The 57,671-nt window shown below is 45.6% G+C and carries 54 protein-coding genes (2 of these 54 cut by a window edge); 32 read left to right on the forward strand and 22 right to left on the reverse strand.

The genetic code is table 11. The features are described from left to right. Positions 1-877, reverse strand: the 5' portion of a protein-coding gene (locus EP13_RS03505) for an AMP-binding protein (protein WP_081869430.1). It extends 692 nt beyond the left edge of the window; 877 of the gene's 1,569 nt are visible here — the first part of the coding sequence; it begins with the start codon at positions 875-877; the stop codon falls past the left edge of the window. Between the two features lie 82 nt (positions 878-959). Continuing rightward, positions 960-1,424 carry a hypothetical protein gene (locus tag EP13_RS03510; protein ID WP_044056052.1) on the reverse strand — a complete coding sequence of 155 codons (465 nt, stop codon included), beginning with the start codon at positions 1,422-1,424 and terminating at the stop codon, positions 960-962. Positions 1,425-1,592: 168 nt separating this feature from the next. Between EP13_RS03510 and EP13_RS03515 the strand changes: the two genes are divergently transcribed. Next, entirely contained in the window at positions 1,593-2,696 is a 1,104-nt protein-coding gene (locus tag EP13_RS03515; RefSeq protein WP_052364264.1) for a PQQ-dependent sugar dehydrogenase, read from the forward strand. 473 nt (positions 2,697-3,169) lie between these two features. Continuing rightward, entirely contained in the window at positions 3,170-5,980 is a 2,811-nt protein-coding gene (locus tag EP13_RS03520) for a bifunctional aconitate hydratase 2/2-methylisocitrate dehydratase (RefSeq protein WP_044056053.1), read from the forward strand. 108 nt (positions 5,981-6,088) lie between these two features. Here the strand turns inward: EP13_RS03520 and EP13_RS03525 are convergent, their stop codons facing one another. Beyond that, positions 6,089-8,236, reverse strand: a complete 2,148-nt coding sequence (locus EP13_RS03525) for an Lcl domain-containing protein (protein WP_044056054.1) — start codon at positions 8,234-8,236, stop codon at positions 6,089-6,091. 241 nt (positions 8,237-8,477) lie between these two features. Between EP13_RS03525 and EP13_RS03530 the strand changes: the two genes are divergently transcribed. From EP13_RS03530 to lysC, 4 genes are all read left to right on the forward strand, one after another. Beyond that, positions 8,478-9,383 (forward strand): DNA ligase, encoded by a 906-nt coding sequence (locus EP13_RS03530; RefSeq protein ID WP_052364265.1) that lies wholly within the window; start codon positions 8,478-8,480, stop codon positions 9,381-9,383. 217 nt (positions 9,384-9,600) lie between these two features. Then, a complete protein-coding gene (gene acnB, locus EP13_RS03535; RefSeq protein ID WP_044056055.1) occupies positions 9,601-12,213 on the forward strand; it encodes a bifunctional aconitate hydratase 2/2-methylisocitrate dehydratase in 2,613 nt (870 codons plus the stop codon). 68 nt (positions 12,214-12,281) lie between these two features. Further along, positions 12,282-12,734 carry a DUF192 domain-containing protein gene (locus tag EP13_RS03540; RefSeq protein ID WP_044056056.1) on the forward strand — a complete coding sequence of 151 codons (453 nt, stop codon included), beginning with the start codon at positions 12,282-12,284 and terminating at the stop codon, positions 12,732-12,734. Positions 12,735-12,797: 63 nt separating this feature from the next. Next, the gene (gene lysC / locus EP13_RS03545) at positions 12,798-14,147 is read left to right on the forward strand and encodes a lysine-sensitive aspartokinase 3 (RefSeq protein WP_044056057.1); all 1,350 of its coding nucleotides are present in this window, start codon (positions 12,798-12,800) and stop codon (positions 14,145-14,147) included. An 84-nt stretch (positions 14,148-14,231) separates the two neighbouring features. On the opposite strand, the gene EP13_RS03550 is transcribed toward lysC, so the two are convergent. From EP13_RS03550 to EP13_RS03580, 7 genes are all read right to left on the reverse strand, one after another. After that, positions 14,232-16,256, reverse strand: a complete 2,025-nt coding sequence (locus EP13_RS03550; protein ID WP_044056058.1) for a HAMP domain-containing methyl-accepting chemotaxis protein — start codon at positions 16,254-16,256, stop codon at positions 14,232-14,234. Positions 16,257-16,462: 206 nt separating this feature from the next. Continuing rightward, complete coding sequence (locus tag EP13_RS03555; RefSeq protein ID WP_044056059.1) at positions 16,463-17,278, reverse strand: symmetrical bis(5'-nucleosyl)-tetraphosphatase; 816 nt, start codon at positions 17,276-17,278, stop codon at positions 16,463-16,465. 11 nt (positions 17,279-17,289) lie between these two features. Next, positions 17,290-17,664 carry a Co2+/Mg2+ efflux protein ApaG gene (gene apaG / locus EP13_RS03560; protein WP_044056060.1) on the reverse strand — a complete coding sequence of 125 codons (375 nt, stop codon included), beginning with the start codon at positions 17,662-17,664 and terminating at the stop codon, positions 17,290-17,292. Between the two features lie 2 nt (positions 17,665-17,666). Beyond that, complete coding sequence (gene rsmA / locus EP13_RS03565) at positions 17,667-18,500, reverse strand: 16S rRNA (adenine(1518)-N(6)/adenine(1519)-N(6))-dimethyltransferase RsmA (RefSeq protein ID WP_044056061.1); 834 nt, start codon at positions 18,498-18,500, stop codon at positions 17,667-17,669. Beyond that, the gene (gene pdxA, locus EP13_RS03570) at positions 18,497-19,483 is read right to left on the reverse strand and encodes a 4-hydroxythreonine-4-phosphate dehydrogenase PdxA (protein WP_044056062.1); all 987 of its coding nucleotides are present in this window, start codon (positions 19,481-19,483) and stop codon (positions 18,497-18,499) included. Before pdxA ends, rsmA begins: the two co-directional genes overlap by 4 nt. Before the next feature lie 7 nt (positions 19,484-19,490). Beyond that, positions 19,491-20,783 carry a peptidylprolyl isomerase SurA gene (surA, locus tag EP13_RS03575; protein ID WP_269746482.1) on the reverse strand — a complete coding sequence of 431 codons (1,293 nt, stop codon included), beginning with the start codon at positions 20,781-20,783 and terminating at the stop codon, positions 19,491-19,493. A 54-nt stretch (positions 20,784-20,837) separates the two neighbouring features. Further along, positions 20,838-23,072 (reverse strand): LPS-assembly protein LptD, encoded by a 2,235-nt coding sequence (locus EP13_RS03580; RefSeq protein ID WP_044056064.1) that lies wholly within the window; start codon positions 23,070-23,072, stop codon positions 20,838-20,840. 190 nt (positions 23,073-23,262) lie between these two features. Here EP13_RS03580 and EP13_RS19210 point away from each other — a divergent pair, with 190 nt between their 5' ends. The 12 genes from EP13_RS19210 (at position 23,263) to mazG (ending at position 34,735) form a co-directional block, all read left to right on the forward strand. Next, a complete protein-coding gene (locus tag EP13_RS19210; protein ID WP_156026724.1) occupies positions 23,263-23,427 on the forward strand; it encodes a hypothetical protein in 165 nt (54 codons plus the stop codon). A gap of 94 nt (positions 23,428-23,521) precedes the next feature. Continuing rightward, a complete protein-coding gene (gene djlA / locus EP13_RS03585; RefSeq protein ID WP_044056065.1) occupies positions 23,522-24,349 on the forward strand; it encodes a co-chaperone DjlA in 828 nt (275 codons plus the stop codon). Beyond that, positions 24,349-25,266 carry a site-specific tyrosine recombinase XerD gene (xerD, locus tag EP13_RS03590; protein ID WP_044446204.1) on the forward strand — a complete coding sequence of 306 codons (918 nt, stop codon included), beginning with the start codon at positions 24,349-24,351 and terminating at the stop codon, positions 25,264-25,266. Before djlA ends, xerD begins: the two co-directional genes overlap by 1 nt. Positions 25,267-25,440: 174 nt before the next feature. Then, positions 25,441-26,151 (forward strand): bifunctional protein-disulfide isomerase/oxidoreductase DsbC, encoded by a 711-nt coding sequence (gene dsbC / locus EP13_RS03595; protein WP_044056066.1) that lies wholly within the window; start codon positions 25,441-25,443, stop codon positions 26,149-26,151. 135 nt (positions 26,152-26,286) lie between these two features. Continuing rightward, on the forward strand, positions 26,287-28,041 hold the full coding sequence (gene recJ / locus EP13_RS03600; protein ID WP_052364266.1) for a single-stranded-DNA-specific exonuclease RecJ: 1,755 nt from the start codon (positions 26,287-26,289) through the stop codon (positions 28,039-28,041). 6 nt (positions 28,042-28,047) lie between these two features. Next, positions 28,048-28,323: a hypothetical protein gene (locus EP13_RS03605; RefSeq protein WP_044056067.1), complete on the forward strand. Its 276-nt coding sequence runs from the start codon at positions 28,048-28,050 to the stop codon at positions 28,321-28,323. A gap of 40 nt (positions 28,324-28,363) precedes the next feature. After that, complete coding sequence (gene recO, locus EP13_RS03610) at positions 28,364-29,077, forward strand: DNA repair protein RecO (RefSeq protein ID WP_044056068.1); 714 nt, start codon at positions 28,364-28,366, stop codon at positions 29,075-29,077. Positions 29,078-29,232: 155 nt separating this feature from the next. Continuing rightward, positions 29,233-29,970, forward strand: coding sequence for a pyridoxine 5'-phosphate synthase (pdxJ, locus tag EP13_RS03615; RefSeq protein ID WP_044058715.1), 738 nt, complete (start codon positions 29,233-29,235; stop codon positions 29,968-29,970). Between the two features lie 26 nt (positions 29,971-29,996). Then, positions 29,997-30,374 carry a holo-ACP synthase gene (gene acpS / locus EP13_RS03620; RefSeq protein ID WP_044056069.1) on the forward strand — a complete coding sequence of 126 codons (378 nt, stop codon included), beginning with the start codon at positions 29,997-29,999 and terminating at the stop codon, positions 30,372-30,374. Positions 30,375-30,391: 17 nt separating this feature from the next. Then, positions 30,392-31,732 (forward strand): 23S rRNA (uracil(1939)-C(5))-methyltransferase RlmD, encoded by a 1,341-nt coding sequence (rlmD, locus tag EP13_RS03625; protein ID WP_052364267.1) that lies wholly within the window; start codon positions 30,392-30,394, stop codon positions 31,730-31,732. A gap of 5 nt (positions 31,733-31,737) precedes the next feature. Further along, positions 31,738-33,921: a GTP diphosphokinase gene (gene relA, locus EP13_RS03630; protein ID WP_044056070.1), complete on the forward strand. Its 2,184-nt coding sequence runs from the start codon at positions 31,738-31,740 to the stop codon at positions 33,919-33,921. Beyond that, positions 33,899-34,735 carry a nucleoside triphosphate pyrophosphohydrolase gene (gene mazG, locus EP13_RS03635; RefSeq protein WP_044056071.1) on the forward strand — a complete coding sequence of 279 codons (837 nt, stop codon included), beginning with the start codon at positions 33,899-33,901 and terminating at the stop codon, positions 34,733-34,735. The genes relA and mazG overlap by 23 nt, the downstream gene beginning before the upstream one ends. Positions 34,736-34,747: 12 nt before the next feature. Here mazG and EP13_RS03640 read toward each other — a convergent pair whose 3' ends face one another. Then, positions 34,748-35,380, reverse strand: a complete 633-nt coding sequence (locus tag EP13_RS03640; RefSeq protein WP_044058717.1) for a tetratricopeptide repeat protein — start codon at positions 35,378-35,380, stop codon at positions 34,748-34,750. 346 nt (positions 35,381-35,726) lie between these two features. On the opposite strand from EP13_RS03640, the gene rplM reads away from it, so the two are divergent. From rplM to EP13_RS03710, 14 genes are all read left to right on the forward strand, one after another. Beyond that, entirely contained in the window at positions 35,727-36,155 is a 429-nt protein-coding gene (gene rplM, locus EP13_RS03645; RefSeq protein ID WP_044056072.1) for a 50S ribosomal protein L13, read from the forward strand. Between the two features lie 12 nt (positions 36,156-36,167). Then, a complete protein-coding gene (gene rpsI, locus EP13_RS03650; RefSeq protein WP_044056073.1) occupies positions 36,168-36,560 on the forward strand; it encodes a 30S ribosomal protein S9 in 393 nt (130 codons plus the stop codon). A 133-nt stretch (positions 36,561-36,693) separates the two neighbouring features. Continuing rightward, positions 36,694-37,257, forward strand: coding sequence for an RNA polymerase sigma factor (locus EP13_RS03655; protein ID WP_044056074.1), 564 nt, complete (start codon positions 36,694-36,696; stop codon positions 37,255-37,257). Beyond that, positions 37,257-38,246, forward strand: coding sequence for a FecR family protein (locus EP13_RS03660; RefSeq protein ID WP_044056075.1), 990 nt, complete (start codon positions 37,257-37,259; stop codon positions 38,244-38,246). Before EP13_RS03655 ends, EP13_RS03660 begins: the two co-directional genes overlap by 1 nt. A gap of 66 nt (positions 38,247-38,312) precedes the next feature. Beyond that, the gene (locus EP13_RS03665; protein WP_044056076.1) at positions 38,313-41,450 is read left to right on the forward strand and encodes a TonB-dependent receptor; all 3,138 of its coding nucleotides are present in this window, start codon (positions 38,313-38,315) and stop codon (positions 41,448-41,450) included. Between the two features lie 75 nt (positions 41,451-41,525). After that, positions 41,526-42,704 carry a M14 family metallopeptidase gene (locus EP13_RS03670; protein ID WP_044056077.1) on the forward strand — a complete coding sequence of 393 codons (1,179 nt, stop codon included), beginning with the start codon at positions 41,526-41,528 and terminating at the stop codon, positions 42,702-42,704. A 403-nt stretch (positions 42,705-43,107) separates the two neighbouring features. Further along, on the forward strand, positions 43,108-43,740 hold the full coding sequence (petA, locus tag EP13_RS03675) for a ubiquinol-cytochrome c reductase iron-sulfur subunit (RefSeq protein ID WP_044056078.1): 633 nt from the start codon (positions 43,108-43,110) through the stop codon (positions 43,738-43,740). A gap of 1 nt (position 43,741) precedes the next feature. Next, positions 43,742-45,007, forward strand: a complete 1,266-nt coding sequence (locus tag EP13_RS03680) for a cytochrome b (protein ID WP_044056079.1) — start codon at positions 43,742-43,744, stop codon at positions 45,005-45,007. Then, positions 45,004-45,738 carry a cytochrome c1 gene (locus EP13_RS03685; protein WP_044056080.1) on the forward strand — a complete coding sequence of 245 codons (735 nt, stop codon included), beginning with the start codon at positions 45,004-45,006 and terminating at the stop codon, positions 45,736-45,738. Before EP13_RS03680 ends, EP13_RS03685 begins: the two co-directional genes overlap by 4 nt. 111 nt (positions 45,739-45,849) lie before the next feature. Further along, positions 45,850-46,482: a stringent starvation protein SspA gene (sspA, locus tag EP13_RS03690; protein WP_044056081.1), complete on the forward strand. Its 633-nt coding sequence runs from the start codon at positions 45,850-45,852 to the stop codon at positions 46,480-46,482. Beyond that, positions 46,479-46,934: a ClpXP protease specificity-enhancing factor gene (locus EP13_RS03695; protein ID WP_081869431.1), complete on the forward strand. Its 456-nt coding sequence runs from the start codon at positions 46,479-46,481 to the stop codon at positions 46,932-46,934. The genes sspA and EP13_RS03695 overlap by 4 nt, the downstream gene beginning before the upstream one ends. 123 nt (positions 46,935-47,057) lie before the next feature. After that, positions 47,058-47,786, forward strand: coding sequence for a spondin domain-containing protein (locus EP13_RS03700; RefSeq protein ID WP_052364268.1), 729 nt, complete (start codon positions 47,058-47,060; stop codon positions 47,784-47,786). A 13-nt stretch (positions 47,787-47,799) separates the two neighbouring features. Next, complete coding sequence (locus tag EP13_RS03705; protein WP_044058719.1) at positions 47,800-48,516, forward strand: spondin domain-containing protein; 717 nt, start codon at positions 47,800-47,802, stop codon at positions 48,514-48,516. Positions 48,517-48,566: 50 nt separating this feature from the next. Next, entirely contained in the window at positions 48,567-49,283 is a 717-nt protein-coding gene (locus EP13_RS03710) for a response regulator transcription factor (RefSeq protein WP_044056083.1), read from the forward strand. Between the two features lie 54 nt (positions 49,284-49,337). Here EP13_RS03710 and mgtE read toward each other — a convergent pair whose 3' ends face one another. From mgtE to EP13_RS03765, 11 genes are all read right to left on the reverse strand, one after another. Next, on the reverse strand, positions 49,338-50,696 hold the full coding sequence (gene mgtE, locus EP13_RS03715; RefSeq protein WP_044056084.1) for a magnesium transporter: 1,359 nt from the start codon (positions 50,694-50,696) through the stop codon (positions 49,338-49,340). Positions 50,697-50,865: 169 nt separating this feature from the next. Then, entirely contained in the window at positions 50,866-51,138 is a 273-nt protein-coding gene (locus EP13_RS03720) for an HPr family phosphocarrier protein (protein WP_044056085.1), read from the reverse strand. Next, positions 51,138-51,983 (reverse strand): RNase adapter RapZ, encoded by an 846-nt coding sequence (rapZ, locus tag EP13_RS03725; RefSeq protein ID WP_044056086.1) that lies wholly within the window; start codon positions 51,981-51,983, stop codon positions 51,138-51,140. Before rapZ ends, EP13_RS03720 begins: the two co-directional genes overlap by 1 nt. A gap of 29 nt (positions 51,984-52,012) precedes the next feature. After that, the gene (ptsN, locus tag EP13_RS03730; RefSeq protein ID WP_044056087.1) at positions 52,013-52,456 is read right to left on the reverse strand and encodes a PTS IIA-like nitrogen regulatory protein PtsN; all 444 of its coding nucleotides are present in this window, start codon (positions 52,454-52,456) and stop codon (positions 52,013-52,015) included. A gap of 9 nt (positions 52,457-52,465) precedes the next feature. After that, on the reverse strand, positions 52,466-52,753 hold the full coding sequence (gene hpf / locus EP13_RS03735) for a ribosome hibernation promoting factor (RefSeq protein ID WP_044056088.1): 288 nt from the start codon (positions 52,751-52,753) through the stop codon (positions 52,466-52,468). A gap of 29 nt (positions 52,754-52,782) precedes the next feature. Next, positions 52,783-54,267, reverse strand: coding sequence for an RNA polymerase factor sigma-54 (locus EP13_RS03740; protein ID WP_044056089.1), 1,485 nt, complete (start codon positions 54,265-54,267; stop codon positions 52,783-52,785). Between the two features lie 77 nt (positions 54,268-54,344). Beyond that, complete coding sequence (lptB, locus tag EP13_RS03745) at positions 54,345-55,070, reverse strand: LPS export ABC transporter ATP-binding protein (protein WP_044056090.1); 726 nt, start codon at positions 55,068-55,070, stop codon at positions 54,345-54,347. Positions 55,071-55,072: 2 nt separating this feature from the next. Continuing rightward, a complete protein-coding gene (lptA, locus tag EP13_RS03750) occupies positions 55,073-55,630 on the reverse strand; it encodes a lipopolysaccharide transport periplasmic protein LptA (protein ID WP_044056091.1) in 558 nt (185 codons plus the stop codon). Beyond that, positions 55,599-56,177, reverse strand: coding sequence for an LPS export ABC transporter periplasmic protein LptC (lptC, locus tag EP13_RS03755; protein WP_044056092.1), 579 nt, complete (start codon positions 56,175-56,177; stop codon positions 55,599-55,601). Before lptC ends, lptA begins: the two co-directional genes overlap by 32 nt. Continuing rightward, the gene (gene kdsC / locus EP13_RS03760) at positions 56,174-56,725 is read right to left on the reverse strand and encodes a 3-deoxy-manno-octulosonate-8-phosphatase KdsC (RefSeq protein WP_044058720.1); all 552 of its coding nucleotides are present in this window, start codon (positions 56,723-56,725) and stop codon (positions 56,174-56,176) included. The genes lptC and kdsC overlap by 4 nt, the downstream gene beginning before the upstream one ends. A gap of 8 nt (positions 56,726-56,733) precedes the next feature. Then, positions 56,734-57,671, reverse strand: the 3' portion of a protein-coding gene (locus EP13_RS03765) for a KpsF/GutQ family sugar-phosphate isomerase (protein WP_044056093.1). 40 nt of this gene lie beyond the right edge of the window; the window shows 938 of its 978 coding nt (coding positions 41-978); its start codon lies beyond the right edge, outside the window; its stop codon occupies positions 56,734-56,736.

Here is a 57,671-nt window from a genome sequence, read left to right on the forward strand (position 1 = left end):
ATTTCGCAAATTCGGGGTGCCGACCTAAGCCAACAAATAATGTGTTGATGCCGGCAAAGGCAGTGATGGCGTGAGGTTTCATTGTGTGAATAAAACCATCAATATCTCTTGGGTTTGGAATAAGAAGTATTTGGCTGCCTTTGGAAAAAAGCGCCATCATGCATACGGTAAACGCATAAATATGATAAAGCGGCAGAGGGCACACAACAATTTCGTCACCCTCTTTGAACGAGCCGCCTAACCTATCGATCATTTGAATACAGTTACTTAAGACATTTTTATGGCTGAGTGCTGCGCCTTTTGATACGCCCGTGGTGCCGCCGGTGTATTGCAGCATGGCTAAATCATCGAGTTGTGTGGCCGCCCGCGTAAAGGGGGCTAGCGCTTCGCCTTTTTTGATAGCCTCACTTAACGATACTGTATCTTTAATGGTAGGGGCGCTCTTTGGGTCGATGAGTTCGGTGGCTGAGGTCGTTATCACGGTCCCAATACGCGTATCTTGTTTTATTGCATCAAACTTTGGATATAGGTCGCTTAAAATTACCAGCGCGACAGCACCGCTGTCAGTAAACTGATGCTTCATTTCCCTTTCTGTATATAGCGGGTTGGTATTCACAACTACCAAGCCAGCTTTTAAAGCAGCATATACCGCAATGGGGTTTTGGATTAAGTTGGGCAACTGTATCGCAATTCTATCTCCAGCAGACAATTTTGCTTCATGCACAAAAAACCTGGCCAAGGCTGATGCTTTCTCGTCAATCTCTTTGAAAGTTAATGTTTGACCAAGCGCAGTATATGCCGGCTTGTCCGCATACTTTGTTAATACTGTTTCGATGTAATCCGCTAAACTTGTTACGCCCTCTGGGAAGGTAATCATATGCGTCATCCAATTGATTTCTAATGAATGTTACAGTAGCAAAACTTCAATTTTATTTACATACTAGTTACATTATAGCTAACTATTTATATGAATGATGGGTGAGAGCGAATGCCATCCCTCCCATAGCGCCAGCTAAGCATTGAAGGGCGAACCCTGTATATCCGCGCGCGCCCGCAATCAGGGTAACGTTAAGAATGGGGTACATGGCGATAAGCGCGGTAGCTAAGGCGGCGGCACCCGATAAGGCAAAGAGGCCAAGCAATAAAATAGGGCGTTCGTTTTGTTTATATGCCGAGCGAAGAGCAATTTTTTTCGCAAGTGGGCTGGTAACCACGAACCCAATAAGGAGTGCTATCGCAATGATGGCACCGTAGGTAGGTAACAGTCCCAGCACGTCTTTTACAACGGTGGAAAGCCAGATGGATGGTGTAATACGAATATCGAGCTGGGTTAAGCGATACAATACACTACTTGTATGAAATAGGCTGGCGAATAAATAGGTCGTTAGCCAAGCACACAGAAAACGAACGAGCAGATATTTCATAACAGTGCAGTGAATTAGGTTAACGTGCGTTTACCTTAGCAAACATTATTAGCTTATAGCTAGAAGTACCTATTCAGCTTTAAAGGTGTTAACCGGCATAGAAGGAAACCGTCGATGTCTTTATGCTACTATTTAGCACACCTTTATCAATAATGGCGTGGTTACGTGATGCGAATTGTCGTGCTTTTTGCCGCTTTTCTATTTCTTTACTCTGTTGGTGCTGCACCGCAAGCTGAGGTAACAGAGCAACCGTTACCTTTTACGCAGTCTCTCGTGGTCGATAAGCTCGCATACCCGAAAGCAATATTGTCGTTACAAGATGGGCGTTGGGTTATTGCCCTAAGAGACGGTGAGCTTGTCTGTGTTGATACAGATTCAACAATAAAAACACACAAACTTACGCTTCCAGATCTTTATGCACAAGGGCAAGGTGGGCTGCTAGATATAGAGTTAAGCAGTGACTTTTTATCACGTGGACAAGTGCTAATGACCTACAGTAAAGGCACCAAAAGCAACAATGGAATAGCCGTGGTGAAGGGGAATTTGCATAAAGACTGTTCTATCTCTGCGCTTGAAACGGTATTTGCGGTGTCGGATGATAAGGATACACCGGTGCATTACGGGGGGAAATTACTGCCTCTTGCTGACAATGAGTGGTTGGTTACCATTGGCGATGGCTTCGATTATCGCGAAAAAGCCCAGGTCTTAACATCACAATTAGGAAAAGTGCTTAGATTCAACGAGGCGGGGCAGCCATCAGCAACGCCCCCGTTTCCGCAGGCACCTTATGTTTATTCCTACGGCCATAGGAACCCTCAAGGGATTATTTCATTACCTAGCGGGAAAATATTGTTGCATGAGCATGGCCCCGATGGCGGTGATGAGGTCAACGTGCTTAGGGCAGGCGCAAACTATGGTTGGCCTGTCGTTACCTTGGGTACCGACTATTCTGGGGCAAGTATCTCGCCCTTTAAACATTATAAGGGAATGGTGAATCCTATCGTCGACTGGACGCCTTCAATCGCGCCCTCTTCGATGGCTTACTATTACAGTGATAGCTTTGGCGCGTTAACCGGCAAAGTACTGGTCACCGCGCTTAAGGCAAAGGCGTTATATAGCTTGGATCTCTCAACGTCCCCGATAGTGCAACGGCGCGTTTTTCCCCATTTGAACGAGCGCCTCCGAGATGTAGCTGTAGGGCAGAATGGCAGTATTTATATCTTAACAGACGGTAATGATGCGTCTCTCATTCGTTTTTCATCTCCCATGTAGTTTTTTGTTGTCACAATGAGAATTAAGGCGGAGTTTTCATCGAGAATAGCCCTGGTTTTGCAGTAATTGCTTGTAAAATTACTACAAAAAAGAGGTGGGAGCCTTGGCTTCCCCATAAATATGAGAAATAGCTAGGATAACTCTCAGTGACTTTGATGGGTAAATAGTTCTCATTTAGAATTCTGACTTTCCACGTGTTTTCTTAAGTGGTTGCTTTAAGTTTATGATATAAAAAGATAAATATTGCGTTGTTTTAAACGATTTAAATCATTGGCTTCATTCACCTTAGTGTTGAAGATACAACGCAGGCATTTTAATGGCTAATAATCGTGCTCTGTTGATATTGCCTTATTACCAGCAGGGATAAAATCAGTTAAGATAGTGCGATTTTTTAAATACGTACCGCTTAAGCAGGCGTGTTAAAACCCATACGTAAAAGCCATTTTTACGAGAACCAAGACCGAGAGAACCCTATGAGTTTGTATTCAGAATATCTGGCTGAGATCGAGACCCGTAAAACGGAACTAGGTCTTAACCCTAAGCCTATCGACAGTGCAGATCTGCTGTCTGAAATTATTGCTCAAATTAAAGATACAACAAACGAGCACCGCGAAGACTCTCTAAAATTCTTTATCTATAACACCCTGCCAGGTACTACGCCTGCTGCTGGTGTGAAAGCACAATTTTTAAAAGAAATTGTACTTGGCGAAGAAAAAGTAGAAGAAATCACCCCTGAGTTTGCATTAGAGCTGCTTTCACACATGAAAGGCGGCCCGTCAGTAGAAGTGTTACTAGATCTAGCGCTTTCTGACGATGAGTCTGTGGCTAAGCCTGCCGCAGAAGTATTGAAAACCCAGGTATATCTGTACGAAGCTGACACTGAACGTCTTGAAACTGCGTACAAAGCGGGTAACGCCATTGCTAAAGATGTGTTAGAAAGCTATGCAAAAGCAGAGTTCTTCACCAAACTTCCTGAAGTACCAGAGAAAATTGAAGTGGTCACTTACATTGCCGCTGAAGGTGATATTTCAACAGACCTTCTTTCTCCAGGTAACCAAGCACACTCTCGTGCAGACCGCGAACTTCATGGTCAGTGCATGATCACGCCAGAAGCGCAGCAAGAAATTGTTGAGCTAGGTAAAAAGCACCCTAACGCTAAAGTCATGCTTATTGCTGAAAAAGGCACCATGGGTGTAGGTTCTTCTCGTATGTCTGGTGTGAACAACGTAGCACTATGGGCAGGTGAGCCAACAAGCCCTTACATTCCGTTTGTAAATAAAGCGCCAATTGTTGCAGGCACTAACGGTATCGCACCAATCTTCCTGACTACTGTTGATGTCACCGGTGGTATTGGTCTTGACCTTAAAAACTGGGTTAAGAAAACGGATGAAAATGGCGAAATCGTTCGCGATGCAAACGGCGACCCAGTGCTAGAAGAAGCGTACTCTGTAGCGACAGGTACGGTACTGACTATCGATACTAAAGCGAAAAAACTTTACAACGGTTCAGAAGAACTGGTTGACGTATCTGCGTCGTTTACTCCTCAGAAAATGGAGTTCATGAAGGCAGGTGGGTCTTACGCGGTCGTTTTCGGTAAGCAGCTACAAACGTTTGCGGCCACGACCTTAGGTATTGAAGCGCCAGCCGTTTACGCACCTTCTAAAGAAGTATCACACGAAGGCCAAGGCCTAACAGCGGTTGAGAAAATCTTTAACCGTAACGCCGTTGGCGTAAACTCTGACGCACCGCTTCACGCCGGTTCTGACGTGCGCGTTAAAGTCAACATTGTAGGTTCTCAGGACACCACAGGCCCAATGACTTGCCAAGAGCTAGAGTCTATGGCGGCATCGACTATTTCACCTCTTGTTGACGGTGCATATCAGTCAGGTTGTCACACGGCGTCGGTATGGGACAAGAAAGCACAGGCTAACATTCCTAAGCTTATGTCATTCATGAACAACTTTGGTGTCATCACAGCCCGTGATCCTAAAGGTGTTTACCACTCTATGACTGACGTTATTCACAAAGTGCTTAACGACATCACAGTAGATGACCGCGCTATCATCATTGGTGGTGACTCTCACACCCGTATGTCTAAAGGTGTCGCATTCGGTGCCGACTCAGGTACAGTTGCATTAGCACTAGCGACAGGTGAAGCGGCAATGCCAATTCCAGAGTCTGTGAAAGTTACCTTTAAAGGTAGCATGAAAGAGCACATGGACTTCCGTGATGTGGTTCACGCGACGCAAGCGCAAATGCTTAAGCAATTCGCTGGCGAAAACGTATTCCAAGGCCGTGTCATTGAAGTACAAATTGGTACACTACTGGCTGACCAAGCGTTTACATTCACTGACTGGTCTGCAGAAATGAAAGCGAAAGCGTCAATCTGTATCTCTGACAATGAGACGATGGTTGCATCACTTGAGCTTGCTAAGCGCCGTATCCAAATCATGATCGACAAGGGCATGGACAATGAAGCAAACATGCTTCAAGGTCTGATTGATCTTGCTGATAAGCGTATCGCTGAAATTAAGTCGGGTGAAGAGCCAGCGCTTGCACCAGATGACAACGCGAAGTACTACGCAGAAGTGGTTATCGATTTAGACCAAATCGACGAGCCAATGATTGCTGACCCAGACGTAAACAACGAAGACGTATCTAAGCGTTATACCCACGATGTAATCCGTCCGGTTTCTTACTACGATGGTAAGCCAGTAGACCTAGGTTTCGTAGGTTCTTGTATGGTGCACAAAGGCGACATGCAAATCATTGCACAAATGCTGCGTAACCTAGAGAAGCTTAACGGCTCTGTAGAGTTTAAAGCGCCGCTAGTGGTTGCGCCACCTACATATAACATTGTTGACGAGCTTAAAGCAGAAGGTGACTGGGAAGTCCTTGCGAAATACGCAGGTTTTGAGTTTGACGATGCTAAGCCAAAAGAAGCAGCGCGTACTAAGTACGACAACATTCTTTACCTAGAGCGTCCTGGATGTAACCTATGTATGGGTAACCAAGAAAAAGCGGAGCCAGGCGATACGGTAATTGCAACCTCGACTCGCTTGTTCCAAGGCCGTGTAGTGGCTGACTCTTCTGAGAAGAAAGGTGAATCATTACTAGGCTCTACGCCGCTAGTAGTACTTTCAACTGTGCTTGGTCGCTTCCCAACTACGGAAGAATACAAGCAAGCAGTTGAAGGCATTGACCTAACTAAGTTTGCGCCTCCTTCAGAAGATTTGGCGGTCAAACCTAAGTTTGAAGCTGATTTAGCCGTTAAGCGCGTATAACCATTTAAGCTTTTATATTGAGCTAAAAAGCCCCGACTTCGGTCGGGGCTTTTTTATGGCCGCGCTTTCATAGGCGTAGAAGATAAAGTTTAAGATGGTGTAAAAACACTACTGACTTCTAACGCATAGCGCATTGTATTTCTGCAATTTATCGCCATTGTACCAAGCTTCACTACCGTCAATATAATAGGCATTGTAAAGATTTCCTGCAGGCTCGCTAATAGACCAGAGTTGAGTGGTTATGTTATAGAGGGGCGTAGAGCTTTGTTGAAAAGCCGCTCTGAGTTCTTCAATCAAAGGTAAGCGCCAATCGTCGTGACTGTTAAACGATAAGTCGTGGCAATAGGCTACCGCGTCTTCCCAGTTTATGTCTTTTGCGTACTGTGAAGTATAGTCTTGCCACTCTAATGGTGCATTGGGGTCGAACTCGGTTTCTATTAACAAAGATTCACCCATGAGCTCTGCTGCGTGCAGAATATCACCGTCATTTATGCTGATAGCAAGGAACCCCAAAGATGCCGTGTCTCGTACTCTTGACACATTTATCTCACACTTACCCTGGGGCATGATGGGTTGGTCAATACAGTTTTCATTACTGACTGCAAAGGCATTCGGATGTCGTCCTTTCATGGTCAATGAAGATACCACCCAACTATCATCTGAGGTGTTTTTCAAGGTAACGGTTTGCTCTTGGTCGTCGTTAGCGCTAAATCGATAAACGTAAGATGGCAATATGGTTAGCGCAGGCAAAGATACACGAATGTCAGCGACTGACATTTCTTGATCCTCATAAAGCCTTTCAACACGAAAAGATAGGTTGCGGTAAGTATCAACAAAGTCTTGCCCCACATCTAAGGGCGTGATGGCTTCTCTTATGCCTTCGGCTGTTTCATAACCGTAAGTAATTTTGTCTTTGTTTTCTATGCCACCGTTAAAGTCAGTATGACGCACTAATACTTCGTATTCTTGGCTTTTTGCGATGAATTCCTCTTCATCAAATCCACCCAGCTTTTTACGGTATTCGACGTAGTAGTATAATTGCTTTCCTTCTAAACCTTGGCCGATAGGGATTTTTAGTAGCTTTGTACCGGAAGATGACAGCGAAGCTTGGGTTAGCGTATACAGCCCAGATTCGGACACAACGGTAACTTGATCGTCTTCTAGCCAACCAGCTTCACTTCGCCAAATGGTAGAGTAGAGAGGGTAATTAACGTCAAAGCTCATGGTGTCATAGGTTTCCCAATACCCCTTATTCTGACAACTATTATCAAAATGACGGTCTATTAGACTTTGCGGCAAATCGCCTATGGCACAATCGGTTTCAAAGATATGACCAAAACCGAACGTGTGGCCATATTCATGGGCGATGCGACCTGGTGTTAAGCATCCAACCACGTCGTCATCCAAGCCGCCCCCACCCATTACGGCAAAATAACCAAAGTAGTGGTTGTCAGGCCCGACATATCGCTTCGTTTGGTAAGCATAGCAGCCTGGGTTTCCTCTTTCTGAGCGCGAGCCCATTAGAATGAGACGGTCGTATGACGCCAGGTCAGCAAGGTTGCTAATGGCTGCAATGGCATCATCGTGATATTTTTCGTTGTCATAGTTATCTGCAGAAAAGTATTCATCTGCTTCTTTATCAAGTTCTACCCAATCTAATACATCACTTTCCAACCAGGCTTTATTATTTGAGTTTTCTTTTATAAAGGTATTGAGGGAATTAGGATTATTTTGAATCAGGTCATGGGCTTGCTGCCGCGTGATTTTATTTTCTTGGTTTTTAAACCCGATAAGGGCAACTAGCGTTTTCTGTTCACCTAGGTTGTCTTCGAGGTTAGTCTCACCGCTGTCTTCTCCTTCTTCTTCGGTCTCTTCGTCAGGAGGTGTTAATAGGAAAGTCACTGATATTTCGCAATCGGTTGATGCTTCCCCTATGGTGTAAGTGAGGTTCGTTAAACTACCGTTACAACCGCTTATACTTTCAATTTCATAGCCTTCTTCCATTGCAAGCGTAAATGTTGCGGTTTCGCCTTCTGTTACGCTGGCTGAGGTAGGTGAGATCGAGCCGCCCGCGCCAACCGTCGTGCTGATTAAAAATGTGGAAACAGGGGGGGAGCTTTCTTCAGGGGTTGTGGGTATTGATGTATCAGAATCAGAGCCACCGCCACAGGCAAATAGTGTTAACGCTGACGTTGTCACTATCATCTTGGGCAGCAAACGTTGTATCCAATTACAATAGGGGGCGCTATTTTTCATGCTACTCTCTCATTCTTATTGTTCACTTGTAAATTGAGCTAACCAGTGCGAGTTAACGATAGATGAGACACTAACATCCAAGCCTTTTATGGTCTTTCCTTGGAACGCGCAAATTTCACGTATCCGCCGCGGTGATAGTGACAAAGCATGTAAGTGAAAAGCGAGAAAAACCAACATTTAGCACAGTATTTTATTCCGCCCATCTACGTACACTGCACACTTTAACCTTGGAAGAATAATCATGCTGGGTATATCCCCTTTTTTACTGTTGCTTGTGCTTATATATCCTCTAAGTGGATTGGCGTATCCAGGGAGCGGGTCAAGCGAAGCGCTGCAACTCGCTGAGACGTACAACCATCAACTTACCGATAACACGATAAAAGCGTATTTCGTTAGCGAAAAATTAGACGGTATACGCGCTCGCTGGACAGGTAATCAGTTGCTCACTCGTGGCGGCCACCTCATCTATAGTCCAGCATGGTTTACCCGCCAATGGCCCGCTATCCCCCTTGATGGAGAGTTATGGGTAGGCAGAGCTAGGTTTGAGGACGTGTCGTCTATCGTATTGTCACAAACTCCAGATGAACGCTGGCATGAGGTAGTGTTTAAGTTGTTTGATATACCTGACAAAACCCGTCCGTTCGAACAACGAGTAACGCATATGAAAGCACTGGTAAAGGAGGTTAACCAAGCGTGGTTTGGTATGATTCCTCAATACACCTTAACAACCATAGCAGCGCTAGAGCTTGCGTTAGACGAGGTAACTCAAAAAGGTGGCGAGGGATTAATGCTACACCATCGAAAAGCAAAATATGTCCAAGGTCGAGCATCCCATTTACTCAAGGTAAAGCGGTATCAAGACAGCGAAGCCCGAGTGCTTAGTTATATAGAAGGTAAAGGGGAAATAAGCGGGCTGATGGGGGCGCTTAGCGTGATGACCCCAGACGGTATTACATTTAAATTAGGCTCGGGGTTTTCTATGGCGCAACGTCGGTCACCGCCGGCAATAGGTAGCATAGTTACCTATAAATATTATGGTGTGACTAAAAATGGTAAGCCTAGGTTTGCTAGCTTTTTGCATGTGCGTTCATCCAAAGATATAACGATACGCGCAGACCCGACGTTAACTGAATTACCTGCACACTAATATTGATAGTTTTTCTATTTATTATGGGTTTATTTTAATTGTAAAAAGCTATCATAATTTCCCATCTGAATGGCGAATATAAGTGGATAATTCCAATGCGAAATTTAATTTCTACGCCTTTAGCATTATACTGTAGGCGATTTATTAATCACACCTTGCGCCAGTGCGTATAAGACCGTTTACTCCCATTGCGCAAGCTAACTTAGAGGAAGAGACTGTGTTAAAAGACTATCGCAAACACGTTGAAGAGCGTGCGGAACAAGGCATTCCCCCAAAACCTCTCAACGCAGAACAGGTTGCTAGCCTAGTAGAACTTTTGAAAAATCCTCCACAGGGTGAAGGCGAATTCTTACTCGAATTATTATCTGAACGAGTACCACCCGGTGTAGATGAAGCCGCCTATGTAAAAGCGGGCTTTTTAAGCGCCATCGCTAAAGGCGAAGACAGCTGTGATCTTATTTCAAGAGAAAAGGCCGTGGAGTTACTCGGTAATATGCACGGCGGTTACAACATAGCCACACTGGTTGAACTACTCGATGAAGATACCCTTGCACCGCTAGCGGCGAAAGAGCTTAAACATACGTTGCTCATGTTCGACGCCTACCATGATGTGGAAGAAAAGCATAAAGCAGGGAATGAGTATGCTACCGACATTATTAAATCATGGGCTGAAGGGGAGTGGTTTACGTCGCGCAAACTGATGGACGACAAAATCACTTACACCGTGTTTAAAGTGACAGGGGAAACCAACACTGATGACCTATCCCCCGCGCCTGATGCATGGTCACGTCCTGACATTCCTCTTCACGCCCTTGCGGCTTACAAAATGCCTCGTGAAGGATTAGAGCCAGAAGAACCCGGCGTTAAAGGCCCAATGTCACAAATTGAAGAAGTGAAAAGCAAAGGCTACCCTGTCGCCTTCGTGGGAGATGTGGTTGGTACGGGTTCATCACGTAAATCGGCAACAAACTCAGTGTTATGGTTCTTTGGCGAAGACTTGCCAGGCGTGCCGAATAAGCGCGGTGGCGGTGTGTGCATAGGCTCCAAAGTAGCGCCTATCTTCTTTAACACCATGGAAGATGCTGGTGCACTGGTTTTCGAAGCCGATGTGGAAAAAATGAATATGGGGGATGTGATAGATATCTACCCCTTTGAAGGTAAAATTACCAACCATGAAACCGGTGAACTGCTAGCAGAATACAGCTACAAGTCGAAGGTCATTTTAGATGAGGTTCGCGCGGGTGGGCGTATTAACCTGATTATAGGTCGTGGCCTTACTGAAAAGGCCCGCGAAACCTTAGGCTTAGGGCCCACAGATTTATTCCGCAAGCCAGAGCAGCCTAAAGACAGCGGAGCAGGTTTCTCTTTAGCACAGAAAATGGTGGGCAAAGCGTGCGGTGTTGAAGGTATTCGCCCAGGCACATATTGTGAGCCTAAAATGACCACCGTGGGTTCTCAAGATACCACAGGTCCTATGACCCGCGATGAGCTTAAAGACTTAGCTTGTCTTGGTTTTACTGCCGATTTAACGATGCAGTCATTCTGTCACACGGCGGCTTACCCCAAGCCTGTGGATATTGAAACCCAGCACACGTTACCGGATTTTATTATGAATCGCGGCGGCGTGTCACTTCGCCCCGGCGACGGCATTATTCACAGCTGGTTAAACCGCATGTTACTGCCTGACACGGTAGGCACCGGTGGTGACTCCCATACCCGTTTCCCACTCGGGATTTCGTTCCCAGCGGGATCAGGGCTAGTGGCATTTGCTGCGGCAACGGGCGTTATGCCCCTTGATATGCCCGAGTCTATTCTTGTGCGCTTTAAAGGGGAAATGCAACCCGGCATTACTTTGCGCGACTTGGTTCACGCTATTCCGCTGTATGGTATTAAACAAGGCTTATTAACCGTTGAGAAAAAAGGCAAAATTAACGCCTTCTCTGGTCGTATTTTAGAAATAGAGGGCCTTGAAAACTTAACGGTTGAGCAAGCATTTGAACTATCTGACGCCTCGGCAGAGCGCTCTGCGGCAGGTTGTACCATTAACCTTTCACAAGAATCGATTGCCGAGTACTTACGCTCAAACATCACTATGCTTCGTTGGATGATTAATGAAGGCTATGGCGACCCGCGTACACTAGAGCGCCGTGCACAGAAAATGGAAGAGTGGTTGGCTAACCCTGAGTTAATGCGCGCCGATGCCGACGCAGAATATGCAGAGGTTATCGAAATTGACCTTAATGACATTAATGAGCCTATTGTATGCTGCCCGAATGATCCCGACGACGCGAAAACCTTGTCTGAGGTAGCGGGCGACAAAGTGGATGAAGTGTTCATTGGTTCATGCATGACAAATATTGGTCACTTCCGCGCTGCCGGTAAATTGCTTGAACAGTTCAACAAAACTTTGCCCACTCGTTTGTGGATGTCACCACCGACGAAAATGGATAAAGCCCAGTTGATGGAAGAAGGGTATTACAATATTTACGGCCGGGTCGGTGTGCGTACGGAAATGCCTGGATGTTCTTTGTGCATGGGTAACCAAGCCCGCGTAGACGCAGGTGCTACCGTACTTTCAACGTCTACCCGTAACTTCCCGAACCGTTTAGGTGACGGCGCAAATGTGTACCTGACCTCTGCTGAGCTTGCGGCTGTGGGAGCCATTGTAGGGCGAATCCCTACCGCCGAGGAATACATGGAATATGCCAGTAAAATCAATGCAATGTCCGGTGAGGTGTTCCGTTACTTAAACTTCGATAAAATGCCAAGTTTTAAGAAGGCTGAAGAGGAAGCGAAAGCGCGAATTATTCCAACATTGAATGTTGCATAAAATAGTGTATAAACTACCAAGCCGGTTACGTAGGTAGCCGGCTTTTTTTATGGTTGAAGGACTATCTAATGGGAAAATTTTTCTTTGTAGCCACCATGCTTATGGTATCACTAGGCTGCGTTCACGCGCAGGACGATTCGGTACAACAATTGGAACAAGTTCAGTTTGATAACATTGTTATTGAATTGGGTGGTAAAAAATACAACGTAGAATACGCAAAAACCTTCGAACAGCGTGCTCGAGGGCTTATGTTTCGCAAAGAATTATGTGAAGATTGCGGCATGTTTTTCAAGTTCAATACCGCCAAACTTGCCGGTATGTGGATGAAGAATACTTATATCCCCTTAGATGTAGCGTTTATCGACAGAAACGGTGTGATCTCAGATATAAAACCTTTAACACCACACAGCTTAGCGTCTGTGGGGTCATCTAAAAAGGTACTGTTTGCACTGGAAATGAACCAAGGGTGGTTTGCCAAACATAATATCCGTGTTGGAGACCAAATAAATATTCATCGTTAAACTGCGCATTTAATCAGCGCAGTTCAGCCAAAAAAGGCTGGAGTACATTCGGAGTTAAACAAAGTGACAAATGCCTTATCGATAGCCAAGTTCGGCGGGACCAGTGTTGCCAATTATGAAGTTATGCAAAACTGCGCGCGAATTGTTGCCGGTAATGAAAAAACACGCATCGTGGTGGTGAGTGCATCAGCTGGGGTGACCAATCACCTCGTCAGTCTCGCGCACACTCCCATGACACAGCAGAAAATTGAAGAGACATGCCAAGCAATAACCTATATCGAGCTGGCTATCTTAGATAAGCTTGAAGACAAAGAGGCAGTAGCCCCTAAATTAACGGATTTACTTGAGGAAGTGCGCGCATTAGCGTTTCACGAAGAAATACTGCACAGGAATGATCTTAAAGATCAGCTGTTGTCTATGGGTGAACGTATGTCGTCACTGATGTTCTCAAGTGTATTGGCAGAGCAAGGTGTGAACACCATGAACTTTGATGTACGCAAAGTTCTCCGTACCGACAGTGAGTTTGGTGAAGCCGCCCCTCAACTTGAAGAAATTGCGAAGTTGGCCCAACAGCTTTTAGCACCTGAAATCGCTTCGGCTATTGTCGTGACGCAAGGTTTCGTAGGGGCTGATGTGGAAGGCCGCACCACGACTTTAGGTCGTGGTGGTTCTGATTTTACAGCGGCATTACTTGCCGAAGCATTGGACGCAGAGTCTTGTGAAATTTGGACCGATGTCACTGGGGTATACACAACCGACCCGCGTATCACAGAGGCGGCTCATCCTTTACCGGAGCTTAGCTTTGAAGAAGCTGCCGAAATGGCCACCTTTGGGGCTAAGGTACTGCATCCTGCCACCATGGAACCGGCATTACGCAAAGATATCAAAGTCTTCGTAGGATCAAGTAAAGAGCCAGAAAAAGGCGGAACGTGGATTGTACGTGATTGTGAGCATGAGCCACCCTATCGTGCGATTACACGCCGTAAAGAGCAGGTAATGGTGACGGTGAAAACCCCTAAGATGATGTACGCTCAGGGCTTCCTTCAGCAAGTTTTTTCTATTATTGCTAAGCACAAGCTAAGCGTAGACTTGGTCACAACGTCTGAAATCTCGGTGTCTTTTACCTTAGATAACCCAGCAAACTCAGTGGCGCAGCGTTTAAATAAAGAAACCATCGCTGAGCTTGAAACCATCTGTGACGTGAAAGTTGAGAAAGGCTACGATCTTGTTACCGTAGTAGGCAACAATATGCAGACCGCTATTGGCGTATCCAGTAAAATTCTGGCTGCGGTGTCAGACTTTAATTTGCGCATGATTTGTTTCGGCGCAAACCCGCACAATTTATCGTTCTTGGTGAACGAAACTGACAGTGACGATATTGTCAGAAAGCTGCACAAAGCCTTGTTTGAATAAGGCTGAAATGCCCTACACCAGGCATAAAAAAACGGCCGAATGAAAATTCGGCCGTTTTTTATTTCTGACTGACAGAAGGACAGACTACACTTTAAATTGTCGAATAGACTGTTGTAGTTCCTCTGCTAGGCGGGCCACTTCATGGCTCGACTCAGAGGTTTGCTGTGCACCTGCGGTGGTTTCTTCTGCAATGCCCACAATGGTTTCCAGTTTTTCACTGATTTCTTGCGATACCGTATTTTGCTCTCTCGCTGATTGCTCAATTTGAGAGCTAACATCGTGAGCCTTATGCACGGCTTCAGAAATGATGTCGAGGGCTTGCGTGGCTTTTTCAGTTTGCGCTACACAGGCCACGGTCTGATCTTTACCTTGGTTCATCACAGATACCGCGCGCTCAGCGCCGGCTTGCAGCACTTCAATCATGGCGTTGATTTCTTGTGTCGACTCCTGCGTACGGCTGGCAAGTGTTCTCACTTCATCGGCAACTACCGCGAAGCCTCGGCCTTGTTCGCCTGCGCGTGCAGCCTCAATGGCAGCATTAAGGGCTAACAGGTTGGTTTGGTCGGCAACGCCGCGAATAACATCAAGAATGCCACCAATGCTTGCACTGTCTTGATGTAACTTATTAATAACGTCAGCGGCGTCTTGTACGTCTTTAGCCAAAATCTCGATGGTGTTTTTATTTTCCAACGATATTTGACGCACATTTTCTGCTTCGGCATCAGCGTGACGAATTTGACTTAGGGTATCCTCAGCGTTTTGTACCACCAGCTGAGATGTTGAGTGCATTTCAGTGGTTGCTGTGGCCACTTGTCCAATTTGAGATTTCTGATCTTGGATGGAGTGGGTGGTTTGTGCGGTCACCGCAGACGTTTGTTCTGAAGCGGCTGCAAGCTGTTCTGCACGTACGTTAATCGCAGATATGAGTGATTTCAGGCTGTCGATTAGGTTATTACAGTTGCGCGCTAGCAAACCAAATTCGTCTTGAGCCGAGTCGTCAAGGCGATGGGTTAAGTCGCCTGATGCCGCTACCGTTAGTAATTCGTTTACGCGATAAAGTGGACGGGTAATCGCGCGAACGGTGACATAGCCAATACCTGCGGCCACCGCAATAGAAAGCAGTACCACAACAATAACAAAGGTATTGCCGGTTGTGATGGCTGAATTAACCTGATCTTCAATGTCCGACGCTTTACTGTCCGCAAGGGTTAACAATTTACCTAATGCAACGACACCATCAGAGATATTCTTATCTGACGCATTCAGCGCTTGTTCGGCTTGGTTGCGGCGCTCTAAACGGTTCACGTGAAGCTGCACAACACCATCACTTGCGGTAATGGCGTTTAAAGCATCGTTAACCAATTCATTGATTTCGTCTAGGGTACCTGAGTCGTCGCGGCCGCCGGCGGTTTGTACCATGTCGCTTAGCAGGGTTGCCACTTTGTCTACCACTAAGCTTACTTCGTTACCCAACGTTTGCGAGCGTACTAGGGTCTCTGTTTTTACGTATTCATACGATACCGTTAAAAGGGAAAGCAAAGACGTTTCTAACTGGCCACCAATTGAGGCTGCCCGTCGTAAATTTGCGTTTGATTGCACCGCATCAAGGTCTGAAAAATCGAGCAAGTAGGTAGAGGCATCATCGGCGTTATCTTCTGCATCACCTAGACGGTCGTCAATCTCGTTACTCAAATCCATATACTTGCGATGATTCACGTACATGTTTTCGACATTTTTTACATAGGCATCGTAAGCATCCCTAACACTATTTAGGGTTTTTCTTAATTCGGGCTCGTCCGCTACTGCTGAGGCAAGTTTTTTGTACTCTTGCTCAAAGTCGTTTTGGCTTCTATCAAACGCGCTGCGCTTTTCTTCCAGGCCACTTAAATTTTCTTCAATATACGACTCAAAGGTGAGTCTTCCCATATTGAGAAAGCTGGCTTTCAGGGCATTACTGCCGGCAACGGTGGGTAAGGCAACGTCATTAACTTCTTCGGTTGCTGACCCAATCGAATTGAGGTTGTATAGTGACACTACACTAATAACAATCAGTAACAAGCTGATTGCAACAAATCCCCCGATTACGCGAGTGGCTACTGTAATCTTCATCGGAACTCCTGGACTGATGCTTTTTATTTTTATACGGGACGATATTACCCCGCAATAGACACGAAATACACTCTTAAACCTGTTTTGTTTTATACTTAAGGATAAAAAAGGTATTTTTGCCGAATGTATAAGGTATCGGCAGCCGCGCTTAATTGCTGAAGTAGATAATACGAGCCTAGACGTTTTTAGTGGTAATACCAGTAAGTTTACGCGTCAACGGATATTAATTGGTTTGTCTCAATGTGTAGCATCGTGAGTGAATTGCCCCAGACATACCCCGTATCTAAACCAACAAACTGTGGATGGTTAGTGTCTCCGGCTAGGGCTGCCCAATGGCCAAATACCAAGGTTTCATCTGCGCGAATAAAGGGGTTGGGAAAAGTAAACCAAGGCGCAAGGGATGCTGGAGATTGAGAGGGGTGGGTTTTTGTTTCAAACTCCAAATGCATCGTTTTATTTAAGTACCTCATACGCGTACAGGCATTTATGATAAAGCGTAATCGCTTTGTACCTGACAGCGTGTCTTCCCACACTCTCGGCGTATTTCCATACATAATTTCAAGTAAGTCTGCATAGCAAGCAGATTGTAAGTGCTGACTCACCTCTTCGCTTAACATCAATAGCTTTTCTGTCGACCAAGCAGGATAAAGCCCCGCATGCACAAGGGTATGCTGCTTACCCACTTGTGTAGCAAGAGGGAACTGGCGTAGCCAATCGAGTAATTCTGGTAAGTCTGGGGCGGCCAGAAGAGGGGCGAGCTTATCGTCTTTTTTGGGCTTTTTAATGCCGTTGGCTACTGCCAGCAGATGAAGATCATGATTACCCAATACACTGTGAAAACGTGGGCCAAGTGAACGTAAAAACCGCAAGGTAGATAAAGAGTCTTCACCTCGAGCCACTAAATCACCTACGCCGTGAAGGGTGTCTTGTTCAGGGTTAAAGCTGACTTTATCGAGAAGGCGTTGCAACCCCTCATAGCAGCCTTGAATATCGCCAATGATAAAGTTTCTTTCTACTGACATAGCCTGCTCAATTAATGAAGAATGTTTTGTACAGCCAGCCTGAAGACGTCGATGGGAACACGAAAGCGGCCGCCATTGCTTTGTTCCATTTCATAGTAGCCCTGCATATTTCCAACTGGCGTATCTATTACCGCGCCGCTGGTATAATCAAAGCTTTCACCTGGTTCTATAATAGGCTGCTTCCCTATAACGCCTGCACCTTGTACTTCGCTAGATTTTCCGTTTGCATCTGTTATACGCCAATAACGGCTAATAAGTTGTACCGTCTCATTACTATTGTTAATAATGGTAATGTGATAGGCAAACGCGAATTGCGTAGAGTCTGATGGTAGATGTTCAGGGAGGTGACGGGTTTTCACCCGTACCTCAATGTTATCAGCAATCATTTTCAACCTTGTTGATTGTCGCTCTGTTCCAATGCGGTTACCGCATTGGCGAGGGTGGCGAAATCTTTCAATGAAAGTACTTCGGCGCGACAGGTAGGATCGATACCCAGTTCAGATATTTGCGCTTCAGTTAAACAATCTTTCAATGAATTACGAATCGTTTTGCGGCGTTGATTAAACGCTTGGGCACAAACTCGTTCCAAGGTATTCAGCGAGTTAACTTCCACCGGAGGAGTGGCATGCGGCACAAGTTTAACCACCGCAGAGTCTACTTTTGGGGGCGGCTTAAACGCGCCAGGTGGTACGTTTAAAACGGGGATCACATGACAGTAGTACTGCGTCATCACCGACAATCTACCGTAGTTTTTCGTACCCGGCCCTGCCGCTAGCCTGTTAACCACTTCTTTTTGAAGCATGAAGTGCATATCTGCAATGCTATCAGCGTGGTCGAAAAGATGAAACATAAGCGGGGTAGATATATTGTAAGGTAAGTTACCAAATACCCGAAGCTTCTTGCCTTCATAGGGCATGGACTTTAATAGCGACGTAAAGTCGAAGGTCATGGCATCTTGTTCAATAACCGTCAGTTTATCGCCATTAAAAGGATGATGACGCAATCGCTTAGCTAAATCTCTGTCTAGCTCAACCACAGTCAGTGCATCTACTTCCTCACAAACAGGGTCGGTTAACGCCCCCAAGCCAGGGCCAATTTCTACAAGGTTCTGCTCATTTTGAGGGTTAATTGCTGCAACGATTTTGCCGATAACATAATCGTCGTGCAAAAAGTTTTGCCCAAAGCGTTTTCTGGCCGTATGGCCTAAATGTGTTTTACTCATTGTTGATGATGTGCAAGCTCAATGGCTTTTTCCAATGCTTTTCTAAAACTCCCAGGATCTACGTTACCTGAGCCCGCGAGGTCGAGGGCAGTACCGTGGTCTACTGAGGTTCGAATAAAAGGTAAGCCCAGCGTAATATTCACTGAGGCGCCGAAACCCTTGTATTTTAGCACGGGTAAGCCTTGATCGTGATACATAGCTAACACAACGTCGGCATCGTCGAGGTATTTAGGCTGAAAAATAGTATCTGCCGGGAGTGGACCGGTAATTTTTAAGCCTTCTTCGCGAAGCTCATCAAGGGCCGGGATGATGGTATGAATTTCTTCTGTACCTATATGGCCGTCTTCACCAGCATGAGGATTTAAGCCACAAACATAAATGTGTGGCGTTTGAATACCAAACTTAAGCTTTAAATCGGTATTGATAATATGAATAACTTTGTGCAAGCGTTCTTTAGTGATAGCCCTAGACACATATTCAAGAGGAATATGTGTGGTAGCAAGGGCAACATTTAAACCTTCGGTTGCCAGCAGCATTACCACATCAATGGTATTAGACTGATAGGCAAAAAACTCGGTATGGCCGCTAAATGACACGCCCGCCTTATTAATAATACCCTTATGAACCGGGCCGGTTACCACCGCGGCAAAATCGCCGTCTATATTCGCTTGGCAGGCCTGACGTAAGGTTTCTACAACATACAGCCCATTGTCACTATTAAGCTCGCCTGCCACCACATCAACGGCTTTATCGATTTGCTTAAGGTAAAGCGAACCTGCCGGTTGAATATCCGTGTTATTAGCGTCATAAGGAAGCAGGGTTAAAGGTAAACCTAACGCCTCTGCTCGGGCGTGAAGTACTTCACCATCGGCGAATACAACTAACTGTGCTTGCCAAGGCTCTTGAGCCAGCTTGATGATAAGATCTGGGCCTATGCCCGCTGGCTCTCCTGGCGTAACGGCTATTTTTAACGGTGCTGTCATTAATGCTCTATTTCGTTTCTAATACTTCGATATAAGCCGCATCGCGCATTTCTCGTAGCCAGTTTTCCGTTTCTTCTGAAAACTTTCTATTGAAGATAAGCTGATACGCTTTGTCTTCTTTTCTACGTTCGGTTGCGTCGTCTGTGCGTCTATCGATGAGTTGAATTAAGTGCCAACCATGAACTGAGCGAACGGGATCGCTATATTCACCTGGCGATAATTGTGCGAGAGCTTCTTTAAAAGCAGGGACATAGTTGTTTGGATCAGTCCATCCCAACTCGCCTCCTCGTAACGCCGACCCTGGATCTTCAGAGTATTCTTTCGCTAGTTCGGCAAAATCTGCCTCCCCGCTTTCAAGTTGAGTTCTGAATGTAGCCAACATTTCTTTCGCTTTGTCTTCGCTTAAGATTATAGAGGGCTTTATGAGTATATGGCGAGAATTAACTTCTTCGACGGTAACTTTTTCGATGCCTCGGGTATCAATAACCTTGAGGATATGGAAGCCTGCACCACTACGAATAGGGCCTACGAGTGCGTCTTTTTCTTTGCCTTGAATGGCTTCGGCAAAAAGCGTTGGCATGGCGTTGATATTAAGCCAACCCATTTCACCGCCTTCTAACGCTTCATTACCTGATGACGATGCGATGGCAATTTTTTTGAAATCAGAGCCAGACTCTAACAAGGAAATCACTTTATCGGCTCTGTCTCTTGCCGCCGCAATATCTTCATCGGTAGGATCAGAAGGTAATCCAATCAAAATATGACCTAGGTTATATTCTGCTTGTTCTGCACCTTGCTGTTCCATTAACTCGAGTAGGGTATTGATTTCTTGCTCGGTTATGTAAACACGACGGCGAACGTTAGCGCGACGAACTTCACCCATAATGACTTCTTCGCGAATATCTTCGCGATAATCTTCGTAAGCGATGCCTTCTATTTCAAGCTGTCGTCTCAGCGTTTCTAGCGTGACATTCTGATTTGCCGCAATATTTGAAATCGTTTGCTCAAGTTGCGGGTCACTAATCTGAATACCCATACGTTCTGCCATTTGAAGCTGAAGGCTTTTAATGATTAACCGTTCGATGGCTTGGGTACGAAGTGCACGGTCAGACGGTAATGACTGATTGTTGGCTTGTGCATTGCGTTTAACATCACTGATGAGTGCCTGAACTTCGCTTTCAAGCACAACGCCCTGATCGACAATAACCGCTACACGGTCAAGCATAACTTCTTGCGCTATACTATTAAAAGATAGTACTGCGCCTAATAACAAGGCCCGGATTATGAACTTCATACTCACTCTTTTCTTATTGGTTAATACTGCACGCTTGCATTAAACAAGCGTAATATCGGGTTAATTTAAACTATATGGCTGACGATAGCCAAACAAGCCGTCTTCTAACATGCTTCTTTGCGTACCAGAGGTGCCTATACCTTTGAAGATAAATTGCATTGAGACACCAGAATCGAAATCATCAATAGACTGTTCTCCTGTTGAATCGTAGCGGTTATTTAGGTTTCTGTACGCCACAACGCGTACCGCCCAACAGCAAGACTCATATTGCAGCCCAGTGTAGGTTTCGATACTTCTATCGCCGTCTAAATCTCGGTACGAACGCCCCACCCATTGCCAATTTTCTGCAATAGGCCAACTGGCAGAAACGCCCACTTGGTCGATGGTTTCACCACTTAAATCACGTACATATCTGTGACTCAGTTGAATGAAGCGTGCGGCATCTTTTCTATATTCAATGCCGGTGCTGCTTAAATCCACTTTGTCTGTATCTGTGGTCACTTGCACATCAGAGTGTAAATACCAGCGTTTGTTTAAACGCCAATCGACTTCTGCTGCAAGGGCCGAACGATCTTGGTTTTTCGTGGCCGCAACGACTTTGTTATCTTCAAGGTAGAATATCTGACCCACACTTAACACGAATTGTTCCCGATTGTTTTTATCCAACATACGGGTGGTGAGGCCTAATGTAATTTGGTTGTTGTCACTGATGCGGTCTAAACCGGTAAACTCTTGGCCGCGAAACAAGCCTTCCACATCGGTAAGCAAAGGCGTAGAGTCGTATTGGCCAATATCTGTCTGATCTTCATATGAGGTATAAAGATACTGAATTTTAGGTTCCAATGTCATCGACATATCTTTGTTAAACCATGCTTCATCTTTTTCAAAATAAAGGGCACCAAACAAGCGCGCCTGGCCTAAGGTTCGAGTCACATCTTCAGACAAGTCGGTGTCTTGGATATTTTCTTGCTTATAAATGGTTTGCAGTAAACTGGTTTCAGCCACAAACTCGCCCCATGCGGAGCGAAGCGGCAATGCCACAGTCGGTGCTACGTGAAAGCGGGTCGCTTTAGGCGCAGACTCTGACGTGCTATCAAAATAGGCCAGTTCAGAATCTAGGTTAAAGGTTAAATATTTTCCCCATGGGGTTTGGTAGTTGACTTTAAGCTCAGGTAAGGCGCGATAACTCTCTGCGGTATCGCCAAGGACCTCAAAGTCTTTGACGTGCATGCCTACAAGTAGGTTTTTAGAGTAATAGTTTAAGCTAATGGTACGATACAAGTGAGTGTCAGCGCGGCTGTAGTAGTCAGAACCTAAATCTACAATGTAGTTGTCGTCACTTAGGCCATTAAAATCTACCCCTAATACCCAGTTGTCATTAATTTCGCCTTGGTGTTCAATACGATAAAAATACCTGTCGGGCTGGCTATCTAGGTCATTGTCACTGGGTAAATATTCCACATAGGCCATGCTTTCGCTTTTTTCACCTAAATGGCGGAATTCGGTATTCAATTGCAACCCACGAAGTGTCATTACTCTTGGGGTAATCGTCATGTCGTAGTTAGGCGCTATATTCCAATAAAACGGCTGCTGGTAGTCAACGCCAGTGGTGCTAGAGCTGGTGAGTTCAGGAAAAAGAAGCCCTGTTTGACGCTGATTACTCACAGGAAACGCAAAATAAGGAAGATAAAATACCGGGACATCGGCCACATAAAATCGAGTATGTTTAGCCTGGCCCCACATGGTTCCTTTCTCAAGGCTGATTTCGCTGGCTCTTATCATCCAATCTTCATCACCTTCAGGGCAGGTGGTAAAGCTTACATTTTTAAGCACGATGCCGGTGTCTGTATCTAACAAGATGTCTTGCGCGGCGCCTTGTCCAACAAACCCAGTGAGTTGATATTTAGTATTCTCCATTTCTAAACGTTCTTCTTCTGAACGAAGAGAGACAGCATCACTTTCAACACTTAATTGAGGATCTTGGTAGCGCACATTGCCTTTAGCGATGAGGTCTTTGCCGTTCTCATTAACTTGTGCTTGAGATGCACTGATGACAGCCGTGTCTGACGTAATATCAACGTTGCCTGAAAACAGCGCCACTTTATTTTGAATAATTTCGGTACGATTCGCCTGCACTTTGATGTGCCCCTTAGGCATCAAAGCAGCGCTATTGAATGAAATAGGTTCCACCGCACATGTAGACAATGGTGGCGTTGAATCATTTATGTTTTCCTGTGCATTCGCGACGGGCAATACAAAAGTCGCGGAAACAAGCATGGCGCAGGTGTTTTTCATGCGGTGGTGAACGGCCTGTTAGATAAATTAGGTGCGTGAACTTAACGCTGTGACCCTATGAGCACGCATTTAGTTCGGCAAATCATTAATAATACACTGCGACTGAGTCTCGCGCAGCAGTTATCTATACTCACTGAGCACCAATTCTAAGCATATATGCGTGATTAACCAACCGTTGTAAGGAAAAAATATGGTGAATAAAGCGTATCTTTACGTAACCTTGCCCATTTTCTCGGTAAAAAACGGTACAGCCCTTGCTCAAGCTACACGGCATTTGCATCCTGAGGTTGAAAAACGCATTCTTGTACCTACTTCTATTGCAATGATGGTCTGCTATAGTGACCCAAAACAATGATTGGAAACCTTGCGCAGTGGTAATGGCGATAGTGTTTTGACAATCACAAGCCAATTAACAGCAGAAAGCGATAAGAGTACGAGGAGAGTTTACGGTGTGGGGAAAAGTTTTAGGCTTTCTATTTGGCTTAATGTTTTTGAAGATACCTGGTGCCATTCTTGGGGTGATTGTCGGGCACTTTTTTGATAAAGCGTATAGCCAAGACTTTAATCAATTAGGTGGCTTTGGGCGTTTCTTTAGCGACCAGAATAGCCTCAAACAACAAGCCGTTTTCTTTCATAGTCTGTTTTCCGCACTGGGTCATCTAGCAAAGTCAGATGGGCAAGTGACCAACCGAGAAATTCAAATAGCCACGGCGCTTATGGACGACATGAACTTGTCTGGCGACGCAAGGCAAGAAGCGCAAAACGCCTTCAGAGAAGGGAAAGCTCGGGATTTCCCACTGGTTGATACCCTAAAAGGTTTATACGAAGCGTGTCATGGCCGCCGTGACATTCTACAAGTATTCCTAGAAATTCTTATTCAAGCTGCGTTTGCCGATGGCAAGCTATCTCAGGAAGAGTATGTGGTATTAGAAAAAGTGGCCAAGCCACTTGGCTTTAGACGACGAGATTTAGATTACTTGATTTCTATGTTTGAAGCGGAAATTCGGTTTAGGCAAAGAGGCGGTCAGCAACGTTCTTCGCAACACAGCCCGTACACCGAAACCCAATCACTCGATGATGCGTATCGCATTTTAGGGGTATCTTCCTCTGACGACGAGAAAACGATAAAGCGGGCTTACCGCAAGCGTATGGCTGAACACCATCCAGATAAACTCGTATCAAAAGGGCTGCCAGAGCAAGCCATGGAAATTGCGAAAAAGAAAGCGCAAGATATTCAATCAGCTTATGAACTGGTAAAACAGAAGCGTGGCTTTTAATGAAACGTGAGCTTACCTATGTGCCTGCTGCCAGCCAAGCACACATTGATAGCTTTATTGAAATGCTGTGGCTGGAAAAAGGGCTATCTGAGCATACCCAACAAAGCTATCGAACCGATCTCACTAAGCTCGCCATTTTTTGTAATAACCAAGGGTTAAAAGACATCAGTGTTTTGGATACCGGGTTGCTGCAAGAATATTTGGCGCATCGTCATGACAAGGGCTTATCAACCCGCAGCACACAGCGTGCAATGAGCGCCATGCGTGCTTTTTTTGTGTACTTAATTGCGCAGCAGGTGCGTATAGATAACCCCGTTTCTACCTTAGCCAACCCTAAGATTCCCAAGGCGTTGCCCTCGTCGTTGAGCGAGCAACAGGTAGAGGATTTATTGCAAGCGCCTCAAACAGACGACGCCATAGAATGTCGTGATAAAAGCATGCTGGAAGTGTTGTATGCCACCGGCTTGCGCGTGAGTGAACTTATCAGTTTAACCATGGATCAGGTTAGCCTACAGCAAGGCGTGGTAAGAGTGGTAGGGAAAGGCGATAAAGAACGCTTAGTTCCTTTAGGTGAAGATGCCATCGACTGGCTACTTACTTATGTAAAAAACGCACGGCCCATACTGGCTACGAAAGCCTCAGATTATGTTTTTTTGAGTCGTCGAGGGCAAAAGATGACCCGCCAAACCTTCTGGCATAGAGTGAAATATTACGCCGTAAAAGCAGGGATTGAACAACATTTGTCGCCGCACACCTTACGCCATGCTTTTGCCACACACCTGTTAAATCATGGCGCCGATTTAAGAGTGGTACAGATGCTGTTGGGGCACAGTGATTTGTCGACGACACAAATATATACGCATGTCGCCACTGAACGCTTACAAACCTTGATTCATAGCCATCACCCGAGGGGCTAGAAGACAAAGGCCTATTTCTCTTTGCTTTGCCTATGTTAGCATTGCAAACTTCGCCGAAATGGTAAGTGTAAGGCTCACCATGTCATTGGCTAGAGAAATAATTCTTCGCCTTCATCGGTCTGTATCTAATATATGTTTATGCTAGCAAAACGCAGCGCAATTGGAGTTAACGTAGTGAAATTTGTAAAAAGTTGTATGCTTCTCGCTTTTCTTTGTGTGAGCTTTTTTTCACAGGCCAACGATGAAGCCGCGGTAAAAGAGAAGTTAACAATGCTACTCGGTTTAGAGGTGGATACCATTGCAGATGCGCCAGTAGAGGGCTTACTTCAAGTGTCCACCGACCGTGGCTTATATTACGTCAGTAAGGATGGCCAATATTTAGTGCATGGACGTATCTTCAATATTGATGAAGGCATGAAGAACGAAACAGAAGAGGCACTGAGTGAGATGCGCTTGCAAGGCATTGCTGAATTGAAATCTTCTGCCATCACGTATAAAGCAAAAAATGAGAAACACGTTATAACGGTATTTACGGATATAACCTGTGGGTATTGCCGAAAGCTTCACCGCGAAATGGGTGAACTTAACGATTTAGGTATTACCGTTCAGTATTTCGCCTTTCCACGGGCAGGGTTATCTGGCAAAAGTTATGGCGACATGGTGTCTGTTTGGTGTGCAGAGAATCCTCAAAAGGCCCTAACCGATGCCAAATCAGGGGATCAAGTGAAAAGCGCACGCTGCGACAATAAAGTGGCGGAGCAATACCTGTTGGGTCAAAAAGTCGGTGTGAATGGCACGCCGAATATTATTCTTCCCGACGGCTCGGTCATTCCCGGTTATCAGCCAGCACAAGCTATTGCTCAAACGTTGCAAGAGCTTAACTAGCTTTTATTGCTGATACTTTCAATATTGAAAGTATCAGCAATAGATGCGCCGCCATCAAGCGGCGCAGACAGCATTTTACCTCATACACTATCCTCGGTATCATAAGCCATAATTTTGCTGTGAAGACATGACACTATGATACTGCCAATCGTGCGCCGAGACGTAGAGGCCACGCCGCTTGCGCCCCACCTACACCCAGTTCTAAACCGTATTTACCGCGGCCGAAATGTGCATAGTATTGACGAGCTAGAGCATTCGTTGAAGGGCTTAACGCATTTCAATCAGTTAAAGGGTATGCATCAGGCTGCCACGCTGCTAGCAGAAACGGTGGTTTCTGGGAAACGGTTAATTATCGTAGGCGACTTCGATGCGGATGGTGCTACCAGTACCTCCTTGTGCATGCTAGCCCTGCGTATGATGGGGTTTGATAATGTCGATTACCTTGTGCCGAATCGTTTTGATTTTGGCTACGGGCTGAGTGTACCGATTGTGGATGTCGCTAAACAGCAGGGCGCCGAAACAATAATGACGGTGGACAATGGCATTGCCTGTGTTGAGGGCGTGGCGCATGCGAAGAGCCTTGGCATCTCAGTGTTAGTTACCGACCACCATTTACCTGGCGACACCCTGCCTAATGCCGATGCCATTGTGAACCCGAACCAGCCAGGCTGTCACTTTCCGTCCAAAAACCTGGCTGGCGTAGGCGTGGCGTTTTACATCATGCTGGCACTAAAATCGCAGTTACAGCAACAAGGTTGGTTTGATAGTCAGCGCCTGCCTGCTCCCAATTTAGCCTCACTGCTAGACATCGTTGCGGTGGGCACGGTAGCGGATGTTGTTCCCCTTGATAAACACAACCGCATTCTCGTCCATCAGGGCTTGCAACGTATTAGAGCTGGCCAATGTAGACCGGGTATTCGCGCCTTGATTGATGTAGCAAATCGCGACAGTGCGCATCTTACATCAACAGATTTGGGTTTTGTTATTGGACCAAGATTAAATGCGGCGGGCAGATTAGACGATATGTCACAAGGCATTGCGTGTTTGATGGAAGAAGACGCTATGCAAGCGCGGATGATTGCCGCAGAGTTAGATGCGCTTAACCGAGAGCGTCGAGAAATAGAAACGGGCATGAAAGCACAAGCCGAGCAAGTGCTTGAAAAGCTCAATGTTAACGAAGGTAATATTCCCGCCGCGCTTGTGATATATCAGGCCGATTTCCATCAAGGTGTGATTGGGATTGTGGCGGGGCGACTAAAAGAAAAATACCTAAAACCTGTGATTGCGTTTGCGCATCAAGATGATGACGTGATTAAAGGTTCGGCGCGTTCCATTCCTGGCATCCACATTCGTGACGTACTCGATGAGGTCAACACCAAGTACCCTCAAGTGATAAGTAAATTTGGCGGTCACGCTATGGCAGCTGGGCTCAGTTTGCCTTTAAAAAACCTTGAGGCGTTCCAGCAGGCTTTTGTCGAAATCACACAATTGCACATGAGTAAGCTAGAAGGTCATCAAGTTTTACTTAGCGATGGTGCACTCTCAAAAGATGAACTCAGTTTGTCGTTTGCCCATGTACTTAGACAGGCAGGCCCCTTTGGGCAAGGGTTTGAATCTCCGTTGTTTGATGGTCATTTTACCGTGGTGAGCCAGCGTCTGGTGGGGGAGAAACACCTCAAATTAGTACTACGGGATGAAAGCGTAGGCGAAATAGATGCCATTGCATTTAATGTAGATCTTAAAGCCTGGCCTAATGCTTCGGTCTCTCGCGTGCACATTGCTTATCGTCTTGACGTTAACGTATTTCGGGGGCAGGAGTCGGTGCAACTCATTGTTGAGCAGATCAGCGAGCCAGAGTCGACCCGTGCAGAGAATGCCACTAACAGGTAAAACATCGTGAAATCAGAATCAGACAAGTTGGTTAATAAACACAAACAGCTTAATCAAACTGATAATGCAAAGGTAATATCCCATGTGCAGCGAGAAGATGGAGATTGGGTACGACACACCTTAATGTTAGAGGGGCTTGAGGTTCCGTTTGTTTTTCGACGCAAGCAGCAATACCAAAATTTGAAAGGGGCAAGGGTTAACCTTACCTATTACCGTCACGTAGAGGATGTGGCTGGCATTGAATTTGAAACCATGAAAGTGGTGCGTATTAAGCGCAGTTAATAGAACACCACAGCAATTATTCTATAATCGAGACGAAAATATGAACAATGAGTGGTTAACCGCCTTCGTTTTGCACCGGCGACCTTATCGGGAAACCAGTTACATTGTCGATTTTTTTACGCTTCAGGAAGGCAAAATCAGCGCCGTAGCGAAAGGGGTGAAAAACAGCAAATCCGACCGTAAAAGCCTTTTGCAGCCTTTTCAGCCCCTTAACGTTCAATTAGCGGGGAAGTCTGAGTTAAAAAACTTACGCAGTGTTGAAAGCGCCGCGGCGTATCTGCCACTCACGAAAACCCCTTTGTTTTGTGCCATGTATATTAACGAGGTAACCAACCGCATTATGCCGCCAGGGCTTGCTAGTGAGCCGCTTTATCAAGCGTATACCGAGGCGTTACAAAGGCTAAACGATGAAGACGCCGAGGGAAACATTGAAACGACCCTCAGGCAATTTGAACGCGCGCTATTAGAAGAAATGGGGCTAATGCCCGATTTCACTTACGATGTAGAATGGGAAGCGCCTATTCAACCAGAGTATCTTTATCGCTTACAAGCAGAACATGGATTCTGTCGTCAGGTTGAAGGGCAAGGGGGAAGTCGAGCATTTCCCGGGCAAGCGCTTATCGACTTAGCAGAGCATGTTTATACTCCGTTAAGTAAAAAAGTGGCAAAGGTGTTGTTTAGAGAACTTTTGAAAACCTTATTGGGGGGTAAGCCGCTAAAAAGTCGGGAGTTATTTTTGCGACAACCCAAATAACCTTGCCATGTTACGGTTATTTAATCTCGGCTTTTTGTCCAGTTTGCTGGCGAAACTTTGTTACACTATCCCACTCGTTCCTTTTATTGTTACCTGCATATGGCTTAGCGGGTGGCGCGACATTTGATGAATTTGAAATATTACAGGTTTTACTGATGAGCTCTATTCTTCTTGGCGTTAATATTGACCACATTGCAACCTTGCGAAATGCGCGAGGCACAGCTTACCCAGATCCAGTCCATGCTGCGGATATTGCCGAGCGGGCAGGAGCAGACGGCATTACCGTCCACCTAAGAGAAGATCGCCGTCATATTAAAGATAGAGATGTACGATTACTCGCACAAACCATCAATACTCGCCTTAATCTTGAAATGGCGGTGACCGATGAAATGCTGGCCATTGCTGAAGAGGTAAAGCCTGTTTTTTGTTGTCTGGTTCCGGAAAAACGGGCAGAGCTCACCACGGAAGGAGGCTTAGATGTGGCTGGCAACGTTGAAAATATGAAAGCGGCCTGCAAACGATTAGCGAAGGCAGGCATTCAAGTATCGCTGTTTATTGATGCCGATAAGGCGCAAATTGACGCCGCGGTGGCCTGTAAGGCACCTTATATTGAAATTCACACTGGGCAATATGCCGAGGCGCCCAGCGAAGTCGAGCAACAAGAAGAGCTAGCACGTTTAGTAGAAGGCATTGAATACGCGCACAGCTTAGGATTGAAAGTCAACGCGGGGCATGGATTGCATTATCATAACGTGAAGCCAATTGCGGCAATACCTCAGTTGATAGAACTAAACATTGGGCACGCCATTATTGCGAGGGCGGCATTCGACGGACTGCACACCGCAGTAGCAGACATGCGCAAATTGATGCTAGAAGCACGAGCTGGCATTTAATGGGTCATTTTAAAACGGAGTAAAGTGTGGCCATAGCGGGGTTAGGTACAGATATTGTTGAGTTTTCACGCTTTGAAAAAGGCGATGGAGCTAATGAAGGTCTTGCGCGGCGTGTGTTGACCGCCAGTGAATGGGCAATTTTTGCTGAAAGTAAAATGCCAAGCCGCTACCTTGCTAAACGTTTCGCCGTGAAAGAAGCCATGGTTAAAGCCTTGGGAACCGGTATTGGTAACGGGGTGAGTTGGCAGCATATTGAGGTAAAAAACAATGAACTTGGCGCCCCTTTTTTACATCTAAGCGGTGAAGTAAAACGGCTTTGTGAGCAAAGAGGAATAACCCGCAGTTTTGTCAGCATTTCTGATGAGCGGCACTATGCGGTTGCAACCGTAATATTAGAAATGTAAAGGTGATGGAGTAACAGGTGGTTACCTTCTATAAACCCAAAAAAACAAACAAGAACAAGCATTCTCAGCCAAGTTCTCCAATAGATATTGATGCCCTTGATTGGAAAGGTCAAGGCGTCGGTCGGGGAGATAACCTGTATTTTGTTAGCGGCGCTCTGCCTAACGAACGCTGTACAATCAAACACGCAAAACGCAATAAATCACTGATCGCAGGGCAGGCGCAGAATATTGAGAACCGGTCTGAACACCGAGTTTCGCCATTTTGTGACGTTGCAGATACATGTGGGGGCTGTCAGCTCCAGCATATCGAGCCGGAAGCGGCACTTGCTCTTCGCGATGATGCCTTAAAGCAATTGCTGATGCGCCAACTGAATATGCATGCAGAGGTTTGGCAACCCCCTTTGTCAGGCGCGCGCCCAGCCTACCGACGAAAAGCGCGTTTTGCGATTGACGCCCGCCACCCCCATACCCTGAAAATGGGCTTTCGCGAGAAAACGGGCAATGTTGTGATAGATATTCAACATTGCCCTATATTGCAAACCAAACTGAGTGCACTTATTGCGCCGCTTAAAAAGGTGCTTGCAAGTCATGATAATAAACGCGTACTTGGGCACGTTAGTGTTTTAGCGGGCGACAATGTTGAACAAGTCACAGTAAAACACACGCAGAGCTTGGCCAAAGCTTATACCGATATGATGTTAGACTTTGCTCAACAATACCGGGTTAACGTATTACTTGAAGATGCAAAAGGTCATATCACGCCACTCCATTTGCAGGCGCCCCTTAAGTGTCATACGGTAGATGGCTACTATCTAATGCCTGGGCCCAACGACTTTGTTCAGGTTAACCCTTTGGTGAATCAAAAGATGATTCACCAAGCCTTAGCGTGGTTATCGCCTCAGCCACACGAGCGTATTGCAGATTGGTTTTGCGGTTTAGGTAACTTTACCCTGCCCATTGCGAAAAGCGGTGCAGAAGTGCAAGCGGTAGAAGGGGTAGCCCAAATGGTGCAAAGGGCAAAAGAAAATGCACTTGCGCAGGGCATAACAAACATTGACTATCTGCATTTAGATTTGTCAGATGAAAAACAGGTGTACGAAGCCTTAGCCGCAGGCTTTGATAAAGTGTTGATTGACCCGTCTAGAGAAGGGGCATTGACGGTTTGTCACGCGCTCGCGAAAGCAAAACCAAACACGATAGTGTATGTTTCTTGCAACCCCAGCACATTTTCCCGCGATGCACGTGTATTGCTAGAGCAAGGTTATAAAATGAAGAAGGCCGGTGTAATTGAAATGTTTCCATACACCCAGCATATGGAAATGATGGCACTCTTTACACGCCAGGAAAACAACGAGTAACGGTTATGGTATCTACAAGAAAAGTTCACGCCGCAGAGCGCCCTCCCTTTGAGGTTTGGCTGGACAGCCTGTCATTGAGTGAAGAAACCAAAGAAAAACTTCATCATGTATCCTCCATACCTGAGCGATTGTTAGTTGGCCAAGAAATGGTTGAGATATTGTGTCAGCTAAACATGGACGATGTGACGCTTCAGGCTGCCCTTGTCTTTCCTTATTGTGAGCAACACGCCTTATCGGAGAATGATATTGCCCAAGAGTTTGGCGAAGAAATTCGCGATCTCGTGGTTGGCGTTAGGCGGATGGACGCCATTAAGTCTCTTCATGCTCGTAAAATTAGCGGCTCTGCTTTTAACGAAAAGTCAGATGAGCAACACATAGACAGTATTCGCCGTATGTTATTGGCGATGGTGGAAGATGTGAGAGCCGTCGTGATTAAAATGGCTGAACGTATATGCGCGCTTCAGCAAGTCAAAAAAGCGGATGAAGAAACTCGCGTCATGGTGGCACGGGAATGCGCCAGTATTTATGCCCCGTTAGCAAACCGTCTTGGGATAGGGCAGTTAAAGTGGGAGCTAGAAGATCTTGCGTTTAGATACTTACATCCAGACACTTACAAGCAAATAGCTAAACAACTAGATGGCAAGCGTAAAGCCCGCGCAGAATACATAGATGCCATTGTTGATGACTTACAACATATTCTTAATACTGAAAATATCCGTGCTGATGTGTATGGACGGCCAAAGCACATTTACAGTATCTGGAAAAAAATGCAGAAAAAAAGGCTGACGTTTGAGCAGCTTTTCGATATTCGCGCGGTACGAATTATTGCCGAGCGATTGCAAGATTGTTATGCCGCACTCGGCACCGTGCATGCCAGCTTCAAGCATTTGCCTAACGAATTTGATGATTACATTGCCACGCCTAAAGCCAACGGATACCAATCGATACATACTGTTATTGTGGGGCCAGAGGGCAAGCCAGTAGAAATTCAAATTCGCACCCAGAAAATGCATCAGGATGCCGAACTTGGTGTGGCTGCTCACTGGAAATACAAAGAGGGCAGTACAGGTAAGCAATCGGGTTATGATGAACGAATAAACTGGCTACGTCGAATACTCGCTTGGCAAGAAGAAGTGGCCGAATCCGGTGACTTAGTTGAAGAATTACGCAGTCAAGTTTTCGATGACCGTGTCTATGTGTTCACGCCCAAAGGAGACGTCGTAGACTTGCCGCAAGGCGCTACCCCTCTTGATTTTGCTTACTACATCCACAGTAATGTTGGGCATAGATGTATAGGCGCAAAAGTGAATGGACGAATTGTTCCTTTTACCTATCAGTTGCACAGCGGCGACCAAATTGAAGTGCTTACTGGTAAAGCGTTGAACCCCAGCCGAGATTGGATGCATCCTGGATTAGGGTATGTCCATTCGTCACGGGCGCGGGCCACCATACACACCTACTTTAAAAAGCAAGACAGAGATAAAAACCAAGCGGCGGGTAGAGAGTTGTTAGAGCGTGAAGTGCAGCGCGCGCACCTACCACAAAAAATACCTCAGGAAGCCTGTGAGAAATTTAATCTGCAAACAGTAGAAGACCTCTACACCGCCATTGGTGCTGGTGATGTTCGGGTGATGCAGGTTATTAATTTCCTGCATCACTTACAAGAGCCCGAGCAAGAAGCGCCTGAAATTAGCCCGAAAGTAAAAACCCGCAAAGTTGCGCGAGGGGCTGGCAAAAAAGATGCTGTGGTCGTTCAGGGCGTTGGCCACCTTATGAGTCAGTTAGCAAATTGCTGCAAGCCGGTACCGGGTGAACCTATTATGGGCTATATCACCCAAGGCCGCGGCGTGAGTGTGCACAAAGAGGGATGTGAACAATTAGGGCATCTGCTACAACAGCATCCTGAACGGCAAATTGAAGTGAATTGGTCTGACGCCATCAATGTTGGGTTTGAAACCTCCATTGATATTTTCTGTCATGACCGAACCGGATTATTACGCGACATTACCACAGTGCTTGCGAATGAAAATGTGCCATTACTGGGTGTAAACAGTTTAAGTGATAAACATAGGCAAACGGCGCTTATTACTATTTCCGTAGAAGTGCAAGACAGGGATACCCTATCAAAAGTGCTTTCTCGACTCAGGCAGTTAAGTGGTGTAACCGATGCAAGACGAAAACAGTTTTAAGCTAGCCAACGTCTCCCGCCTTCTTTCTATTATGGCGCAACTGCGACACCCTGAGCATGGGTGTCCGTGGGACGTTAAGCAAACCATGGCAAGCTTAACCCGTTACACAATAGAAGAGGCCTATGAAGTCGCCGATGCGATTGCCTCAGGTAATGCTGCGGATATCCGTGATGAGTTAGGCGACTTGCTTTTTCAAGTGGTGTTTTACGCCCAGCTTGCCGATGAAGATGGCTTATTTCATTTTGACGATGTAGCTAATACGCTATGTGAAAAATTAATTCGTAGGCACCCCCACGTATTTGGTGATGAAACCGGCGCGGTACTTAGCGATGAAGACTTAAGTGAGCAATGGGCACGTATTAAGGCCGAAGAAAAAAAAGGAAAGGAAGGGCAAGAACGGGAGCCCTCTTTACTTGATGCTGTGCCAAGAGGGTTACCTGCCCTAATGTTTGCACAAAAGTTACAAAAAGCGTGTGCAAAGGTGGGATTCGACTGGCCAGATACGCTACCTGTATTAGCTAAGGTACGCGAGGAAGTAGATGAAATTCAACAGGAAGTTGAAGCACCTTCACCTAATCAAGAAGCTATTGAAGAAGAAATTGGAGATGCATTGTTTGCCATGGTAAACCTTGCGCGGCACTGCAAGGTAGATGCAGACACCGCCCTTCGAAAAGCGAGCCATAAGTTTATTGATAGGTTTAACGGGGTGGAGAACGCGGCGGCGCAGCAACAAAAAACACTATCCGCCTTGTCACTTAACGAAATGGAAGCCCTTTGGCAACAGGTGAAAGCAGCATCAAAGGGCAAGGGTTAAGGGGAAACTGACTTAACGCTTTTCTTTTAGTTTAGCCTCAAGCTCGACAATGTCTTGTTGTCTTGCTTTCGTGGCAAGGGGGCGTCCTTGCTTACCCGGCGCTTGTTTGGCTTTCTCTAAATACTGCGCGGCCTCATCGTAGTCTTTTTCATCAAATAAAAATTCCGCATAAAAGTAATTAGAATCTAGCCCATTGGGGTTAACTTCAAGGGCTTCTTTAAACAGTTTTCGGGCTTTTTTGTCGCTGCCAAACCCCACAGGCCAGCCCGGTACCTTATGGTACAAAGAAGCGAGAATACCCAAGCCTGCGCCCTCTAATGCCGTTTTATCGGCCGCGATGGCGCGCTCTAAATTTTCCTTCGCTTGTTTGGCAAGATCTAATGCGTCAAGGCCGCCTTTGGCTCTAGCTGCGCCGGATTGAGAGACAGCCAGCCATATCAGAGATTCAGGGCTATAGTTAGCGTCTTCAGCGTACTGACTGGCCGTGTCAATTAACGTTAGGAATTGGCGAAATTGCGCCTCTTTTGGCACCGTGTAGGTGATTTCGTCCCATGTTTGTTGGATGGATGCTAAGCCGTTTGGGTTGGCGTATAGGGCAGTACTAAATAGTAAAAAAGTGGAGGCGATAAGTAATCGTTTAAGCATAGTGATAAGCCATTTATTATTATGTGGGCGAAAAATTAGCGGCAAAAGGTACTCTTAACGCATAGGCGTTGGCAAGTAGGAATTCACCCAAGATTTATTTAGAGAAAAAGAGAATGCACTTCATTGGTTGGGAATAACTGACTTATGCACGAATTTTACGCAACTTTTTTCTAAATTGGGGTTCGCATTTCCCCCAATTCCTGTATAATTCGCGCCCTGCCCAGTTACGCCCACCTTTGGGAAGGTGGAAGAATCGGCCGGCTCGAAGGGGTCTTTGTGTTGATTTTAAGGTGATTTCTGGTGTTCAGAAATCAGTAACGACGATATTATTCGGGTGAATTTGAAAATGAAAACTTTTGTTGCTAAGCCAGAAACGGTACAACGTGACTGGTATGTGGTAGACGCCACAGACAAAACTCTAGGCCGTTTGGCTTCTGAAATCGCACTACGCCTTCGTGGCAAGCACAAGCCAGAGTACACGCCTCACGTGGACACTGGTGATTACATCATCGTAATCAATGCTGAAAAAGTAGCGGTAACAGGCCGTAAAGCGCAAAACAAAATGTACTATGCGCACTCTGGTTACCCAGGTGGTCTTAAAGAGACAAACTTTGAAAAACTAATTGCTCACAAGCCTGAAATGGTTCTTGAAAAAGCAGTTAAAGGCATGTTGCCAAAAGGTCCTCTAGGCCGTGCAATGTTCCGTAAAATGAAAGTTTACGCTGGTGCAGAACATTCGCACGCAGCACAGCAACCACAAGTTTTGGACATTTAAGGAGCTATTAACATGGCAGATACACAATACTACGGCACAGGCCGCCGCAAAAGTTCTACTGCTCGTGTGTTCCTACGTCCAGGCACAGGTAGCATTAAAGTAAACCAACGCGCTCTAGACGAGTACTTTGGTCGTGAAACAGAGTGCATGGTTGTTCGTCAGCCACTTGAACTTGTTGAAATGACTGAGAAGTTCGACCTTTACATCACTGTTAAAGGTGGTGGTTCTAACGGTCAAGCGGGTGCAATCCGTCACGGTATCACTCGTGCTCTTATGGAGTATGATGAAGCACTACGTCCAGCACTTCGTAAAGCTGGCTTCGTTACTCGTGACGCACGTCGCGTTGAACGTAAGAAAGTGGGTCTTCACAAAGCGCGTAAGCGTCCACAATTCTCAAAGCGTTAATTTTCCGCTTTTTGTATTGCAAAAACCCGGCTTATGCCGGGTTTTTTATTGCCTGAAAAAAAGCAAAAATGTTGGAGGGTTTGATTCTGGTGTGCGTATTAACAGTAAGGTCTAAGAAATAATAAGAGAACGCGTGAAAGTTGTTTATTTGAATACACAATCGAAAACGCCACAACATGCTCAAAGCGATGGGGCGCTCTATGACCTTATAAGTGAACACGAAGGCGCGTTGCGGCGTTTTATTCGTGTGCGTGCTCGCGCAAGTAATGCGGAAGTGGAAGATATCCTACAAGAAATGTATGCCAAGCTATTTTCAATGGAAGGCTTGGTAGAAAAAACCGAACAGCGGCAAGATACGTTTAAGGGTTTTTTATTTACCGTTGTGACTAACCTGATTATCGACAGAGAACGCAGAGCTAAAGTACGTGCAAGGGACGCTCACGAAAGTTACTCCGATACCCACTCAACGCACTGGGAAAATGAGCCAGAAAAACAAGCGGGTATTGCCGAAAAACTCTCCGAAGTGCAACAGGTGTTAGATACAATGAATCCCTACCATAAATCAGCTTTTGTATTGTGTCGTGTTGAAGGGAAGCCCTACAGAGAGATCAGTGACATACTGGGTGTTTCTGTCAGTACTGTTGAAAAATATATTGCGGCAGCGCTTACTGCCATAAAAAATAAGGTTTGTGATTAATGACATCGGATGCCAATACGCAAAGTAAAATTAATCAGACAGCGAGCAATTATGTCGTTCGCTTGTATTCGGGCGAACTAACCGCCAAAGAGGAACAGGATATTCTCGCTTGGTGCAATGAGAGTGAAAGGCATCAATCGGCCTTCGATGAAGCGATAAAAGTGTGGGATGCAGCCAGCGCTTTGCCTATGAACATAGGATGGAGAGAAAAATTAGAGGGGCGTTTCTACCACATACGTTATATGGCAGCTTCCATTGTAGTCGCGTTGTTTTGTTTAACGCTTTATCTGCACCATAGCCTTCAAGGTGAACCGAGTGTAGCGTCGCCGTCACAACATTATGCCACGGCAATTGGCGAGGTAAGCAACGTAGGTTTATCCGATGGTTCTACTATAACGCTCAACACGGATACAGCTGTCACTGTAACCTTTAGCGCGCAAGCTCGGGAGTTATGGTTACTTAAAGGTGAGGCATTTTTTGATATTGCTAAAGCACCCGCACGGCCTTTTCTTATTCATACGGGAGAGAAAACCATTCGCGTGGTTGGCACTAAATTTAATGTTAAGTTATCCGACAGTGGTTTTGATATCGCCGTGGCTGAGGGCATTGTCGCTATTGAGGAAGCAACGTCAAGGAACGCTGCTAACCCTGAGGTGAAGCCCGAACCCGTCTTGCTCGAAGCCGGTGCAATGGCCACCTTTAATCACAATAATGCGCTGATTGCAAAACAAAATAAAGATGTTGTGGATAAAGCACAAAGCTGGCGCTCAGGGTACCTTCGTTTTGATGACGAGCGTCTAGATAAAATTATAGAGAGTTTTAACCGCTATAGAACAAAGAAAATCGTGGTTGACGAAGAGGTTTCTAGCTTGCGAATTAGCGGTGTTTTTAAACTGTCTGAAGGCGATGCAATTCTTACTGCGCTAGAAGCGACCTTACCTATTGATGTGCAAAAAAGTGAGGAAAATATCACCGTTGTGAAAAAATAGCGGAGGAATTCATTTTGGGCTGCGTATTACTAAAAGGGAACACAATACAATACTAAAGGAGCAGCCATGACGTTGCCAAAAAACACAACAAGTGCATTGGCCTTGTGTGTTGCGCTTGCATTAGGTTCAAGCGCTCACGCACAGCAAATCAATAATATTTCTATTCAATCAACTTCATTAGATAGCGCGCTACTCTCTCTCGCAGAGCATAGTGACATTCAAATTCTGTTTTCTGATCCGCGAATACAGCAACTGTCATCACCTTCATTATCTGGCAGTATGGATGTCCAGGACGCACTTTCTTTTCTACTAAAAGATACAGGTTTCACTTTTCAGAAAACGTCTAAAAGAACCTACATCGTTAAGCCCATAAAAAAGCAACCTTCACCGGCCCCTAATACCGAGTCATTATCAACAACCGATGACGGTGGAAGCCGTGAATTGCAGACAAAAGAAGCAAGCGTAGAGCGTATTCAAGTGACAGGGTCGAATATCCGTGGAATGCAAGATACGGGAGCTTTGCCCGTGACAACAATGTCTGCAGAAGACATTGAAGGGTTAGGACTAAGTAGCGGTGCTGAAATTTTGGCTGAACTGCCGCAGCAGGGGGCAGTAAATTTTAATAGCGAGCGTGTGGTTGGCGGGGTTAACGACGCACGGGGCGATGTTTCTTCGGTTAACCTAAGAGGAATAGGTACAGGATATACACTCACACTACTTAACGGTAGGCGCCTTGTTTTACACCCAGGTACGCAAGCGGAAAATTTGGTGCCTGTCACCACAGTAAACTCAAATACTCTGCCAGTAAAAGGCGTGAAGCGTGTGGAAGTTTTACGTGATGGTGCTGCCGCCATTTATGGAACAGACGCTATTTCAGGCGTAGTGAACTATGTATTAGACGACAAATACACAGGCGGTGAAGTCCAAGCGCAATATGGCAGCAGCAAAGGAACCCATCGAGATCAAATTAACCTGTCAGGAGCCGGGGGCTGGTTGTTTAATGACGACCAAACTCATATCACCTTTAGTGGCGGTTACTACCACCGCGATATGGTAATGGCCAGCGAACGTGATTATGCCGCAAGTTCGGATTTACGTAATTTCGATGATCTAGACACTGATTTCATTGGTGATACGCAACTCGATAATCGAACCACGACTACCCCCTGGGGAGAGTTTTCCTCAGGTAGCTTAGGTACTTTTCATTTACAGCCGGCTAGTTATGGAGACTGCAGTGCCGAAGTTAATGAAGACGTGTGTGCATCATCAGGATCAACGCCCCGTGATTTGCGATTTGATTCGAATTCACAACGTAGCTTGAGCTCTGAAGTGGATAGATTAAACCTGTATACCCTTGTTAACCATTATATTAACGATGACATAGAGGTGTACGCGGAGGGGTTGTACTATTCTGCAACCGCAAAACGTATTCGTGAACAATCAGGCAATTTGACCGCGCAGCGTTTTACCGTGGCCGCAGACGCTTTTTACAATCCGTTTGGCGAGGAAGTCACGGTACGTCGCTATCGCCCTATAGATACGGGGTCTCGGAATATTGAAGTGGACGACTACAGTTATCGTTTACTTGCAGGCACCCGAGGCTATCTAGGAGATTGGGATTTTGATTCAGCCGTATTGTACTCGAAAGCAAACACGCTAGATTCCGCCAACCGAATTAATACCACGTTATTTCAACAAGCAGTAAACAGTACGGATGAAAGCACCGCTTACAACATATTTAGTGGGGCTAGTCTGACAAATCCCAATACGGCTGACGATACTGAGGTGCCACAAAGCGTTATTGATAGTTTTACCATTGATATTGAAAGAGAATCTGAAACAGAATTGGCCTCAATCGATGCAAAAATATCCCGCCCAGACTTATTTAGCCTCCCAGCTGGTGAAGTGGGCTTTGCCGCTGGGGTTGAATATCGTTACGAAAGCTTTTTTGATAAACGAAGCGATGCACTAAATGGGACTTTGTACTTTAGTGACCTAGTAGGAGGTACCTCAACAGAGATTGCTAGCCAAGTATTGGGGAGTAGCCCTACCCCTGATGCCAGTGGAAGTCGAAACGTCGTGTCTGCATTTGCCGAATTTGCAGTCCCTTTGATTGTCGACAAACCATTTATTGAAAGCTTGAATCTGCAGATTGCCGGTCGTTATGAGGACTTCTCTGATGTGGGCAGCATTTTTAAACCAAAGGTGGCAATGGCATGGGTGATGAATGACAACGCCATGATTCGTGGTGCATATTCTGGCGGTTTTAAAGCGCCTGGTTTGCCACAAACTACGGCCGTTGATGTGGCGCGCTCGAATACTCGCAGCGATCCTGTCACTCAGACTAGCCGAGGTACCCTTGAACTTAGGAACGGTAGCGATAGTTTAAGCCCTGAAGAAAGTGAAAACTACTCTTTTGGTATTGTACTTACGCCGATGAAAGATTTGACTCTCACTGTGGATTGGTGGGAGATTCAACAAGAAAATACCGTAGGCATTTTGAGTAGTCAGACACTGATTTTATATGATGCGCTGTTACGCAGTCAGGGAAGCGAATATGAAAATGTGATCCGCGACGAAAACAATGAAATTGTTTATATTCGAAACGATTACACCAATTTGTTACCAAGAGAAATCTCGGGTGTTGACTACAGTGTGGACTATCGATTTGAAACAGAAATGGGCAACTTTTCCGTAAAACTTAGTGCTGCAAATTTAACAAAGTTTGACCAAGGTACAGATGCTATTACCGCCATGGTGCTTGAGGCTCAAGATGCGGGTAACGAAGCGTTATTGTATGAGGGCGATCAAGTATCTATATCAGGCACAAGTGGCAGTTTAATCCGACAAAATGAGCGGCCGAAGTGGAGAGCAAATCTATCATTAGGTTATGCAAAAGATGCGTGGCGTGCAGGGCTAAAATATCGATATGTGAGCGACGTTGAAGATACCAGCTTAAATTACACTAACGATGAAGGTGATTTGGTTAATTATATTATCGATCATTGGTCAACATTAGATGCCTATGTGAGTTATCGCTTTAGTGAAGATGCGCTATTTAGCGGCCGCACTAAGTTAACCGTTGGCATGAGAAACCTCACTGATGAAGCGCCACCTTTTACTGATGAAACGTTCGGTTACAGCAGTGCTTTGCATTCTTCGTTAGGGCGTTACACCTATGTCACGCTAAATCACAAGTTTTAATTTGGTCGCACGCCGCCCTAGCGATATGTCATTTCGCGAATGAAATGTTAAGGGCGGCAACCCAATGGAGATATTATGTTTCGATTTTCAATACTGCTTTGTGCAGTTTTTACGCTCTTTCTGTTACCTAAGGCTAATGCTTGTGAATTTAGTGATGTGTCCTTCTCAGCTGATTTTGTGTCAGGAAGCTTGGATAGTTGCCATTTGAATGATTCAGGAGAGTATGTACTCACTTTTTTGCCTGAGGATAAACCCATTAATCCCAGTCCTTGGTTTTACTTTAGTGTTACCGCGAAGCAACCTCAAAGTGTGGCCATCGTGTTACGCTTCGATGGCTTTTCGCCGCGCTATCTACCTAAGTTTAGTCGCGATGAAAAGCATTGGTCTTATCTGCCTTTTGATACAAAGGGAGATGGTATGACTATCACCCTTGAAGCAACCTCAACACCGCTTTACATCGCGGCACAAAAGCCCATATTGAACGATGACTATACGTCGTGGATGGAAAAGGCGGCGAAGCAATTTGCTATTCAGCCAGTCACCTTGGGTCAATCAATAGAGGGGCGGGATATAGCTGGCTTTACACTAAGCAAAGAGAGCAATAAGGAGTGGGTGATATTTGTTGGGCGACAGCATCCACCCGAAGTGACTGGCGCAGTGGCCATGTTTGCGTTTTTGGAGGAATTCTTAACGACGACCCAAAACGCCTCGGCCTTTTTGTCACGTTTTAATGTATTGGTGGTACCTAATATTAATCCCGACGGCGTTTACCATGGTCATTGGCGTCACAATTTAGGGCATAAGGATTTGAACCGCGACTGGAATGTATTTGCTCAACCGGAAACTCGGGCGGTGAAAGCTTACTTAGATAAGATTACCGATGCTGGAGGCAAAATCGTTATGGGAATGGATTTTCATTCCACCCACAATAATGTTTTTTATACTATCCCACAAACCGAATCCATCGCTCCCACCACTATGGTGGTGTCTTGGCTAGATAATCTTCAGCAGAAAACGAAAGGTGTGTTCAAGGTGCTGGATAAGCCTGGAACATCGCCGGGTAAGGGGGTATTTAAGCAATTTATGGCAGACGTTTATAACGTACACGGAGTGACCTACGAAGTTGGCGATAATGAACCCGACGTAAAAACACGCTATGTTGCGCGCCATGCAGCAAAGACGCTCATTGATGTGCTGCTTGATACTAAGGCTGAAGATTTTGTACTTAACACCTGCCCGGCAGAAAGCTGTTAACGATGACCAACGCACAGCATTCAAGCGGCTTGCTCAATGAAATAAAAACGCGCTTTTCGGTGAATTTGAGTCGTAGCTGCAAATAACAATGATTTAATAATTAACAAGAATTTGGGCTAATTTTGCTCAAATTCTTGATTTTGTTCCAATCCCTCGCTAATTCTTTACTCACGGCGCATATTAAATTATTGCTTAAATATCAGTAAAACCTTGTGTTTATAAGGGCTTTTCTTTTATCATTTGCGGTCGAAAATTTAGTAAAATCTCGTGAATTCTTAGGCGCGTCAAAAAATGCCCCTAAGTTGCTTTCATGACAAGCCATATGATGCCACGACACAAGCATGATAAAACCAGTATAAGCTTGTGTTTCACATCATAAATATCCAAACCTGGAGAAATGTGGATGAGCAATGTATCTGTAGATGCAACAGAGTCTGCACAGAATGATAACCAGCCAGAAAACAACACTCGACGTCGGTTCTTGACCGTTGCCACGTCGGTCGTTGGTGGTGTGGGTGTTGTCGGTGCTGCTGTGCCTTTTATTGCGTCCTGGAATCCAAGTGCCAAAGCGAAAGCTGCTGGTGCTGACGTTGAAGTTGATATCAGCGGGATTGAGCCTGGACAACTTGTACGTGTAATGTGGCGAAGCAAACCAGTATGGATTGTACGTCGTACGCCAGCGATTTTAGAAGAGCTTGGTACGCACGAAGATAAACTTAAAGATCCTAACTCTGAAGCCGAGCAGCAACCTACTTTTGCTCAAAATCGTTTCCGTTCGATGAAAGAAGAGTACCTAATTTTGGTGGGTATCTGTACGCACTTAGGGTGTTCTCCTCAGCATCTTAAAGATGGCGCATTCGAAGAAGTGGTTGAAGGTGTACCAGATGGCTTCTTCTGTCCGTGTCACGGTTCTAAGTTCGATATGGCTGGGCGCGTTTTTCAAAACGTACCTGCTCCATTAAACCTAGTTGTACCGCCTTATCAGTTCGTTGATGACACCACCATTATCATCGGCTCAGAAGCGGAGGTTGCATAATATGAACGCTTTCCTAGGTTGGATTGAAGAACGCATCCCAATGATGCGCGTAGCCAACATGCACGCGCTTCAATATCCGGCGCCAAAAAACATGAACTTTTGGTACGTATTCGGATTCCTAGCCACGATTGTTCTGGTGAACCAAATTGTTACTGGTATTTGGCTAACCATGAATTTCGTTCCCTCTTCAGAAGGCGCCTTTGCTTCTGTTGAATACATCATGCGTGAAATCGACTACGGTTGGATTATTCGCTATATGCACAGTACTGGCGCATCAGCGTTCTTTATTGTGGTATATCTTCACATGTTCCGTGGCATGATTTACGGCTCTTACCAGAAGCCTCGTGAGCTTCTATGGGTGTTTGGTATGTTTATTTACCTAGCGCTTATGGCAGAAGCTTTCATGGGTTATGTATTACCTTGGGGGCAAATGTCTTACTGGGGTGCACAGGTAATCGTATCACTGTTTGGTGCTATTCCTGTTGTCGGGCCTGACCTTGTTATTTGGCTTCAGGGTGACTATGTTATCTCTGGCGCTACCCTTAACCGTTTCTTCGCATTACACGTGATTGCGTTGCCACTGGTTATCGTTATTCTTGTCTTCCTTCACATCATCGCACTTCACGAAGTGGGTTCTAATAACCCAGACGGTATTGCGATTAAGCATAAGAAAGGCTCGCTGCCTGAGTCTGAGAAGACTAAATATGAAATTCACGAGTACTACACAAGCAAGTACGACATTGCTGATGACGTATTGCCGTTCTTCCCGCACATTGTGTTGAAAGACCTTGTTGCCTTCTGTGTGTTCTTAGCATTGTTCACTTATGTGTTGTTCTTTGCCCCTGAAATGGGCGGTAAATTCCTAGAACACCCTAACTTTGAAATTGCCAACCCACTGAAGACGCCTGAGCATATTTTCCCTGTTTGGTACTTCACGCCATTCTACGCCATCCTTAAAGCGGTTCCAGATAAGCTATTTGGTGTTCTTGCTATGTTTGGTGCTATTGCAGCGCTATTTGCTCTGCCTTGGCTAGACCGTGGACGCGTTAAATCGTGGCGCTATCGTTGTGGCCTACACAAGGTAAACCTCATTGTCTTTGCGATTGTGTTTATCTTCCTAGGTTACTTAGGTGGTACACCGCAAGAAAACTGGAAAATCATTGCGTCACAAATTGCGACGGTAATGTACTTCGGTTTCTTCGTGGCACTGTTCTTGTACAGCAAAAACGAAAAAACTAAACCTGTGCCAGAGAGGATCCCTAAATGAAAAAAATGATGTGCTTTTTAGTCTTCTTCCTGCCGGGCCTAGCTGTTGCTGCAGGTGGAAGCGTACATTTGGATAAAGCGCCGATTGATTTAACTGACAAGGCGTCGTTGCAACGTGGTGCTCAGTTATTCATGAACTATTGCTTGGGCTGCCACTCAATGAAGTATCAGCGCTATCAGCGTTCGTTCCAAGATTTAGGTATTTCTGACGAACTGGGTGAAAAGTATTTGCAGTTTACGGGTGAAAAAGTCTCAGACTATATCACTCGTGCTATGCCTGAAGAGGCTGCTGCTGGTTGGTTCGGTGCTGCGCCACCCGACCTTACACTCGTTGCTCGTGTTCGAGGTGAAGACTGGATTTACACTTACCTACGTTCTTTCTATGTTGATGAAAGTCGTCCGTTTGGTGTAAACAACACCGTCTTCCCAGAAGTGGGCATGCCACACGTATTACAACCTCTTCAAGGTACGCCTACCCGTACTTACGAAGAACATATGGTTGATGGTGAAAAGGTTAAGCGTTATGTGGGTATCAAATCAGATGGTACTGGCGCGCTTTCACCGGGTGAATACGACCAAGCGGTTGCAGATATTGTTAACTTCTTGGAATACACCGGTGAGCCAGCAAAACTTGAGTCTCACAAAATAGGTAAGTGGGTACTTGCCTTTATCGCTGTGTTGTTCGTCTTTGTTTACTTATTGAAGAAAGAATACTGGCGAGAAGTACACTAATTCTCCAAGAATTATGTATAATAGGAAAGGGGGCGTCTCGCCCCCTTTTTTGGCATTTAAAATTCGTCCTTATCTTAAGGGCATAACTCATTTCTCGACGGAGGAAAATGAATGGCCGTAGCCGCGAATAAACGTTCTATTATGACGTTGTTCTCTGACACAATTGATATTTATAGCCATCAGGCACGAATTGTGTTGGCAGAAAAAGGTGTGGGTGTTGAAATCAGCTACACAGATCCTAGCAACCTGCCAGAAGATCTGCTGGAGCTAAACCCTTACGGTACTGTTCCAACTCTTGTTGACCGCGAACTGGTGCTCTATAACTCGCATATCATCATGGAATATCTTGATGAGCGTTTTCCGCATCCGCCATTGATGCCGGTATACCCAGTTTCACGTGGTCAAAGTCGTCTTATGATGCACCGCATTGAACAAGATTGGTATTCACTTGCTGCACGGATTTTCCGTGGAGAAGGTGATGTTGAGTCAGCACGTAATGATTTACGCGAAGCTTTACTCGCGCTTGCACCTGTATTTGGTGAAATGCCTTACTTCATGAGCGAAGAGTTTAGTTTGGTTGATTGTTATCTTGCTCCGCTATTGTGGCGTTTACCGGCATTAGGTATTGAGTTAAACGGTGCTGGCAGCAAAGAAATTAACGCCTACATGAACCGCATTTTCTCACGCAGTTCGTTTAAAGCGTCATTAACTGACCAGGAACGAGAGATCCATAACCCACTATGACATCCATGACTTCGAATCAGCCCTATTTACTAAGGGCCTTTTACGAGTGGATAGTGGACAACGATTTAACGCCATACATTGTTGTTGATGCAACGAATGAATTGGTTGATGTGCCACAAGAGTTTGTGAAAGACGGCCAAATAGTGCTTAACGTCTCGCCTAGCGCCTGCGTTAATTTTATGCTCGATTTGGACGGCATTTCATTTCAAGCGCGTTTTGGTGGTCAACCTCGGCGTTTAAGTATGCCTTGTCATGCCGTAATGGCAATTTACGCCCGTGAAAACGGTGCAGGCACTGTATTTACTACAGAAGAAGAAATGGCGAAGAACATAGAGTCTACGCCTTCTCAGCCTCAAGGCCCAGCCTCTCTTGATGAGACAGAAACGCCTGATAATTCAGATGCGCCAGTGCCACCTAAAAAAGGTAAGCCTACGCTTAAGATTATTAAGTAATTCCTTCACTGACTTTCTGCGTTCTTGCAGAAAGTCAGCTTATCGTGACTTTTTTGTGATAGTTTTGCGATAAATTCCCGCCAATATTTCCTTCGAGCTTTAACAACAAAGAAGGAAAAAGCAATGTTACGTTTCAATTCAAATGGTTTCCGTTTTCGTCAAACCGTATTAGCAACCGGACTGTTAGCCGCTTCTGGTTTAGCACATAGTGCTGAGTTAGATGTCACGGTGCAAAACCTGACGCAAGGTATTTATTTTACGCCTATTTTAATTTCGGCTCACAGCAGTGATGCTAGTTTATTTGAATTAGGAGAAACCGCCACCACTGAGTTACAAGCTATGGCTGAGGGCGGAGATATCAGCGGGTTAGCGGCGTCCACTGAGGCGCTATCTGCCAACAATGTATCTAACCCGGCAGAAGGCCTATTAGCCCCCGCAATGAGCACCACTGCAAGTTTAAGCACCGATGAAGGTAACGATGTACTTAGCATTGTCGCAATGATGTTACCAACTAACGATGGTTTTATTGGCTTAGATAACTGGTCTATTCCCGAAGAAGCGGGCACTTACACTTTATACCTTAACGCCTATGACGCTGGCACAGAAGCCAATGATGAAATTCGCGGTAGCGGTGCACCGGGCGAGGCTGGTTTACCGGTTCCTCCGCCATTAGAAGATCTGGTGGGTAACAATGGTACCGGTGTGGCAGCAACAATATCTAACGCCAACGTCCATATTCACCCTGGCAATATTGGGGACGACGATGGGATGGGGGGGTTAAGTGATGTGGACAATACCGTGCAACGCTGGCTGAACCCGGTAGCGAAAGTGACTGTTGTTATTAGCGAGTAAGCTGGGGGAAGCTATGAAGCGTATTAATAAAACCATATATAGTGCCAGCCTGCTAAGTGCAGCGATGGTATTGTCAGCATGTTCTGACAACGATAACAACGATGAAGTAGTGGTGACACCACCGCAGCCCATTACCTATACGTATCAAATCGACGTGGTAAATTTAACCAATGGACAGCCTGCCTCACCCATTGCTATTGCTTTACACGACCTTGATATGCCGATGTGGGCGATTGGTGAGCCGGCTACGGACGGTTTGGCGTTGCTAGCCGAGTCTGGTGATAACAGTGAGTTTTTAGCGGTAACAGAGCTACTGGCCACAGCATCAGCAGACGATCCTACACCGCCTGGCGAACGTGTTTCAGTCACCATCAGCATTAACGACAACGCCGCGACAGCATTAACGGTGGCTGCCATGTTAGGTAACACCAATGATGCGTTCACCGGGTTGACTGCAATGGACCTATCTCAACTTAACGTTGGCGAGGTGATGACGCGTTTCAGTTTAACTTATGATGCGGGAACAGAAGCCAATACTGAATCGGCAATGTCGGTGCCAGGCCCAGCAGGCGGTGGCGAAGGCCCCAGTGAGGGGAGGGAAGCCCATGATTTTGTGACCATGCACCCGGGTGTGGTGTCAACTGAAGGGGGGTTATCGTCCTCGGTATTAACTGCAGATCAGCGATTCGATAACCCCATATTAAGAATTTCTGTAATGAGAATGGAATAATTTTTAACACACTCCGGTCTTGTGTAATAAGGGCAATACTGGAGTGTGACATGATTCTTGTAATATTCAGCTGTAACCAACAACAGCGGCAAATACAACAATGCTTAAACGAACACGGCTATGTGCATGACCTTGTCTCTACTTATATGTCGGCGAAAACATTGTTATCTCAGCACTACCCGCTCATTATTGTAGAAGCGAAAGGCAGTGCGGCATGCAGTGAAAAAATCACCCGTATACGTGAGCAGTGTGACGGAAGTTGGATAATGGCCATTGAACCTGAAGGTATGTTAACCGATGGCGCCAGTTATCTTGAAGCCGGCGCAGACGACCACCTTCCGCAACCCTTTAATGAACGTGTATTTATTGCCCGAGTACGTGCCCATTTAAGACGTGTCGCTATACCCGACATTCAGACAGTTGACACTGATGCGGTCAATGTTGGACCTTTCACCATTGACTCGCGCTTGCATTCGGTGACGGTAAACGGTGAAGATGTGAAGCTAACCGCCAGAGAATTTACTCTGCTGTACCATTTATGTCGTCACCCGAACCAGGTTTTTTCGCGCAATCAATTATTAAGTGCGGTGTGGGGCTACAACCACGAAGGATACGAGCATACCGTGAACACCCATATGAATCGGTTGCGCAATAAATTAGATGCTGTGATTTCTTATCATCAAGCTGGTCAGCTTCTGCAAACGGTGTGGGGAGTGGGCTACAAGTTCAACAGCCAAGGGTTAGCGAACAAAGTCATGAGCGCATAACATACCTACAAGTGACGTGCGGCATGTTTGCGTGTTCCTCTTACTAAAGTGAGGTTAGACTAAAAACAGGGTTGCTGTGCCTAAGAAAGCAAATATTCCCACCACATCGGTGATGGTCGTTAATATAACGCTACCGGCTAAGGCTGGGTCTATTTTAAGCCGTTTCATGATCATAGGTAACGTGGCTCCAGCCAGCGCTGCGGCAATCATATTAACCAGCATAGCAAAGGCGATAATAACGCCTAACATATAGTCTTGTTTCCATAAGGCAATAACACTGGCAATTAACACTGCCCAAATAGCTCCGTTCAAAAAGCCAATAGATATTTCTTTGCTAATTAACCATCGTGAGTTACTGGCGTTTACATGACCCAATGCCATACCACGTATCACCAATGTCAGGGTTTGATTTCCAGCAACCCCTCCCATACTCGGCACAATGGTGTTGAGTATAGCTAATACCGCCAATTGGCTTAATGTTGCTTCAAATAAGTCACTGACCATCGCCGCCATTAAGGCAGTTACCAAGTTAACGGCCAGCCACACTGAACGGCGTTTAGTACTTTGCATAACGGGGGCAAAGGTATCTTCGTCATCATCCAAACCCGCCATACTCATCATCGAGTGTTCAGCATCTTCACGAATAATATCGACCACGTCATCAATGGTAATTCGGCCTACTAAGCGATGGCGTTCGTCGACAACCGGGGCAGATAGCCAATTATACCTTTCAAATAAACTCGCTACCTCGTCGTCGGGCATATTGACCGGGATAGCTTCTGACTCTTCATCCATTACATCAGACACTTTTGCGTCTGTATCTGCGGTCAGTAATCGTGCTACGGGAACAATGCCAACCAAATTATCGGTACGATTCACCACGTAGAAGGTATCGGTGTTTTCCGGTAACTCGCCTTTTAAGCGAATGTATCGAAGGACGACATCAATGGTGACATCTGGGCGAAGTGTGATGGTGTCGGTATTCATTATGAAACCGGCGGTTTCTTCACCGTAGGAAAGGGCTTGCTCGGCGCGTAATCGGTCTTGGGCATCCATCGAGGCAAGGATGTCTTGTAATACTGGTTCTGGAAGACTGCTTAGGGTTTCTGCTAAGTCGTCGGTGTCCATTTCTTCTAGTGCGTCCACAACATTAGCAGGCAACATTTTGGTAATGATGCCGTTACGCACGTCGTCCGACAGCTCTTCTAAAATATCACCATGAAAATCGCTATCAATAAGCTCCCATAGCTCGTCACGTGTGCGGCTAGGGCTAGACTCTAAAATGTGAGCAACATCGGATGGGGGCAGTTCAAGCAACAGTTTACGTACGGAAACAAACTGACCGTTTATTAGTGCACCGTTAAGTGCACGTAATTGGCTTTGTACGTATTTAGAGACCAGAGCTTCTGCCACAAAATTCGCCTAAGGAATTGGATTTTCTATTGTTCTAGGATATCGCAATAGGCATGACGCTGTCATGACAAATAAAGTGGCTAGAGGACAATATGCTTAGAATATAGCCACTTCGAGAGTGCAATTTAAGCTAAGAGAGGGGGAAGGGAGGCATTCGACTAACGCGCGCTTATTCGTCTTCGTTGAAGCGACCTTCAATTAACGTTTCAATGGCCTTTAACGCTTGTTCTTCATCTTTGCCTTCTACGACCACTTTGACTTGTTCACCTTGGTGACTTTCTAGCATCATGAGCCCAAGAACGCTGTTGGCATCTGCTTGTTTGTCGCCCTTTACAAGAATAATTTTAGCGTCAAATTGATTCGCTAATTGCACCAGTTGAGTAGCCGCTCTGGCGTGCAGGCCAAGCTTGTTCACAATGGTAAGTGTTTTTTCAATGGTCATTACTGATTTAATTCTCTATGTCGAAGTTGCACGTCAGGGTGCAAATCGCTGAAAGTCTTTGCCAATGTCTGGGCGATAAACACAGAGCGATGCTGGCCTCCGGTACACCCTATGGCGATGGTTACATAACTTCTGTTGTTACGCTCTAAGTGGGGAAGCCAAGTGGTAATGAGGTTTTGAATTTGCCAAATAAACTTGGTCACCACCGGTTGAGAGCCTAAAAATACTTCTACGGGGGCATCTAACCCTGTCAGGTGTTTTAAATCAGGCTCCCAATGAGGGTTAGGGAGAAAACGGGCGTCGAAAACATAATCGGCATCTTTAGGAATACCATGTTTGAAGCCAAAGGATTCAAATACCAATACCAGGCGAGAACTCTTTTTACCTAAAATTCGCTCACGTATTAATTCAGCAAGTTGGTGAATGGTCAGTTTATCGGTATCTATGTATAAGTCTGCTCGTTCAATCACAGGAGCGAGTAAAGCGGCTTCCGCTTTAATAGATTCAGACAAAGACTTATTCAGTTTTGCCAATGGATGTAATCGTCGGGTTTCACTAAAGCGTTTGACGAGAATGTCGTCACTGGCATCAATGTAGACGATGGTCATGGACCAAGAAGAGGGAAGGTAGTCGAGTATTTCAACTAAATCGTCTGGGTTTTTGGGTAGGTTACGTACATCAATACTTACAGCAACTTGATCGTATTCGTCGACTACCGTATGGGTAAGGGTAGGTAATAAATTGACGGGAATATTATCTACGCAATAATACCCTAAATCTTCCAGTGCCCGTAAAGCAACAGACTTCCCTGACCCCGAACGACCACTAATAATAATTAGTTTCAATTGGCCTCTCCCTTAAGATGGCATTAGAGTTAGCTTAGCGCTGCAATAATATCGTCGCTATTGGTGGCACGCCTAATTGCCTTCACGGTCTCTTTGTCACTCAATTTACCTGCAACCGTGGCTAGGGTTTGTAAGTGCCCCTCGGTTTGCTCTTCTGGAACCAATAAGGCAAAGAAAATATCTACCGGTTGGTTGTCCAGCGCGTCAAAGTTGATGGCAGGGTTACTAGTTACAATAATGGCGATAACACTTTCCAATCCTGCCAGTCGACCATGAGGCAGTGCAATACCATTTCCAATACCCGTACTGCCCATTCTCTCGCGGTTCAATAGGCTAGTGAGTACTGTCGTTTCATCAATATTATCGTTGTTTTTGGCAGCGATATTACTGATGATCTCTAGAATTCGTTTTTTGCTGTTACATTGAACCGCACATTCAGTGCGGTCCAAACTTACGATTGCTTGAATTTCCATAAGCGTGAGTTAATGCTTTTTCAGCTTTTCCTTATGCTTTATGACTTGCCTGTCTAGTTTGTCAACCATGCTGTCTATTGCTGCATACATATCAGTATTTTCAGAGGAAGCAAAAACCTCAGCGCCACTTAAATGCATGGTCGCTTCGGCTTTCTGATTAAGTTTTTCAACATTGAGAATGACATGCACATTAGAAATGTGATCAAAGTGCCTCTCTAGTTTGCTGAACTTGGTATCGACATAATTACGCAAAGAGTCGGTGATTTCGACGTGATGACCAGTAAGGTTGATTTGCATATTTCGTCTTCCTTATATTTATGAGCCAGTTAAAGTAAGCTCTTTCGCTGGTTAGACGGTGGAATCGACAATGATTCCCGGTATTTTGCTATTGTCCGCCGGGCGACTTTAATGCCCTGTTCGGCCAACAATTGAGCAATCTTGCTATCACTTAGTGGCTTGCTTGGCGTTTCAGCCGCTACAAGCTTTTTAATCAGCGCGCGGATGGCAGTAGATGAACACTCACCCCCAGACTCCGTGGCAACGTGACTAGAAAAGAAGTACTTCAATTCAAATATCCCACGTGGGGTATGCATATACTTTTGCGTGGTGACACGTGAAATGGTGGATTCATGCATATCAACCATTTCAGCAACATCGTTAAGCACCATGGGCTTCATCATTTCAGGGCCATATTCAAAAAAGCCCATTTGTTGCTGCACAATACAATTTGCAACCTTCATCAAGGTGTCGTTTCTTGATTCAAGACTTTTAATAAACCATTTTGCTTCCTGCATATGAGAGCGAATGAACTGCGAGTCGCTACTATTTTTCGCTCTTCTGCTCATGGCCGCATATTGCTGGTTCACACTAAGTTTAGGCAAGCTATCTGGATTAAGTTCAACCACCCAACGACCATTTTTCTTGGTGACCGAGACATCGGGTATAACATACTCAGGCTCTTTAGTGATAAGAGCGCTACCTGGGCGAGGATTCAATGTTTGCAACAAGCGCATAGCTTCGCGTAATTGATCTTCTTTAAGACGGCTTTTACGCATCAGCGTACGATAGTCTTTGCTACTGAGTAGGTCTGAGTATTCTTCTATCAGTTGTTTGGCTTCTTTTAACCAAGGCGTATCATCTGAAAATTGGCGAAGCTGAACCATCAAGCATTCTTGCGGTGTACGAGAGCCTGAACCAATGGGGTCGAACATTTGAATGCGTTTTAACACACATTCTACTTCGTCCAATTCAACCGGCTCTTCCATATCTTCGGAATTTACAGAATCTAAAATGTCGTCAAGGGTGACGGTAAGATAACCAGACTCGTCAATTGAATCGATAATAGCCGTTGCGATGGCACGGTCAGTATCTGAAAAGTGGGTAAGACGCATTTGCCATAGCAAATGTGCTTGAATGTCTTCGGTGGTTTCGCCTTGGAAAATCTGCTCATCGTCATTATTCGAGGGCCCAGGGGCGGGTGCAGAAGACGCTGAGTAATATTCGTCCCACGTGCTGTCTATGGGTAATTCATCAGGTAGGTCATTCTTCTCTAATGCGTCACCGGCTTCAAGCGTATCGCTTGATGCGGTAGTAACGGCGTCTTGAGCGACGTCATCCCCGTCGATATTGTTTTTCTCTAATTGAGGCTCATCACTGCCTTCTTCTACTTCAAGTAGAGGATTTGAGTCTAGGGCTTCCTGGATCTCCTGTTGCAGGTCGAGCGTTGACAGCTGCAGCAGTTTTATCGCCTGCTGTAGCTGAGGTGTCATGGTAAGTTGTTGACTGAACTTTAACTGTAAAGATGGTTTCATCTACGTCTTATTTACTGTGCTCTTATTGTGAATATACCAGGTGCATAATTTGAAAAATGACAATTCTGTTACATTAACTATAGCCTGAATTGTTCACCTAGGTATACATCCCTTACTTTTTGATTACTTAAAACCTGCTCTGCCGTTCCTTGGGCTATTAATTCACCGTGACTCACAATGTAGGCTTTTTCACATACATCCAATGTTTCTCGTACATTGTGGTCTGTAATGAGGATACCGATACCTCTATCACGAAGGTGCTGTATTATCTTCTTTATATCATTAACCGATATAGGATCAACACCAGCAAATGGTTCATCGAGTAAAATAAATTGCGGATTGGCTGCTAGCGCACGCGCAATCTCTACGCGCCGGCGTTCTCCACCTGATAAACTCATTCCTGTACTATTACGTATATGGTTAATATTAAATTCATCAAGAAGGGCGTCGGCTTCTTCTTCCTGTTGTGATGAATTTAAATCTTTTCGTGTCTGTAAAATCGCCATGATGTTTTCAAACACGGTTAGCTTGCGAAAAATAGAGGCTTCCTGTGGCAGGTAGCCAATGCCCTTACGTGCGCGTTCGTGCATAGGCTGGTGGGTGAGCTCACCATCATCAATGGTGATTTTTCCCTTATCTAGTGGCACAAGACCCACAATCATGTAAAAGGTGGTGGTTTTACCTGCGCCGTTAGGGCCTAATAAGCCCACGATTTGCCCGGTTGAGACCGACAAACTAACGTCTCTCACTACTTGGCGAGATTTATAGGCTTTGGCTAAGTTACTTGCGCTTAGTGTTGCCATGGTTAGTTATCGTCCTCGTTATTCTCGTCTTCTTTCGCCTTCTCATCGGTCAGCTTGCGAATCGCTTCTGGTCGAAAAACGGTGGTCACTCTGCCTTCATCATTGTCACCGCTGCCGGTGGCAAGAAGCTGTTCGGTAATCATGTCAAAGGTGATTTTATCGCCTTTCACAGAACTGGTGTCTTGTTGCAGCTCTGCATTGCCGTCTAACGAGAGAGTGCGATTAACCACTTCATAGCGAATTTCATTGGCTTTGGCTGTTACCGGGGTGCCGTCTTCTAAGGTTTGCGAATAACTTGCTGGCGCGCCTCTGGCGATGAATATCTCACGGCCTTCGCCTTCTGTTGCAACCACTTCCACTTCATCTGCGTTAATCACTAACGTGCCTTGGGAAATACGCACGTTATCCTTAAACAACGAGGTTTTATTCTTACCATCAACAAACTGCGATTTAGAATCTACCTTTATCGGTTTGTTAAAGTCGCTTTCTGTCGCCGACGCTGTAACTGCAAAAAAACCTAAAATTAGGCTAGTTGCTAGGGGAATAAATGGTTTGTACATGGTCAATTAGCTCATATTCCTGGGTACGTAAATTAGCGTTAAACCCGTTGCTATTAATTACATATCGCAAGCCTCGAATTTCCACTGGCTCGTCAGAAGCCATTTGCTTGCTGTTCAAATTGATTTCTATAAACGCCGTTTGTATGGTTCTTACAAAATCATCTTGGCTTTGGTTTTCAATTAAAACATTATTTTCTAATTGAATTAATTCGTTATTGTACAGCGTCCCTTCAACGGCGGTGACTTCCCACGGTGCTTTTGCATTGTCGCTATATAAGGTATATCTGGGCTGTTGAAACAAAACAAACCCCAATTGATCGTAGTGTTCCATTGCGCGCGCAAATACTTTGTGATTTAACGCTCCGTCTTTGTCGTATAAGGTGGTGGTGATATTTTTGGCTGTATATGCAGGCTGCAGCGCGTCTAGGCTTTTATCTCTTGCCAATGTTGGTTCTTCTTTCATCCAGGTTGGCAAGTACATTAATAAGGCCAACGTAAAAAGTGCAGAAATACTCAACCCTAAGCGATTAAAGCCAAATAAGTTCATACACTGGCTCCGTGTATGCCATGCAATTTGCCGTGCACTTGTAACAAGGTATCACAAATTTCTCTCACTGCACCAAACCCGCCGCGGGTTTCCAACACCCAATTGGCTTGGGCTTTCACCGTCGGGTGGGCATCGTTAACTGCAATTTTAATCGCCGCGTGTTCGAACATGCCGGTGTCTGGCATATCGTCACCTACCGCAGCAACGTGCTCACTGGAAAGGGACAACGAACGCATTAAATCTTGTAGGGCGTCAGCTTTGTTTTCTTCACCTTGAATAATAGGGTCAACATTCAGTGCCTTCATTCTATTTTCAACAATAGCAGAGCGGCGCCCAGTAATGACTGCTACGGGAATCCCTGCCTTCACCAATGCTTTTACACCGTAACCATCGCGGGTATGGAATGCTTTAAGTTCTTCGCCGGTGTTACCAAGATAAATACGACCATCTGAAAATACACCGTCGACGTCGCACACAAGTAATTTCACCTGGGCCAATTGAGTGTATAGGGTGCGGGGTAATGAAGTATAAAGTGTCGTTTCTGTCATGATAGTCACTATAGCACGCCTGCTTTTAATAACATGTGCATATTGAAGGCACCTAACGGCTGGCGATGCTCATCAACCACCATAAGTGCGCTAATTTTAAAGGTTTCCATTACATTTATTGCTTCAACGGCGAGTTGCTCAGGGTGGGCAACCTTGCCACCTTCCGTCATCACTTCCGCAACTTTTGCGGTATGCAAATTCAGCCTGGCATCTAGAATGCGGCGTAAATCGCCATCGGTAAATACGCCCACTAGCGTATTTTTATCATCCACAATACCTGTCATGCCCAGTCCCTTCTTCGAGACTTCTAGGAGTGCTTCTGCCACCGATACATGGTGATTTACGATGGGAAGGTCATCGCCAGTAAGCATGATGTCGCTCACTTTTAAAAGTAACTTTCTTCCTAAACTGCCGCCGGGGTGAGACAACGCAAAATCGTCAGAGGTAAAGCCTCTGTCATCCAGCAAAGCGACGGCTAAGGCGTCGCCCATAACTAACGTAGCGGTAGTGCTGCTAGTGGGTGCAAGCCCCAAAGAACAAGCTTCTTTTTCCACACTGATATCCAACACAATATTGGCGTGTTGCCCCAACGCGCTCTGCCGGCTATTTGTCATGGCAATAATGGGTACATTTAAGCGTTTAACCACGGGAAGCAAGTTGACCAGTTCAGCGGTTTCGCCAGAGTTAGAAATGGCAATAAGGACATCATTTTTAGATAACATGCCTAAATCGCCATGATTGGCTTCCCCAGGGTGCATGAAAAACGCAGGGGTGCCTGTACTCGCTAGCGTCGCGGCAATTTTATTACCAATATGGCCAGATTTCCCCATTCCGCTTACTACCACTTTACCTTTGCATTGACGCAGTAAGTGACAGGCGTCAACAAAATGGGCGTCCAAGCGATGGTTGAGGGCACTGATGGCTTTCGCTTCGATGTCAATTACGC

The sequence above is a fragment of the Alteromonas australica genome, from assembly GCF_000730385.1.
GTDB lineage: Bacteria > Pseudomonadota > Gammaproteobacteria > Enterobacterales > Alteromonadaceae > Alteromonas > Alteromonas australica.

Excerpts from the sequence above, each read along its gene's own strand:
- rplM (WP_044056072.1), top strand. The coding sequence starts at position 35,727 with ATGAAAACTTTTGTTGCTAAGCCAGAAACGGTACAACGTGACTGGTAT.
- EP13_RS03700 (WP_052364268.1), top strand. The coding sequence starts at position 47,058 with ATGTTACGTTTCAATTCAAATGGTTTCCGTTTTCGTCAAACCGTATTA.
- rpsI (WP_044056073.1), top strand. The coding sequence starts at position 36,168 with ATGGCAGATACACAATACTACGGCACAGGCCGCCGCAAAAGTTCTACT.
- EP13_RS03710 (WP_044056083.1), top strand. The coding sequence starts at position 48,567 with ATGATTCTTGTAATATTCAGCTGTAACCAACAACAGCGGCAAATACAA.
- hpf (WP_044056088.1), bottom strand. The coding sequence starts at position 52,753 with ATGCAAATCAACCTTACTGGTCATCACGTCGAAATCACCGACTCTTTG.
- EP13_RS03695 (WP_081869431.1), top strand. The coding sequence starts at position 46,479 with ATGACATCCATGACTTCGAATCAGCCCTATTTACTAAGGGCCTTTTAC.
- petA (WP_044056078.1), top strand. The coding sequence starts at position 43,108 with ATGAGCAATGTATCTGTAGATGCAACAGAGTCTGCACAGAATGATAAC.
- EP13_RS03740 (WP_044056089.1), bottom strand. The coding sequence starts at position 54,267 with ATGAAACCATCTTTACAGTTAAAGTTCAGTCAACAACTTACCATGACA.
- lptB (WP_044056090.1), bottom strand. The coding sequence starts at position 55,070 with ATGGCAACACTAAGCGCAAGTAACTTAGCCAAAGCCTATAAATCTCGC.
- rsmA (WP_044056061.1), bottom strand. The coding sequence starts at position 18,500 with ATGAGTAAAACACATTTAGGCCATACGGCCAGAAAACGCTTTGGGCAA.
- EP13_RS03555 (WP_044056059.1), bottom strand. The coding sequence starts at position 17,278 with ATGTCAGTAGAAAGAAACTTTATCATTGGCGATATTCAAGGCTGCTAT.
- EP13_RS03530 (WP_052364265.1), top strand. The coding sequence starts at position 8,478 with ATGCTGGGTATATCCCCTTTTTTACTGTTGCTTGTGCTTATATATCCT.
- EP13_RS03720 (WP_044056085.1), bottom strand. The coding sequence starts at position 51,138 with ATGACCATTGAAAAAACACTTACCATTGTGAACAAGCTTGGCCTGCAC.
- EP13_RS03680 (WP_044056079.1), top strand. The coding sequence starts at position 43,742 with ATGAACGCTTTCCTAGGTTGGATTGAAGAACGCATCCCAATGATGCGC.
- mazG (WP_044056071.1), top strand. The coding sequence starts at position 33,899 with ATGCAAGACGAAAACAGTTTTAAGCTAGCCAACGTCTCCCGCCTTCTT.
- EP13_RS03515 (WP_052364264.1), top strand. The coding sequence starts at position 1,593 with ATGCGAATTGTCGTGCTTTTTGCCGCTTTTCTATTTCTTTACTCTGTT.
- pdxJ (WP_044058715.1), top strand. The coding sequence starts at position 29,233 with ATGAGCTCTATTCTTCTTGGCGTTAATATTGACCACATTGCAACCTTG.
- ptsN (WP_044056087.1), bottom strand. The coding sequence starts at position 52,456 with ATGGAAATTCAAGCAATCGTAAGTTTGGACCGCACTGAATGTGCGGTT.
- EP13_RS19210 (WP_156026724.1), top strand. The coding sequence starts at position 23,263 with ATGGTGAATAAAGCGTATCTTTACGTAACCTTGCCCATTTTCTCGGTA.
- recO (WP_044056068.1), top strand. The coding sequence starts at position 28,364 with ATGAACAATGAGTGGTTAACCGCCTTCGTTTTGCACCGGCGACCTTAT.
- relA (WP_044056070.1), top strand. The coding sequence starts at position 31,738 with ATGGTATCTACAAGAAAAGTTCACGCCGCAGAGCGCCCTCCCTTTGAG.
- lptC (WP_044056092.1), bottom strand. The coding sequence starts at position 56,177 with ATGAACTTATTTGGCTTTAATCGCTTAGGGTTGAGTATTTCTGCACTT.
- EP13_RS03660 (WP_044056075.1), top strand. The coding sequence starts at position 37,257 with ATGACATCGGATGCCAATACGCAAAGTAAAATTAATCAGACAGCGAGC.
- EP13_RS03665 (WP_044056076.1), top strand. The coding sequence starts at position 38,313 with ATGACGTTGCCAAAAAACACAACAAGTGCATTGGCCTTGTGTGTTGCG.
- EP13_RS03580 (WP_044056064.1), bottom strand. The coding sequence starts at position 23,072 with ATGAAAAACACCTGCGCCATGCTTGTTTCCGCGACTTTTGTATTGCCC.
- EP13_RS03550 (WP_044056058.1), bottom strand. The coding sequence starts at position 16,256 with ATGAAGATTACAGTAGCCACTCGCGTAATCGGGGGATTTGTTGCAATC.
- xerD (WP_044446204.1), top strand. The coding sequence starts at position 24,349 with ATGAAACGTGAGCTTACCTATGTGCCTGCTGCCAGCCAAGCACACATT.
- EP13_RS03705 (WP_044058719.1), top strand. The coding sequence starts at position 47,800 with ATGAAGCGTATTAATAAAACCATATATAGTGCCAGCCTGCTAAGTGCA.
- EP13_RS03520 (WP_044056053.1), top strand. The coding sequence starts at position 3,170 with ATGAGTTTGTATTCAGAATATCTGGCTGAGATCGAGACCCGTAAAACG.
- EP13_RS03525 (WP_044056054.1), bottom strand. The coding sequence starts at position 8,236 with ATGAAAAATAGCGCCCCCTATTGTAATTGGATACAACGTTTGCTGCCC.
- EP13_RS03540 (WP_044056056.1), top strand. The coding sequence starts at position 12,282 with ATGGGAAAATTTTTCTTTGTAGCCACCATGCTTATGGTATCACTAGGC.
- EP13_RS03640 (WP_044058717.1), bottom strand. The coding sequence starts at position 35,380 with ATGCTTAAACGATTACTTATCGCCTCCACTTTTTTACTATTTAGTACT.
- sspA (WP_044056081.1), top strand. The coding sequence starts at position 45,850 with ATGGCCGTAGCCGCGAATAAACGTTCTATTATGACGTTGTTCTCTGAC.
- EP13_RS03510 (WP_044056052.1), bottom strand. The coding sequence starts at position 1,424 with ATGAAATATCTGCTCGTTCGTTTTCTGTGTGCTTGGCTAACGACCTAT.
- EP13_RS03685 (WP_044056080.1), top strand. The coding sequence starts at position 45,004 with ATGAAAAAAATGATGTGCTTTTTAGTCTTCTTCCTGCCGGGCCTAGCT.
- apaG (WP_044056060.1), bottom strand. The coding sequence starts at position 17,664 with ATGATTGCTGATAACATTGAGGTACGGGTGAAAACCCGTCACCTCCCT.
- kdsC (WP_044058720.1), bottom strand. The coding sequence starts at position 56,725 with ATGACAGAAACGACACTTTATACTTCATTACCCCGCACCCTATACACT.
- pdxA (WP_044056062.1), bottom strand. The coding sequence starts at position 19,483 with ATGACAGCACCGTTAAAAATAGCCGTTACGCCAGGAGAGCCAGCGGGC.
- EP13_RS03670 (WP_044056077.1), top strand. The coding sequence starts at position 41,526 with ATGTTTCGATTTTCAATACTGCTTTGTGCAGTTTTTACGCTCTTTCTG.
- lptA (WP_044056091.1), bottom strand. The coding sequence starts at position 55,630 with ATGTACAAACCATTTATTCCCCTAGCAACTAGCCTAATTTTAGGTTTT.
- recJ (WP_052364266.1), top strand. The coding sequence starts at position 26,287 with ATGATACTGCCAATCGTGCGCCGAGACGTAGAGGCCACGCCGCTTGCG.